At 34.7% G+C, this 57,671-nt stretch carries 52 protein-coding genes and 1 pseudogene (2 of these 53 only partly in view); 16 read left to right on the top strand and 37 right to left on the bottom strand.

Translation table 11 applies throughout. From position 1 onward, the window contains the following. From BMY56_RS07550 to BMY56_RS07480, 15 genes are all read right to left on the bottom strand, one after another. A protein-coding gene (locus BMY56_RS07550) for a sugar-transfer associated ATP-grasp domain-containing protein (protein WP_091622182.1) crosses the window boundary here: on the bottom strand, nt 1-713 show its 5' portion. 334 nt of this gene lie to the left of the window's left edge; 713 of the gene's 1,047 nt are visible here — the first part of the coding sequence; it begins with the start codon at nt 711-713; its stop codon lies beyond the left edge, outside the window. Between the two features lie 115 nt (nt 714-828). After that, nucleotides 829-1,578: a glycosyltransferase family 2 protein gene (locus BMY56_RS07545; RefSeq protein WP_091622181.1), complete on the bottom strand. Its 750-nt coding sequence runs from the start codon at nt 1,576-1,578 to the stop codon at nt 829-831. Between the two features lie 50 nt (nt 1,579-1,628). Beyond that, nucleotides 1,629-2,189 carry a WcaF family extracellular polysaccharide biosynthesis acetyltransferase gene (locus BMY56_RS07540; protein ID WP_091622178.1) on the bottom strand — a complete coding sequence of 187 codons (561 nt, stop codon included), beginning with the start codon at nt 2,187-2,189 and terminating at the stop codon, nt 1,629-1,631. Between the two features lie 60 nt (nt 2,190-2,249). Next, complete coding sequence (locus BMY56_RS07535; protein ID WP_091622175.1) at nt 2,250-3,059, bottom strand: glycosyltransferase family 2 protein; 810 nt, start codon at nt 3,057-3,059, stop codon at nt 2,250-2,252. Beyond that, nucleotides 3,052-3,612 (bottom strand): LbetaH domain-containing protein, encoded by a 561-nt coding sequence (locus BMY56_RS07530; protein WP_091622172.1) that lies wholly within the window; start codon nt 3,610-3,612, stop codon nt 3,052-3,054. The genes BMY56_RS07535 and BMY56_RS07530 overlap by 8 nt, the downstream gene beginning before the upstream one ends. Nucleotides 3,613-3,910: 298 nt before the next feature. Further along, complete coding sequence (locus BMY56_RS07525) at nt 3,911-5,089, bottom strand: glycosyltransferase (protein WP_091622169.1); 1,179 nt, start codon at nt 5,087-5,089, stop codon at nt 3,911-3,913. A 124-nt stretch (nt 5,090-5,213) separates the two neighbouring features. Then, a complete protein-coding gene (locus BMY56_RS07520; RefSeq protein WP_143057791.1) occupies nt 5,214-6,503 on the bottom strand; it encodes a phenylacetate--CoA ligase family protein in 1,290 nt (429 codons plus the stop codon). 99 nt (nt 6,504-6,602) lie between these two features. Further along, nucleotides 6,603-7,751 carry a glycosyltransferase gene (locus BMY56_RS07515; RefSeq protein WP_091622164.1) on the bottom strand — a complete coding sequence of 383 codons (1,149 nt, stop codon included), beginning with the start codon at nt 7,749-7,751 and terminating at the stop codon, nt 6,603-6,605. Beyond that, entirely contained in the window at nt 7,748-8,737 is a 990-nt protein-coding gene (locus BMY56_RS07510; protein ID WP_091622161.1) for a glycosyltransferase family 4 protein, read from the bottom strand. The genes BMY56_RS07515 and BMY56_RS07510 overlap by 4 nt, the downstream gene beginning before the upstream one ends. A gap of 1 nt (nt 8,738) precedes the next feature. Then, nucleotides 8,739-9,644, bottom strand: a complete 906-nt coding sequence (locus BMY56_RS07505; protein WP_143057790.1) for a hypothetical protein — start codon at nt 9,642-9,644, stop codon at nt 8,739-8,741. Nucleotides 9,645-10,152: 508 nt separating this feature from the next. After that, complete coding sequence (locus BMY56_RS07500; protein ID WP_091622155.1) at nt 10,153-11,388, bottom strand: oligosaccharide flippase family protein; 1,236 nt, start codon at nt 11,386-11,388, stop codon at nt 10,153-10,155. 54 nt (nt 11,389-11,442) lie between these two features. Beyond that, a complete protein-coding gene (locus tag BMY56_RS07495) occupies nt 11,443-12,366 on the bottom strand; it encodes a GDP-L-fucose synthase family protein (RefSeq protein ID WP_091622152.1) in 924 nt (307 codons plus the stop codon). Continuing rightward, nucleotides 12,359-13,477 carry a GDP-mannose 4,6-dehydratase gene (gmd, locus tag BMY56_RS07490; RefSeq protein WP_091622149.1) on the bottom strand — a complete coding sequence of 373 codons (1,119 nt, stop codon included), beginning with the start codon at nt 13,475-13,477 and terminating at the stop codon, nt 12,359-12,361. Before gmd ends, BMY56_RS07495 begins: the two co-directional genes overlap by 8 nt. A gap of 242 nt (nt 13,478-13,719) precedes the next feature. Then, nucleotides 13,720-14,976, bottom strand: coding sequence for an MraY family glycosyltransferase (locus BMY56_RS07485; protein ID WP_091622145.1), 1,257 nt, complete (start codon nt 14,974-14,976; stop codon nt 13,720-13,722). 950 nt (nt 14,977-15,926) lie between these two features. Beyond that, the gene (locus BMY56_RS07480; RefSeq protein WP_245737169.1) at nt 15,927-17,708 is read right to left on the bottom strand and encodes an alkaline phosphatase; all 1,782 of its coding nucleotides are present in this window, start codon (nt 17,706-17,708) and stop codon (nt 15,927-15,929) included. A gap of 243 nt (nt 17,709-17,951) precedes the next feature. Here BMY56_RS07480 and BMY56_RS07475 point away from each other — a divergent pair, with 243 nt between their 5' ends. The 3 genes from BMY56_RS07475 to BMY56_RS18615 all read left to right on the top strand — a co-directional run bounded on the left by BMY56_RS07475 (nt 17,952) and on the right by BMY56_RS18615 (nt 19,458). Continuing rightward, a complete protein-coding gene (locus BMY56_RS07475) occupies nt 17,952-18,161 on the top strand; it encodes a hypothetical protein (protein ID WP_218144556.1) in 210 nt (69 codons plus the stop codon). A 523-nt stretch (nt 18,162-18,684) separates the two neighbouring features. Beyond that, nucleotides 18,685-18,900: a hypothetical protein gene (locus BMY56_RS07470; protein ID WP_091622139.1), complete on the top strand. Its 216-nt coding sequence runs from the start codon at nt 18,685-18,687 to the stop codon at nt 18,898-18,900. Nucleotides 18,901-19,293: 393 nt separating this feature from the next. Next, nucleotides 19,294-19,458 carry a hypothetical protein gene (locus BMY56_RS18615; protein WP_177170937.1) on the top strand — a complete coding sequence of 55 codons (165 nt, stop codon included), beginning with the start codon at nt 19,294-19,296 and terminating at the stop codon, nt 19,456-19,458. 157 nt (nt 19,459-19,615) lie between these two features. Here the strand turns inward: BMY56_RS18615 and BMY56_RS07465 are convergent, their stop codons facing one another. Continuing rightward, complete coding sequence (locus BMY56_RS07465; RefSeq protein ID WP_091622136.1) at nt 19,616-20,968, bottom strand: MraY family glycosyltransferase; 1,353 nt, start codon at nt 20,966-20,968, stop codon at nt 19,616-19,618. Nucleotides 20,969-21,429: 461 nt separating this feature from the next. On the opposite strand from BMY56_RS07465, the gene BMY56_RS07460 reads away from it, so the two are divergent. Beyond that, nucleotides 21,430-22,794: an exonuclease domain-containing protein gene (locus BMY56_RS07460; protein WP_091622133.1), complete on the top strand. Its 1,365-nt coding sequence runs from the start codon at nt 21,430-21,432 to the stop codon at nt 22,792-22,794. 387 nt (nt 22,795-23,181) lie between these two features. Here BMY56_RS07460 and BMY56_RS07450 read toward each other — a convergent pair whose 3' ends face one another. From BMY56_RS07450 to BMY56_RS07420, 7 genes are all read right to left on the bottom strand, one after another. Beyond that, on the bottom strand, nt 23,182-24,591 hold the full coding sequence (locus BMY56_RS07450; RefSeq protein WP_091622128.1) for an MBL fold metallo-hydrolase: 1,410 nt from the start codon (nt 24,589-24,591) through the stop codon (nt 23,182-23,184). A gap of 69 nt (nt 24,592-24,660) precedes the next feature. Next, nucleotides 24,661-26,400, bottom strand: a complete 1,740-nt coding sequence (locus BMY56_RS07445) for a SulP family inorganic anion transporter (protein ID WP_091622125.1) — start codon at nt 26,398-26,400, stop codon at nt 24,661-24,663. 81 nt (nt 26,401-26,481) lie between these two features. Then, a complete protein-coding gene (locus BMY56_RS07440) occupies nt 26,482-26,724 on the bottom strand; it encodes a TfoX/Sxy family protein (protein ID WP_091622123.1) in 243 nt (80 codons plus the stop codon). Nucleotides 26,725-26,789: 65 nt separating this feature from the next. Then, on the bottom strand, nt 26,790-27,563 hold the full coding sequence (locus tag BMY56_RS07435; RefSeq protein WP_091622119.1) for an SOS response-associated peptidase: 774 nt from the start codon (nt 27,561-27,563) through the stop codon (nt 26,790-26,792). Between the two features lie 28 nt (nt 27,564-27,591). Continuing rightward, a complete protein-coding gene (locus tag BMY56_RS07430) occupies nt 27,592-28,377 on the bottom strand; it encodes an aldose 1-epimerase (RefSeq protein ID WP_091622116.1) in 786 nt (261 codons plus the stop codon). Beyond that, nucleotides 28,370-29,665: a M20/M25/M40 family metallo-hydrolase gene (locus BMY56_RS07425; protein ID WP_091622113.1), complete on the bottom strand. Its 1,296-nt coding sequence runs from the start codon at nt 29,663-29,665 to the stop codon at nt 28,370-28,372. The genes BMY56_RS07430 and BMY56_RS07425 overlap by 8 nt, the downstream gene beginning before the upstream one ends. A gap of 77 nt (nt 29,666-29,742) precedes the next feature. Next, entirely contained in the window at nt 29,743-30,984 is a 1,242-nt protein-coding gene (locus BMY56_RS07420; RefSeq protein WP_091622111.1) for an ABC transporter permease, read from the bottom strand. Between the two features lie 3 nt (nt 30,985-30,987). Between BMY56_RS07420 and BMY56_RS07415 the strand changes: the two genes are divergently transcribed. Further along, nucleotides 30,988-32,223, top strand: a complete 1,236-nt coding sequence (locus BMY56_RS07415; RefSeq protein ID WP_091623198.1) for an exo-beta-N-acetylmuramidase NamZ family protein — start codon at nt 30,988-30,990, stop codon at nt 32,221-32,223. Nucleotides 32,224-32,226: 3 nt separating this feature from the next. Here BMY56_RS07415 and BMY56_RS07410 read toward each other — a convergent pair whose 3' ends face one another. The 4 genes from BMY56_RS07410 to BMY56_RS07390 all read right to left on the bottom strand — a co-directional run bounded on the left by BMY56_RS07410 (nt 32,227) and on the right by BMY56_RS07390 (nt 35,388). Next, nucleotides 32,227-33,066: a sterol desaturase family protein gene (locus tag BMY56_RS07410; RefSeq protein ID WP_091622108.1), complete on the bottom strand. Its 840-nt coding sequence runs from the start codon at nt 33,064-33,066 to the stop codon at nt 32,227-32,229. Between the two features lie 78 nt (nt 33,067-33,144). Then, complete coding sequence (locus tag BMY56_RS07405) at nt 33,145-33,771, bottom strand: hypothetical protein (RefSeq protein ID WP_091622107.1); 627 nt, start codon at nt 33,769-33,771, stop codon at nt 33,145-33,147. A gap of 281 nt (nt 33,772-34,052) precedes the next feature. Then, nucleotides 34,053-34,778, bottom strand: a complete 726-nt coding sequence (locus BMY56_RS07395; RefSeq protein ID WP_262493779.1) for a tRNA-uridine aminocarboxypropyltransferase — start codon at nt 34,776-34,778, stop codon at nt 34,053-34,055. A gap of 118 nt (nt 34,779-34,896) precedes the next feature. Beyond that, nucleotides 34,897-35,388 carry a YkgJ family cysteine cluster protein gene (locus BMY56_RS07390; protein WP_091622102.1) on the bottom strand — a complete coding sequence of 164 codons (492 nt, stop codon included), beginning with the start codon at nt 35,386-35,388 and terminating at the stop codon, nt 34,897-34,899. 75 nt (nt 35,389-35,463) lie between these two features. Here BMY56_RS07390 and BMY56_RS07385 point away from each other — a divergent pair, with 75 nt between their 5' ends. After that, the gene (locus BMY56_RS07385) at nt 35,464-36,177 is read left to right on the top strand and encodes a class I SAM-dependent methyltransferase (protein ID WP_091622098.1); all 714 of its coding nucleotides are present in this window, start codon (nt 35,464-35,466) and stop codon (nt 36,175-36,177) included. Between the two features lie 44 nt (nt 36,178-36,221). Beyond that, nucleotides 36,222-37,133: a hypothetical protein gene (locus BMY56_RS07380; protein WP_091622095.1), complete on the top strand. Its 912-nt coding sequence runs from the start codon at nt 36,222-36,224 to the stop codon at nt 37,131-37,133. A gap of 52 nt (nt 37,134-37,185) precedes the next feature. On the opposite strand, the gene BMY56_RS07375 is transcribed toward BMY56_RS07380, so the two are convergent. Beyond that, on the bottom strand, nt 37,186-37,818 hold the full coding sequence (locus BMY56_RS07375; protein WP_091622092.1) for a 7-carboxy-7-deazaguanine synthase QueE: 633 nt from the start codon (nt 37,816-37,818) through the stop codon (nt 37,186-37,188). A gap of 172 nt (nt 37,819-37,990) precedes the next feature. On the opposite strand from BMY56_RS07375, the gene BMY56_RS07370 reads away from it, so the two are divergent. The 4 genes from BMY56_RS07370 (at nt 37,991) to BMY56_RS07355 (ending at nt 41,406) form a co-directional block, all read left to right on the top strand. After that, on the top strand, nt 37,991-39,496 hold the full coding sequence (locus BMY56_RS07370) for a helicase HerA-like domain-containing protein (RefSeq protein ID WP_091622089.1): 1,506 nt from the start codon (nt 37,991-37,993) through the stop codon (nt 39,494-39,496). Nucleotides 39,497-39,547: 51 nt separating this feature from the next. Continuing rightward, on the top strand, nt 39,548-40,054 hold the full coding sequence (locus tag BMY56_RS07365) for a hypothetical protein (RefSeq protein ID WP_245737168.1): 507 nt from the start codon (nt 39,548-39,550) through the stop codon (nt 40,052-40,054). Between the two features lie 68 nt (nt 40,055-40,122). Continuing rightward, nucleotides 40,123-40,974 carry an alpha/beta fold hydrolase gene (locus tag BMY56_RS07360; RefSeq protein ID WP_091622082.1) on the top strand — a complete coding sequence of 284 codons (852 nt, stop codon included), beginning with the start codon at nt 40,123-40,125 and terminating at the stop codon, nt 40,972-40,974. 6 nt (nt 40,975-40,980) lie between these two features. Next, complete coding sequence (locus BMY56_RS07355) at nt 40,981-41,406, top strand: VOC family protein (protein WP_091622080.1); 426 nt, start codon at nt 40,981-40,983, stop codon at nt 41,404-41,406. 115 nt (nt 41,407-41,521) lie between these two features. On the opposite strand, the gene BMY56_RS07350 is transcribed toward BMY56_RS07355, so the two are convergent. Beyond that, entirely contained in the window at nt 41,522-42,493 is a 972-nt protein-coding gene (locus tag BMY56_RS07350; protein ID WP_091622077.1) for an aldo/keto reductase, read from the bottom strand. A 99-nt stretch (nt 42,494-42,592) separates the two neighbouring features. Then, nucleotides 42,593-44,020, bottom strand: a complete 1,428-nt coding sequence (locus BMY56_RS07345) for a hypothetical protein (RefSeq protein WP_143057789.1) — start codon at nt 44,018-44,020, stop codon at nt 42,593-42,595. 185 nt (nt 44,021-44,205) lie between these two features. Here BMY56_RS07345 and BMY56_RS18835 point away from each other — a divergent pair. Further along, nucleotides 44,206-44,493, top strand: a pseudogene (locus BMY56_RS18835) (IS982 family transposase); the annotation flags it as partial. A gap of 28 nt (nt 44,494-44,521) precedes the next feature. Here BMY56_RS18835 and BMY56_RS07335 read toward each other — a convergent pair. Together BMY56_RS07335 and BMY56_RS07330 are read right to left on the bottom strand one after the other, a co-directional pair. Continuing rightward, nucleotides 44,522-46,252 (bottom strand): alpha/beta hydrolase, encoded by a 1,731-nt coding sequence (locus tag BMY56_RS07335; RefSeq protein WP_091622072.1) that lies wholly within the window; start codon nt 46,250-46,252, stop codon nt 44,522-44,524. A 104-nt stretch (nt 46,253-46,356) separates the two neighbouring features. Continuing rightward, nucleotides 46,357-47,409 (bottom strand): sensor histidine kinase, encoded by a 1,053-nt coding sequence (locus BMY56_RS07330; RefSeq protein WP_091622070.1) that lies wholly within the window; start codon nt 47,407-47,409, stop codon nt 46,357-46,359. A 222-nt stretch (nt 47,410-47,631) separates the two neighbouring features. Here BMY56_RS07330 and BMY56_RS18610 point away from each other — a divergent pair, with 222 nt between their 5' ends. Further along, nucleotides 47,632-47,778 (top strand): hypothetical protein, encoded by a 147-nt coding sequence (locus BMY56_RS18610; RefSeq protein WP_177170936.1) that lies wholly within the window; start codon nt 47,632-47,634, stop codon nt 47,776-47,778. A gap of 51 nt (nt 47,779-47,829) precedes the next feature. On the opposite strand, the gene BMY56_RS07325 is transcribed toward BMY56_RS18610, so the two are convergent. The 4 genes from BMY56_RS07325 to BMY56_RS07310 all read right to left on the bottom strand — a co-directional run bounded on the left by BMY56_RS07325 (nt 47,830) and on the right by BMY56_RS07310 (nt 52,660). Further along, nucleotides 47,830-48,714, bottom strand: coding sequence for a bifunctional 5,10-methylenetetrahydrofolate dehydrogenase/5,10-methenyltetrahydrofolate cyclohydrolase (locus BMY56_RS07325; RefSeq protein WP_091622067.1), 885 nt, complete (start codon nt 48,712-48,714; stop codon nt 47,830-47,832). Between the two features lie 33 nt (nt 48,715-48,747). After that, a complete protein-coding gene (ffh, locus tag BMY56_RS07320; RefSeq protein WP_091622064.1) occupies nt 48,748-50,085 on the bottom strand; it encodes a signal recognition particle protein in 1,338 nt (445 codons plus the stop codon). A gap of 257 nt (nt 50,086-50,342) precedes the next feature. Then, a complete protein-coding gene (locus BMY56_RS07315; protein ID WP_245737167.1) occupies nt 50,343-50,831 on the bottom strand; it encodes a hypothetical protein in 489 nt (162 codons plus the stop codon). 68 nt (nt 50,832-50,899) lie between these two features. Continuing rightward, nucleotides 50,900-52,660 carry a hypothetical protein gene (locus BMY56_RS07310; RefSeq protein ID WP_091622061.1) on the bottom strand — a complete coding sequence of 587 codons (1,761 nt, stop codon included), beginning with the start codon at nt 52,658-52,660 and terminating at the stop codon, nt 50,900-50,902. A 106-nt stretch (nt 52,661-52,766) separates the two neighbouring features. Here BMY56_RS07310 and BMY56_RS07305 point away from each other — a divergent pair, with 106 nt between their 5' ends. The 3 genes from BMY56_RS07305 to BMY56_RS07295 all read left to right on the top strand — a co-directional run bounded on the left by BMY56_RS07305 (nt 52,767) and on the right by BMY56_RS07295 (nt 56,799). Further along, nucleotides 52,767-53,279, top strand: a complete 513-nt coding sequence (locus tag BMY56_RS07305) for an RNA polymerase sigma factor (RefSeq protein WP_091622058.1) — start codon at nt 52,767-52,769, stop codon at nt 53,277-53,279. A 108-nt stretch (nt 53,280-53,387) separates the two neighbouring features. Continuing rightward, nucleotides 53,388-54,302, top strand: coding sequence for a FecR family protein (locus BMY56_RS07300; protein ID WP_091622055.1), 915 nt, complete (start codon nt 53,388-53,390; stop codon nt 54,300-54,302). Beyond that, nucleotides 54,280-56,799, top strand: a complete 2,520-nt coding sequence (locus tag BMY56_RS07295) for a TonB-dependent receptor (RefSeq protein WP_091622053.1) — start codon at nt 54,280-54,282, stop codon at nt 56,797-56,799. Before BMY56_RS07300 ends, BMY56_RS07295 begins: the two co-directional genes overlap by 23 nt. On the opposite strand, the gene BMY56_RS07290 is transcribed toward BMY56_RS07295, so the two are convergent. Continuing rightward, nucleotides 56,790-57,671, bottom strand: the 3' portion of a protein-coding gene (locus tag BMY56_RS07290; RefSeq protein ID WP_143057788.1) for a Brp/Blh family beta-carotene 15,15'-dioxygenase. It continues 36 nt past the right edge of the window; the window shows 882 of its 918 coding nt (coding positions 37-918); its start codon lies beyond the right edge, outside the window; it ends in the stop codon at nt 56,790-56,792. The two genes, BMY56_RS07295 and BMY56_RS07290, sit on opposite strands and share 10 nt — an antisense overlap.

The raw sequence follows: 57,671 nt of genomic DNA, 5'->3' as shown, positions 1-57,671 counted from the left end.
GCCGCAACAAATGACTCCCCTTTCATACCAAATCTCAAATACGCATCATTAACTTTTGGCTTTCCCAAACTATTGACCGTAGTTGTAATACGTAAGGTGGCAACTGAATCTTCAACATACTCCGAAAAAAATGGGTGCTGTTCAATAAAATATTGAAATACGCCATTACCTAAGCCCATTAACGTTGAAAGATTGATCGTTTCTTTTTCAAACACTTGAATTCCTAGACCCTGCATCGAATTATCTTGCTTAAACAATACCTTAGTATTTGAATTGAAAAGATACCTCGCTACTTTTTCTATTGGTAATATTTCACCTTCTACAGTAAGCCATTTTCCATTGATATGATACACCAAATCGGGAAAATTTTGGGTGTTAAAAAAGGTGTTCGTGAAAAATTTTAGATTACTGATTTTACCAAAATCACCTTGTATTTTAGGAATTACAATCGTGCGATAGTAGTTATCGGGTATCCAACCCTCTTTAAAATTCCTATTAAATGCTGTGTAGACTTTTAACCAAGGTGCATACTTTGAGTTTCCAAAAACATCAATGGAATAATCACGGCACATTTTAAATAACTTAGGATCTGTTCTACCTTTTGTTTGTTCAATTAACCTCAACGATTTCTTCGCCTGTGCCGCATGAATGAACTCGTAACGTTTTGCAGTTATATATACTATTCCATTTTTAAGCAAAGACGATGTATTCATTTGGTTTACTACAATATCTAATTAGTTTTCAATACTAAAAAGCATAATGGTTACATCTATACTTCCTAGTTTCACCTAATAGTTAAAACTAGGAAGTATAGATACGAAAATTGAATTAAATAAACTGTTTCAGCTTCGAGAAATTTTTTAAAAACAAGACGGCCAATGGGTTCTTTAAATCATTGGTTTTCATTGCCCTAAAATCTTCTTGACTTTTAAGAATCAAATTCGCGATACGCTTATTACTTGCGCCACCCATTCTCATTTTTGTTATTACTTGCGGTAGAAAACCAAACTTGTATTCTGACTTTCTTAATACGCGTAACATAAAATCATAATCTGCAGCTATCTTATATGATTTATCGAAATTACCACATTCGGTATACACTTCTTTCTTTAAAAAAAGTGTTGGGTGTGCTGGCATCCAACCGCGTTGTAATAATTTAAAATGAAAAACATTGCTCTCCCAATTTCTAATTACTTTGGTAGTATCTAATTTATCTACATATAATAAATTACCATATACACCGGTATAATTACCTTTTTTAAAGAGTTCAACAATATCGCTTATGATATTCGGATTGGACAAAAAATCATCTGAATGCACGAAACCGATAATATCGCCTGTTGCCATATTCAGACCTTTATTAATGGCGTCATAAATACCTTCATCTGACTCAGAAATATATTTTATCTGCGGATTCTGTAAACTCATTTCTTTTATGATATCTAACGTACCATCGGTAGAAGCGCCATCAACAAAAACATGTTCAATATTTTTATAATCTTGTTCTTTTACAGAGTTCAACGCCATAGACAAAGTTTCTTCGCTATTATACGTAGCTGTAATTATCGTTACTTTCATGTAGGTAGGTATATTATTAAAAGTAAGACGGGGGATTTACTTTTTGTTGCTCATTTACTAATATTTCTCTCTCTAATACATACGGGTGGATTTCCTTTATAGACCATATACGGTTCCAAATCTTTACTTGCAACCGACCCAACTGCTAAAACAGCATGACTTTTACAAGTAACACCTGGACATACAATAGATTTTGCACCAATCCATACACCATCTTTCAATGTCACAGGTCCTAAAATTAAATCGAATGAACGACTTTTATAATTATGACTTCCTGTTAAAATCAATGCTCCTTGAGAAATACAGACATTAGAACCTATCGTTACTTTAGCGATATTATCAATCCAAACATCTTCCCCTAACCATACATTATCTGCGATTTCTAAAAACCATGGATATTTAATAGACAAGCCAGGTTTAATAGTTGGATTTTTTCCAATTTTAGCACCGAAAAGTAATAATAAGAACCTTTTAAAAGCATAGGAATAGTGAATGGAACTTTTAAAAAACAACCGATTAGTGATGTACCAAACTGCTCGTTTAAAAAATGAACCAGGCTTATATTCATTTGCCTGATATATTGACAGATCCATAGTGGGTTTAGAATCCATGTTATTTTGATTATAATTTTAATATTAACTCATGATAGTTTTAATTCAACGTATTGAGTTCTATTCTTTAACGATTAATTCATCTATTTTAACTTGTATCATATATTCATAGGTCTTTCTTAATTTACAAAAAGTATAACCTGCTTTACCATTCAAAAACCCCCCTTTTAACACATAAAATGCAATAAAAATGAATTGTGGTCGAAAAGGTATTTTATAACTTAATCGTTTTTGAGCTTTTCTTCTTACTATAGGGTCTTTACTAAATAGGGATGAATAATTAACCGGATTTTTCATTTCCTCCAACATTTTAATTGCCTCCATTTCTGAATATCTATTATGCTTTTGAAACCACCAAGTCATGCCCTTATTAAAAGGATAATGTATTAAATGTCCTTTTAACAATGCCTCTTCCCCTGTAGTACTATATTCTTCATTAATTTCACGTTCTACCGTTACAGTACCATTTTTAAACAATCTAGGAAACCATGTAGGATAACCGCTGCTTTGTTTTATCCATTTATTTTGGAACATATCCTTTCTTCTAACGCGATACATCGTAACACCAGAATCGTTGGTGGTCTTTTCAAGAATTTCAGCTTTTAGTTCTGGGGTAACAATCTCATCGGCATCTACCATAATTATCCAATCGCAATCTTCGGGAACTGCGGCCAATGCCGCATTTCTTTGACTCGCATAATTGTCGAATTTACGTTGTAGAATGGTAGCATTAAAAGATTTTGCGATTTCTAGGGTAGCGTCGGTACTATACGAATCGAAGATAAGAATTGAATCTACGAAACTAAGTGCCTTTAAACACTTCCCTAAGATAGTCTCCTCGTTATAGGTCAAAATAACTGCACTAATCATCTTTTAAGATACGTTTTTTAATAAATTTTGCGGGATTACCCCCTACCACTGTCCATGCTTCTACATCTTTAAAAACTGAAGCTGTGGCCCCAACGACAGCACCTTCATGTATTGTTACACCCATGCCAATGAAGCAAGAAGTGCCCACCCAAGCTTTTTCTTTTATACTTATAGGAGCCGTAATAAGTTGATGAGAACGGTCCATAATATCATGGGAAGCTGAGCATAAATAGGATTTTTGAGATACAGTCGCATATGGTCCAATGATAATTTTTGCAACATTATAACAATCTACCTCGGGAGCCAAGCAACTATGCTCGTGCATTTCTAAATGCCATGGCATATAAATACGTACACTAGAATAAACAATGGCAGTTTTGTGAATTTTAGCTCCAAAAATTCGCAATAAAAACCTTTTCCAACTACTGCCAGCACTTCTTGGAAATGGGCGTGCCAATACGTTCCATGTAAGTGTCCAAATCAAGCGTGCAAGTTGATTCTTATGGCTTAGCCCATTTTGGTATTTCTGTAAACCTTTTTGATTAATTTCCATTATATTATATAAATCAAAATTGTCTTTTTAAATTTAAAAATCTTATACGCTTTTTTTACCATACTATTTAAGTCCTAAATTATGTTACAAAGCACATAAAACTACTTTCTAAGACACATTTAAATTTGAATTCAGAATCACAACCCATATATTATAATCATCACCCTAAGCTCCTATTAAAAAATAATTTTCTACAGCCAAAATTTATGAACGCCACATTATAACATTCCAAAAGCTAGAGACTATTTGGTGAAAATTTAAACAACATATAAATTCTAATAACCTTTTTACATATTCATTACTTCGTATTCAATTCAGCAAACAATATTTCCCATTGATTCAAAATCATTTCTAATTTAAAATTTTTAGATTTATCTAAAGCTTGTTCAGCCATAAGATTTCGTTTGTTTGGATTACTCATTAATTCTTTCAATTTAAGAACCGTTTCTTCTTCTGAATAAGGCATATTGGTTATAAAACCCGATGTATTATCTGTTACGATATCATACACTGCTGTATAACTTCCGTATACAACAGGCACCACCGCATAACTCATTGCTTCAATCAACACCAGACCAAATCCCTCCAAATCAGAAGTCAGGATTAGTATCGATGACTTCGCATAATGCGCCGTAGGGGCATCATTCTTAAATCCTTTAAACTGAACACCTAATATTTTTTTTCTCTTGACATATTTTTCAAGTGTTGCCCTGTCAGGCCCGTCACCTATCAATACCAATTTCCAATCTGGGTATACTTCAAATAATTTCTCCCAAGCTTCGATTATTCGATCTACTCTCTTATTCGTATGATCCATACGGCCAACATAAAGAATAACCTTTTCTTTTGACGTAGGATCGTATTGGTAATCTTCGTTGGAAATTGTGAGTGGATTACCAATCGTTAAAAGTCTCGAAGCATTTTTTATCTTACTTAGTTTTATAAATGATTCCATATAGCTCTCAGACAGTACCACATATTTAGCACTATACCTGTACACATATTTCAAATTGTATGCTGTAACATTCAGCAGAACTTCATGTGCCAATTTATAAAACATCAAAACAATACTATTATCCGTTGCTTTTATCTTATTCTCAAGATGTACCAAGCGTTTATTCTTGTCAGGAATCCCATGCAAAACAGAAATAACCTTGCATTTTGTTTTTCCTATAGCAGCATTACACATTTTGGTTACATGTAAAGGCAAACACCATTGATTTAGAACAAAATCTATATCCTCTTTAAAAATAATTTTTTTAAGATCTCTAATATTCCTTCTTGAATAAACCGGATAGGAAAGTGCAAACAACTTTATAGTCTTATCTAATGCTGTACTAAGTTCGGGAACCGTTTGCTCAAAGGAAGCAATGCTTACTGCATACCCTTTCTTTGCAAATGCATTTGCGAGAACCGTTGTCACAACTTCTGTCCCTCCATGATTTGGATATTTACCTATTAAAAATAAAATGTTCAATACTTTATTATTTATTTTAAAAAAATCTTACTAATCATAGATTTAATGTGATTATAGAATCGTTAATGTTTGAAAAAACAACATTATTTCAAATAACCCAAAAAGATTTAATTTCTTATTTTGCTTATTCAATAGCACATATAACCATAGGCACCTTACCGCTCACTTTGGTCATACTCTTTACTTGTTTTGATGAAATTTTTATTTCAGCATCTGTTTCGTTTACCATTTCATCAATCACTTTAGAAATAAGGCCATCTACTTTTTTATCTTTAAAAGGAATATAACATAACCGTACCGAATAATCCTCTTCCTGTAAAAACTGATATGCCCTTATTTTTTCTGGAAAATCATCAAATAAAGTGGTTAAATATGCTACATTTAATGGTGTCCCCGATGGCGTCTTGATTACAGCCGATTGTCTACCTTTTACATTATCCATTAAGGGTAGCGGCATACCACAGGCACATGCCCCTGATAGTAGTTGCCCATAATCCCCAATATCATACCTAATTAACGGAAAGGCATAGTTATTCAAATCGGTCAATAATATTTTTCCCGATGTATTTTGGGGCACTGGCCTATTATATTCATCCACACATTCTACATATACCATATCGTGCAATATATGCAAACCATTTTGTTGCCTACATTCTGCAGCCACATATAAAACCTCTGTACTGCCATATTGATCATAAACAGGTGCACAAAAGGCCTTTTGCATAATAGACCGTTGCTGTTTGGTCAAAGGGCCAGAGGTTACCCATACAGCCTTTGGCGCTTGAATTCTTATCTCCTGATCTAAAAGGAAAAGGGCAAAATCATAGACTACGTCTGTATACCCTTGTAGCACTAAGGGTCTGGTTTTATTTATGGCATTCACAAATTTACGCATGTGCTCCTCATCCATTTCCGTACCTGCCAAAAAAATTCGTTTGGTAGGCCACCATAAAAGTGTATTCAGGATTTTCGTGAACAGGGGCCTTGGATAGCGATAAATAAATGCCTTATTGACATAGGGCCGAATTCCCCACCATTGTAATAAACGCCACTGGGTTGGGGCCATAGGAAATCGTTTATCGTGAAAGACAGAAATAGCGGGCCCAGTACTACCAGAGGTCGACATTTTATGACAATCTTTTTTACGCACATCAGCAGCAGTAATACTCCCAAAGTTTTCGCGTAAATCTTCTCTAGTTAAAATGGGAAGTTTAGCAAAATCCTCTTCGGTTTTTAAATTTGTGGTAGTGCTTTGTAATGAGGCATATTTATCTTTATAGAAATCAGAATGCTTTAGGGCGTGAGCTACTAAGTCTTTCCGTTTTTCAAAATTGTATTTAGACAATGCCGCAGCGTCCATAGATACTAAAAGGTGCTCGTTTTCTAAGTGCTTTTGATATATTTTTCTATCCAAAAGCTTTGTTTTCAAATCGAAAACCCACTTTTTACACTGCGTCCCTACTTCTTTTAACTTACTATCTATTGAATTCTTATTGTCCTGCATCCTTTTCACCTAATCCATTCGCACAAAAGCTGGTCGACTCTTTTTTTCAACAATCCATTCATACAAAGTAAACATTTGTTCCGCTACAGCATGCATACTATACTTATCTTCAATCAATTGACGCCCGTTTTTGCCCATTTGCTCCCATTGTTCGTCTGGTAAGACTAACGCTTCTTCTAATGTGGCCTTTAAGGCATCTACCCCAACATTAACCCACCAACCACATTGGTAGGTTTCCAAATCTTCCCATGGGGTTCCCTTGGTCGTTATCACCGGCGTACCACAGGCCAGTGCTTCGGCTACGACGATACCAAAATTTTCACTATAGGTAGGCAATACAAAAAGTTGCGCATTTTGATAAGCCTCTATTTTTTCTTTACCATACATAGGTGCTTTAATGTGAATACTATTTGAGAGTCCTTTTTGGGTTATACTATTTATTAAATTTTTGATATACAAAGGGTCTCCATTTCCTATAATATCTATACTCCAATCTTTGGTGAGTTCAATTGGTAATTGGCACCATGCCTCTATTAAAAGTTCAATTCCTTTTTTAGGATGGATTCTGGATAAAAACAGGATTTTTTTAGAAGCCTTGAACTTATTAAAATCTTTTAGTTCAAAATCTTCCAAAGGTACTCCGTTGGGGATAACAGCGATAGGGTTCTTTAATCCTAAAGCACGAATACTGTCTGCCTCCATAGGGGCCGTTGCATGCAAACAAGTGGCAAGTCTTAAATCTTTGTACTGGTAGAACTTAAGTGCCAGTTGTTTTTTTGTTTTTTTTTGAAGTAGGGACCAAGGTTCCAGCATACCTCTTGGGGTAATGATATATGGCACATTTAATCTGCGTGCCGTCTTCGCCATTTGATGTACAGGCAAATCCCATATGGCTTGCCCATGAAATAGATTCGGTTGATCAATTGTCAATTCCTTTTCAAGATTTTTCAGCATTCCCAACATCTTTGACTCATAAAAAGTAAGTGCAATAGTGGGTTCTTTAAAATGTTCTAAGATTGGTTTTTGACTTCTGGCGGTGTGCAATGCAATTATTAAGCTAGTTGAAATTTCACTCAAACTACTCAAAAGATGTGTTACACTGCGTGAAGGACCCCCACCTGAGCTATCTATAGATGATATAACATGGACTATTTTCATAAATCATTGACGTTAAAAACCATTTTATAAAGGTCTTTGAAAGCCAATGTAAAATTAGCTTCTTTAAATCTTTTAATATTCTCAAAACCATTTGTGACAATATCCTGACGATACTCTAGATTATCCTTTATTTTCAGAATAGCCTTCCTAATGGCGACAACGTCATAAGGGTCAACGATACATGCTCCAGAAGCAGCCACATAAGGCATAGATGTAGTGTTTGACGTAATAACAGGAAGACCACATGATTGCGCCTCTAAAATAGGTAAACCAAAACCTTCTTTAAGAGAAGCGAAAAAAAGCACATCTGCCTTATTGTAATAGCTTTCCAATTCTTGGCGGCTAATGAAATAATAGTTCTTATATGATATGTTGTATGTCTTCAACAGGCTAGTCAATTCGTCTGATAATTTTCCTATTATACTTAATTCTACATCGGGCAAACCCTTTACAGCCTCAATTAATCGTTTACGGTTCTTTATCCTTAGAGACCCAACAGACAAAATGGTGAATTTATCTTCTTTTTTTTTATAATCAACTTTCTTGATTGGATGAAAACTATTTGGAATAATTATAATTTTAGAATGATTAAAATTAAAATACCTGCATAATTGTTCCATAGCATAGGGCGATATGACCGTAATCTTATTCGCAATTCGTAAGGGTAGCGAATACCAAACAAAGCCCATTATTTTCTTTCGAATGCCAGTTAAATCTTCATAATGATTACAATCATGAACCGTAACAATGATTTTTTTCCAAAAAAGAAATATGGCCATATAGTGAATATCTCCTGTTACATGAATATTCTTTTCTTTTATATGTAAGGCAAACCATAGCAATTTAAAAGCACTTTTAATAGTATTTAAATCACATGGTAATTCAATTCGATGTATGTTGAGTAATGAATCTAAAGGACTAAACACCCCTTCAATACTATTTCTACCATCCACTTTTTTTCTATAAAGCAATGCTATAGATTTCATATTAAATAACTTTTATTTTCTCATTTTTTACACTAACACTGATTTTATATAAAAAAAACAGAAGTAAAAAATAAAATACTCGAACTCTATTCATTAAAAAAACAGGACCTCCAAAAGCCGTTATAAAACCCAAAACCAATACTGCAAACAATAGCCCTTTCTCCTTATAAAATTTTCTTTTTAAGGAAAACCATATAGAAATATTCTTTAGTAGAATTAGAAAATATAAAACAATCGCGATTAACCCACCTTGAACAAAAAATTGAACAAATTCACTATCAAAAAAAGGCAAATTATATAATGTAAAACCTGCACCTATCAACATCGGAAAATCTTGTGGTAATACTGTACTATAAATACCTGTATCGTTGCCTAGGCGACCTGAAGTTATTTTATCTAAACTGGTTTCTCCTACAATTCCATAAAATAATTCTTGAAGATAATCTATGCCTATCCAATTATTGATAAAAATAGGAGCAATAAAAAGCACAAATATGGAACCAAAAACTAAAGCCATAATCTTCGTACCTGTTTTTGCAATAAATAAAAACAACCCTAAAGAAAGAAGAATACCAACAATAAAAAAAACTTTGGAAACTGAAGCAAATCCTCCTATCAATAATAATAATAAGAGCATACCTTCAAATAACAGATTCTTCACTCTTTTTTTTTCAAAATTATATACCCATGTCATCAAACCAAGTGAATAAGCAAACCCACTTATAAAAGTTTGATCAAAAATACCCATAAATCTACCCATAGAACTTGTACCAATTCTTAATCCCTCTTCTGGCGACCTTACAAAATAAGGTAAAAAATATTCAGCATAAGGGGTTAAAATTTCTAAGATTATTAAACATGTATTGAAAGCCAATAAAACATGAAAGAGGGTATTTAGATTTAACATCCTCTTGATTGTGAAGAAATTTTTTCTTAGCAAAAGACAATTAAAAAGGAGAAATAAAATAAGGGTCTGCAAATAATTTTCAAATGTTGCCAAAAATTCCAAATCTAAGGATACACCATTAACTAAACTGCTGAATGTGACAATCATTATTATAAAAAAAAACAGAATAATAACTGAGGTATAAGAAAACTTCCTAAAATGAAAAATATCACCTTTTAATAATAAAAAAATAAAAATGAAATAAATAACTAAATGTTCAAATCTTAGGCCAATACTATTTATCACATAGGGCAAAAAGGTTGAGAACAAAATTAAATAGTCAGTATAATTTAAGATTCTTTTAATCATATCATATTTTAGACTTTAATCCAATTTGCACTTTTAAAAATGATTTTTGCGTGATATTTTAATTTTAAATCCATTTTTATATTTTATTCATTACTTGCATATTATATAAAGAATTTCATTCCTGTTCAAAAAAATTCTAACAAACTTGAAACATATAGATTTAGTGTTTTTTTCTAAAATTATAATAAACAACTCCGAAATGAGCCATAAAGCCGATACATGTAGCTATGGCCGCACCAAGAATACCATATTTCGGTATCAAAACAATATTTAAAATTATATTAAGCACCGCCGACAATACATTTCCGTACAAAATGACTTTTGTTTTTAGTTCTGAATAGAAGTATAATTCATACAACTGTGCGAATGTTAACATAAAAAATGCCACTGCAATCCAAAATATCAAATAAAAACCTTCTTTATAACTTTCAGACAATAAAAGGTAACCTAGAAAATCTTTTAAAAAATAAACTATCAATAAAACAGGGATTGCCACAATCAAATAGTACAATCCGTAACTTTGAATGGCACTTTTTTTCTCAGCTCTTTTTATTGGGCTAAATACGGTTGGAGTCAATAACACCATAAACATGGGGCTCAACAATAAAAAGAATTTTGAACCAACACCATAGCTTGCATTATAGATACCAACCTCATCCAAGGATAAAAAATATTCAATGGCATATCTATCAAAATAATTATTAATCCAGGACCATATTGCCAAAAACATTAAAGGCGCCGCAAAACGAATATATTTTTTTAAAAAGGTTCTATAGGCTATACTAAACTTAGTCTTATATACTTTGTATTTAGAAGCAAAAAAGATTATTCCCAGGAATGCCCCAGTCAACTGCATAAGCCACAAAACCTGCACATCATCAATAAAAGTGAGGCCTAAGAAAAAAAATAGTGCAATAAAAACAAGACCACTACCAGCTTTAAGTATACTTAATCTTGAGAAGTCAATTATTTTATCTTGAATATTTAAAAAATCGGCAAGAACACTGTTTGCTATTGTAAAAGGAATAAAGCAAAGAAAAATTAAAAAAAGTAACGGATCAAAAATTCCGTAGTAAAAATAAAGAAAAGCTATAAATACTAAAAAAGCTAGAATTGATAAAACACTAATGGTGTAAAAAAAAAGTTTACTGCCAATTTTTGGAAGTAATGTCCTATTTGATGTTTTTATAAAGTGTATAAATGGAGTAATCAAAAGAGTTAAAAATAGGGTATAGGTAGCAAATTGAATATTGTACGTGCCAAAATCTGCCGGGCTAATATAAACTGCTATCAATTTACCCGTTATTAAAGCAATAACTGCATTAATAACCTGTGTAAGAATTACGTAATTACGGTTCTTATTTTTAAAAAAAGTAGTGATAGTTAATAGTAGCAAAAGTTATCGTCTTAGTATTATATGTAGTTTAAAATCTTAATTCTTTATTCTAATTTAATTTTTTCTAAACCAATCATACGTCTTTCGAATACCTTCTTCCAAAGGTATAGTAGCCTCCCAACCCAAAGATTTCAGTTGACTAACATCCATCAACTTACGCGGGGTACCATCAGGTTTATCAGCATCCCAAAGGAGTTCGCCTTCATGGCCTACAATTTTCTGTATTAGCAGGGCTAATTCTTTAATCGATAAATCTACCCCTGTACCAACATTATACAAATGCCCAGGCAATTCATTTTCTAAAGCAAAAACAACCGCTTTCGCCATATCGTCTACATGTAAAAACTCACGTAACGGAGTACCACTACCCCATAATTTTACCGGAGTATTACCATTTATTTTTGCTTCATGAAATTTACGCATCATGGCAGGCATAACATGCGAACTTTCTAAATCGAAATTATCGTTTGGGCCATATAAATTGGTCGGCATTAAGCTTACAAAGTATTTACCCTTTTGTTCACGTAAGGCTTGGCATAACTTCACCCCTGAAATTTTTGCAATGGCATAGCCTTCGTTTGTTGGCTCTAATGGCCCCGTTAATAGGTATTCTTCTTTTAACGGTTGTGGTGCCATTTTTGGGTATATACAAGAACTACCCAAAAAAATAAATTTATCGACGCCTTGCGTTACCGATTCTTGGATCAAGTTATTCTGAATACGCATATTTTCCATCAAAAAACCATATTGATCCTTTTGATTGGCCAATATACCCCCAACACGCGCCGCTGCATCTACCACTATTTCTGGTTGTTCTTTTTTAAAGAATTGGGCAACTGCTTCCTGATTTCGCAAATCGAGCTCGGTACTGGTTCGCCCTATAAGATTCGTATAGCCCAATTGCTCTAACGCGCGCCAAACGGCAGAGCCTACCATGCCACGATGCCCGGCAATATATATTTTCGATGCTTTATTCATAATAGTTCAAAGTATCAAAACCGCCATTATTTAAGTGACGGTCTTTTTCCATTAATTGTAAATCACTCTCCATCATTTCTTTGACCAATGCCGCAACATCGTACGTCGCTTTCCAGCCCAACTTGGTTTTGGCTTTTGATGGATCTCCAATTAATAATTCTACTTCAGTAGGTCTAAAATATTTCGGATCTATACTTAATACTTCTTTACCAATCTCCAATTGATATTGAGGCATGGTACACGCTTTAACAAATGCTTTTTCCTGTTCGCCTTCCCCTCTAAATTCAAGCTCCACACCAATTTCTGCAAAGGCCATACGTACAAAGTCTCGTACTTTAGTCGTCTTACCCGTTGCAATCACCCAATCTTCAGCTTCTTCTGCCTGTAGGATCATCCACATCATTTCTACATAATCTTTGGCATGGCCCCAATCGCGTTGCGCATCTAAATTTCCTAAATAAAATTTATCCTGTAACCCCAATGCAATTTTAGATACTGCTCGTGTAATCTTACGAGAGACAAAGGTTTCTCCCCTAAGAGGCGATTCATGATTAAAAAGAATACCATTACAAGCATACATACCATAAGCCTCCCTATAATTCACCGTAATCCAAAAAGCGTACATTTTTGCGACCGCATATGGGCTTCTTGGATAAAATGGCGTAGTCTCTGACTGTGGTACTTCTTGTACCTTACCATATAGTTCTGAGGTAGAAGCTTGATAGATTCTTACTTTCTTTTCTAATCCTAATAAGCGTACGGCATCTAAAATTCGCAGTGTGCCAATTCCATCTGCATTAGCAGTATATTCTGGCATTTCAAAAGACACATGTACATGACTCATAGCCGCCAAATTGTATATTTCGTCTGGCTGTATCTCTTTTATTAAACGTATCAAATTGGTACTATCGGTCATATCGCCATAATGCAATATAAAATTACGGTTCTCGATATGTGGATCTTGATATAAATGATCTATTCTATCAGTATTAAACATTGACGACCGGCGTTTTAAGCCGTGAACGGTATATCCTTTTTTTAATAAGAATTCGCTTAAGTAAGCTCCATCTTGTCCTGTAACTCCTGTAATAAAAGCTATTTTATTACTCATAGGTTTTTATTTATTTGGGTTAAATTAAAACTTTCATGTATTTGCAGTGCATAATAGGTTTCGTTATTATAAATAGGCACTATCATTTTACAGCTGTAAAAAACAACCATCTGTACTAAGCATACTATAAGCGTTAATTTCAAAAAATATAATTTTAATCATGCTACAGAGATACTATCTGCGGCATGATAAGTTATCAAAATTTTTAATTCTAAAAATACTAGGGATTATAACTATTAGCCTTACCTAGCTGTTTTACCTTCTTTCATTTTACGCTGCTTTATTTCTTCATAAAGCTTTTTTTCTTCGTCAAATGTAGCATCTGACCAGTTATCTTCTTGATCAGTATGCTCTTCATTAGATGAAACAGCCAGAATTCTTTGACCCTTTTTTTGACTCATTGAATTTTTAGTAAACCTTTGATACGAAATTATAAATGGGCTAAGGTAACACCCCACACCCAGCGCGACACAAACTACCAATTGTACATTCATATTGAAGCTTTTCAGCATAACAGCAAATACGATGACCAATATGCTAGTTAGTACAATAACAAAACTTGCCGCCCTATGTGGAAGACCTTTTGACAACCAACGGTGGTGTATATGATTACGATCGGCATCGAACGGACTTTTTCCCTGATACATACGAACCGAGAAAACCCTAAGTGTATCGAATAATGGATATGACACAATTGCCAAGGCCAAAATTGGAGCATTGTCCAATCGAAACTCGGTACCTGTAGTTAAATTGAAATTTAAAAAAACAACAACTAAATAGGCCAACAAAAAACCTGTAAACAAAGATCCCGAATCGCCCATAAATAACTTTTGCTTTTTTGAAAGGTTATGTTCTAAAAAGCCACATTGGGCACCAATAAGGGCAAAAGACACCAAACTCATGAACACGTAATTATTCAACATAAAATACACGCCAAAAAAACCGCAGACCATAACGGCAATACCACCCGCAAGACCATCTATACCATCAATTAAATTATAGGCATTTATAATCAGGACAAATACAAATAATGTGAAGATTACAGATAGTATATAAGGTAAGGTATATACCCCTAGAATACCTTCCATAGAAATGATACGAACATCTGTCGCCAATATCACCAATAAAGAGGCCACTAATTGCCCAATAAATTTTTTTCTTGGTGATATTACCAATAAATCATCTTTTAAGCCTAAGAACAGCAGCAAAATTGAAGCGCCAATAACGGTCAGCAACCTTATTAAATCTTCTCTTATAAAATCGGAGAATATGCCAAATAAAATTAACACCAATGAAAACGAAATGAATATACCTACACCGCCTAAAGTGGGTGTTTTTTGGGTATGTGAACTGCGCTCAACAGGTTCGTCCATCAAGTTTTTCTTATGTGACAAGTAAATTAACACAGGAAATAAACGTATGGAAAACACATAGGTGCCTACCACAGCAAAAATTGCTAGCAGGTACTCATTAGAAAAAATAGTGGTGAGGAAATTCATGGTGCTATAGTTAAAATCTTTTGAACTAGTCCTTAAAAAACCGCATTGCAACACCCTTAACTAAAAGGGAAAAATTACCTGTTATAGGGTTTTCTAAAATCTATGTATACACCGGGGGAAGTATGTTCTAGTAGTGATACTACTTTATAGGAAATTTAAAACTATTGTATTTTTCCTACATGGAAGCTAATCATTTTCATATTATGGGGTATTAGTGTTTTATATTCTTAATCAAAGATACTCTTAATAGAAAGGTAGAAAAATTTTACATTACCTTAAGATGTGCATTTTATCGATTTAGTGAAATTCTATTTATTATAACGTTTTTCTTAAAGTATTCTAACATTTTAACACATATTGTTCGTAAATGATAAAAATTATTGAATTATCACTAACAACAACACTTTTACTATTTATTTCTATACCATTCAAACACCCACTTAAGTCCGATTATTTAAAATCTTCGACCACACAAAGGTCATTAACACATTTTAACAACTCCTGTTTTTTTCTTACAGCACTCCACTTTTGTCAAGAACGAAAAATCTTAATCACCATATAACATAGTTCCACAACTACCTCTGTATAGCAAAAAAATTGAGTACTATTTACCGAACAACAAGCTCATTTTAAGTGGTATCGCAATATTCTACCCAAGAATTGGGTTCATAAAATTAAATCGCACCAACCCTTTACATCAATAGAAAGATACGATACTATTAATTTTGGTGATATCTATGGGGGAAAGTTAAGCCCAAGGGTTTATGGGAATTTTGTCTCAAGAAATTACCACTGTTATTTTAAATCGACCTTAAAATTCACTACCACTTCACTGTTCATTAACTTTTAAAAAATGCTTGTAAATCGTTGTAAAGGTTCACCATTTATAGTAGTCATAGAAGAAACTGACCAGGATATGGCAGAAATATAAAAAGTAAAAATGAGTTTTATTAAAGCCCCAATACTTTACTTATTTTATGAAAGACTTCATTGTTTTCATAGACGCCTTGAAATTCTTGAGACATAGGTCCGTAAGCAAAAATAGGGACCATTGTACCTGTATGATCATGCGTTGTAAAATCGGCTTCAATTTCATGTTTAGCCATAGTACCTTGAGGAATTGTTAAGCCACCAGTCTCATGGTCGGCAGTGATAATGACCAAGGTATTTTTATCGGCATCGGCAAATTTCAAGGCTTCGGTAATTGCCTTGTCAAAAGAGATACTTTCGGTAATGACACCTGTAATATCATTTGTATGGCCGTAGCTATCAATTTTTGCACCTTCGGTCATTAAGAAAAAAGGCTTCTTCTTATTCTTAAGGAATGACAATCCGTTTTTAGTGGCTAGCGCTAATTTTTCAACATAGAATTCCAAAGGTTCTTCTTTGGTCGTATTGAACCATGCTCCTACTTTTTCTTCCTTACTTATGCCAATGGTTTTTAAATCACTTTTCATATGAAACCCTGCCTCATTAATTCCATTAACTGCAGATGTCGGTTGGGATATGAATAATTTTAATTGTGAAGTATTTAAGTCAGATGCAATTTCTTCTACCATTCCACGGTCTGTTCTATGCGCAAAAAATGAGGAAGGTGTAGCTCCTGTAATTTCATCTGTAGTGATGACCCCAGTATTAAACCCTTTTTTAGTTAACATTTCTGTGATATTCGAAACCGCCTTGCCATTGGCATTCGTACCAATTGCTCTATTGTTGGTTTTTTCACCAGTAGCGATTGCACTTCCTGCTCCCGCAGAATCGGTAGTAAAATCATCGGCAGATTGGGTTTTAATAAAACCGATGCTTTTTAGTTGGGTCAAGGATAGCGCTCCATTATTCGCCAACGCGGCAGATGAAATCTGAGTAAGTCCGTTGCCATCACCGATCATTAAGATAATATTCTTAGGGTTTCGCTTTGCCTGATCCGATGCAAAAGTTGGATGATACACCTCAGAAAAAACGGTATTCTGCACTACCCTTTCTTTTAAGGAGTTGACATACAAAACACATTCGCTAGGCATATCGGTATTAATAAAGTCTACGCCCATATCGGCAAAAACTTTCCAAGCAGATTTAGAATCTGGAGTTGCCCAAAACCGGAATGGTTTATTCAACTCATGTGCTTTTGCAATTGTATGAACGACAGCGTTATAATCTGTAGCAGTTAACCTTCCTTTTCCGTTCCAATCTGAGAAATTTCTAAAACTTAGGCTAACCATAGCTATCTTAGTTAAGGTAGCAGTATCTGTAATAGGTTCTAAACTTTGATAATCAAAAGAAATAAAACCTGGATACTTTATATACTCAGCTAATTTTGGCCTGTTACCAGAAATTACAATTGCAATATCGGTATTAGCAGTAATCATGGGATACGCTTTTAAACCATCAATAATTACATCTAATGTTTTATACGCATCTGATTTAACATCTATCAATAACTGAAGTGGTTTATTTGAAAGCAATCCTAATTCTAAAACCTCTTTCAAAGGTTCTAAATACATTCGTTGTAAGGTTTTACTATCTTCTACTTCACTCAATTCATGCGCGACAAGAAGCTTACCATTCTGTAAAAAAACATCTACCTCAATAGAATGAACCTCTGCACCGATAGCTTTCCAAAAAGGAATATTCTGTTTATAATCGTTATGAGAATGTACTTTAAAGCCTTGTGCTTTAGCCGTAGACAGTACTACAATAAAAAAACAAATGGAAAAAAATATTCTCGATTTCATAAAATCAGCTTTAAAAAGGACCTATTTCGCGAACAATACATTCGATAGTATCAAACCTAATCACAAAAGTATCATCTGCAAATTTTAATTCTTAAAATGACTTTGTATTTACGTAAAGGTCAAGTAATTATTAGATTGTTTAATTCTTGGTGATATCTATCGATAACTAATAGTATTTTAAAACTCTTTTTTATTTATTTTTGATTCCGACCATTACCGACCATGACCGAAAATATAAAACAGATGTTCAGTAAAATGAACGATGAAACGCGCCAAGAAGCGCTACAATGCTTATTGGAGGAATTTGATGAGAAAAGTACCAAGCATATTCAAAAAAATTGGATAATTGGTGGTCGTATTCCGGAGGAACATCAGGAAAAGATCGTTCAAATTTTTCAAAATTTCTTAAGAATTCAGATTTATAGAATCAACGAAATAAAGGTGAATCTTTAGAACAATACCACCTACTTAATTTTTCTTCAATTTCGTTGCCCGCTTCTCTAACTCCAAAGTGAGCATACTAAAAAACCGACACATTAAGAGAAATGTACCGGTTGTTCAACTAACTCAAACTTATTTAAACTTACCGCAAAGATGGGTTCATTTATTTGATTCAAGTTTACCTAAACTTTAAGGCTACTTTAACTCAGTGTTTCTTTTAAGCTAATATTCTACATGATATAAATTTATATTGTTGGTAACAGCTATACATAAATCTATAGTTGAAAACCCTAAAGAAAGTAACACAGTTGTACGCTATGACTACCCCCTTTTAAAGTATTTTTAGCTATTCAATTGGCGTACGACATAAGTCAATATGCTTATCCGATTTCGCGAAAATGTTATCAACAATTAGCTCTAATAACTTTTTTAGTGCATTTCATCGAATAAAATGAACTTTTCATCGTTAATGGATAAAGTTTAAATATTTTCGAAATGCGTTAGTATTTCACCATAAAATTTTATTATTCTTTTCATGGCATTTAAATTATCTAGAACCTTTTTCGTCCCCCTAGCATCCATTATTTTTCTTTTAAGTTTATCTTCTTGTGGTAAGGACCATGATTTAATATCAGAGTATGTAATACGTGATGCCAACCTACAAGTTCAATTAAATACTACTCAAGACAACAACCTACAAAATGTTGCCTTAGTGAGTACTAGTACTACCAACGAAGTGAAAAAAAAGTAGGAAAGGCTGATGTTGCAGCTAATGTAACAGAAGGCTTACCTCTTTCATTCATCGACTTAACACCACAAACTAATCTTGCTAAATTAATTTTTAGCTCAGGTTTTTAAGGTGTACATTTTTCCAAAAACAAATACAATTACCAATACATTACCGGCACCGATACGGAAACCGGTTTTTCTTGGCCTCCTTAGATACTAGGGTTTTCTATCAACGATAAAGAGCCAAGTGGCACATATATCGTTAATGATGGTGGCGGACCAGCAATAGGCAATTATTTAGAAGAAATTATAGGATGGAACGGAAAGGAGACCACTACCTTATTTCAATGTGTAAATTATGACGTTCAGGTAACACAGACACCTTATCAAATAAACAATATCAAAGAAAATCCTGATGGGCTCTATATATGCCTATTGGATGAAAACTGATGCTGTTTCATTAAAAGGTAAGGATATATGGCGTGCCATTTGGAAATATAAAACTAAGAATTACACTTCTTACAAAGACGGCTTTAGAATGATTGCCTTAATGGCTACAGATATTAGAGGCACCCCTTAGATTCAAGGAGATATTGGACCAAGACAACCAGTTTGGCGTATAGAGAATTATGATATTCCATTAATAACCAACGAGTGGTTCAAAGTAGGGTATTATTTAAAATGGAGCGATAAAAATTTAAAACAACCACTTTCAAAACACCTCTTAAAGGGTCTCATTATATCTTACTAGCATCACCACTTACGGAACTCTTTTTTTTACTTGTCCAAGTTTCTATTTCTTGAACTCTTTTAGAAGTTAGATTTTTGTTCTGTGTTTCAAAAATGGATTTAACCTTATTTGATTTTTCGAGGTTGATTAACTTAATAACACTTTCTTCAACTTCATTTTCTGATGATGGAACTTTGGAATTTAAATTAGTATTCGAAAATAAATTCCGTTCTGTTTTAGGCACCTTAGCAACTATTTCTTTTTCTTCAAATTCTTCAAAAACACCTAAAAAAGGAAGAAGATATAGCAAGCTCCCAAAACAGACTGTTACAATTAAGCTTAAATTAATCTGTAAATCATTTGTAAAAAAAGTAATAACTATCAAGGTAAGATTACTCACGAAAAGTAAAAATGTAGCTTGCTTATGATTAAGACCAAGTCGCAATAATCGATGATGAATATGATTACTATCTGCAACAAAAGGACTTTTCTTTTGCATCATTCGAACAACAAAAACACGAAGTAAATCGAACAATGGATAAGATAAAATTGCTAATAGTAATATGGCGGAATTATTTGAATTATAAAACTGAACATTTTCTGGATTAATATTCAGAAACTTTATTCCCTGATAAGCCAATAAGAATCCAACAATTAAAGAACCACAGTCGCCCATAAAAATTTTACTGTCATTGGAAAAATTATACTTTAAAAAACCCAGCAATGAACCTATTAAAACCGCAGAAAGTATGGTCATCATGAAATTATTCGACATAAAAAAAGCGAATCCAAAACCAAGGCTAGCCAAAATTGAAATAGAAGCAGCCAAACCATCAATACCATCTATTAGATTAACGGAATTAATAACTAAAACAAAAACAAAAATTGTAAACAGTATCGAAACAAAGTACGGCAATTCACCTATACCCAATAAGCCATGAAAATCGGTGATTCTAACATCTTGAAGCACACATACCATAGAAACAGCAATTAATTGAATTACTAATTTCTTTTTAGGCGTCATAAGAACTAAATCATCCTTAATACCTAAAAACAATAATATGATGGTTGCCGAGAGTAAGGAAAGTAAATTACTTAAATCTGAAACTGTATTTTTTAAAAAAGGTACGAATAGCAAAAGTGTTAATGAGAACGTAATGAATAAACCCATACCACCGAGATTAGGCACTTTACTGGCGTGAACCCCTCTTTCCTCAGGTTCATCCATTAATTTTTTTGTCTTAGAAACGTAAATAATAACAGGATAAAGGTTGAACCTTGTTGCCATTAGATAAGCAAGAATTGCTGAAGTAATAGTTAAGAAAGGTAAACTATACACCATCTCTTGGATTGAATCCATTTAATATTTAATTAGCCTTTCATAAAAATCACCATTGAGATTCATATGAAAATTGGTTTATGTTGGTTCTAATTTTAAATTAATGAACTCGTAATATTTGGGACAAAAAAAGACACCTGATCTTTCCTCACGTTAAAACTAAGGCCTAAGTTTAACAATTTTGGGTTCTATCGATATGATGCAAGCAAAATCGTTGTTCGGTATAATTGCCCGTATCATTTGGCTAATCGTTGAATTACCATCTTACAAATTAGGCTATAAGGCTTTTCCAAGTATTGTACATTACATCTTACATTTAAATACAATACCAGAAAATTAACCTATAAAACCGTCTACGACTTACATTCGAAAATTTAGAAAAAACATTGAAATTTTCAATTGTCTTTAAAATACATAGTAGCTACTTCATCAAAAATTTCTTTCAAATTCGCTAACTTTACCTATCTAATTTCTTATCGTAATTGTATACCATCATAGATATAGAGACTACCGGGAACGGTATAAAGGGCAACAAAATAACCGAGATTTCCATATTTAAATATGATGGTCATGAGGTTGTGGAAGAATATACCTCATTGGTAAATCCAGAATGTGAAATATCTTCTTTCATCACAAGCCTTACGGGCATCGACAATAACATGGTGCGCAATGCACCTGTACTAGAAGACATTATACCAGAAATTGAAGCAATTACAAAGGACACGATTTTCGTGGCGCATAGTGTAAACTTCGATTATAACGTCATCAAAAACGAGTTTAAACAACTTGGTCGTGAATTTTCAAGAAAAAAACTCTGTACTGTGCGTCTTTCAAGGAAGTTACTGCCAGGTTATAATTCATACAGCTTAGGTAAATTAACTGCAGCTTTAGGTATTCCTTTAACCGATCGCCATAGAGCTAGAGGTGATGCCCATGCTACTGTATTATTGTTTCATAAACTTTTAAGGTCTGAAAATGCAGAAAGTGTTTTCAAATTATTCTTAAACTCAAAATCACAAGAAGCAACGTTACCACCTGCATTACCTAAAGAGGAGTACGATAAACTACCGACAACCCCTGGCGTGTATTATTTTAAAAATGAAAAGGGAAAGATTATTTATGTAGGAAAGGCCATTAACATTAAAAAAAGGGTTTTAGGCCATTTTTATGATAAGAAAACAAAAGAAATTACTCTTTGTTCAGAAACGGCCTCTTTAGACTTTGAAGAAACTGGAAATGAGTTAATCGCTTTATTGAAAGAATCTGCTGAGATCAAGCACCATTATCCTAAATATAATAGTGCACAAAAAAGGACTATTCAGCAATATGGTATTTTCAGCTATGAAGATCGTAACGGTATTATTCATTTAGCCTTCAATAAAATAAAAATGACACCTAATGCTCTTGCCATATGTTACAGTCCAACGGAAGCCAGGCAGTATTTAGAAGCGTTATGCAACACCTTTGAACTTTGCCCAAAATATTGTCACCTTCAAGAAAATGTCACAAGCTGCTCTCATTACAAGATTAAACAATGCATTGGCATATGCTCTGACACAGACTTAGTGAATACGTATAATGAACGGGTACAAGAGGCCTTACAAAGTTTAAAAGAGATTCAATCAGATTTAGTTATAAAAACAAAGGGCCGAAATGGCGAAGAGAATGCCTTTGTTATTATTCAAGAAAATAGTTACGCAGGTTACGGCTTCGTACCAAAAGAAACTCCCATAGAACATATAGAAGACCTAGAAAACTATATTATACCACAGAAAAATACGCTAGAAACACAAAGAATTGTTGAAAGCTATATTCGAAAAAATCCGAATGCAATTTTCTCTCTTTAGTCAGAAAACTTTGATTGAATTAGTCTTTCATTTTCTTGTACATCCTAATTACAAAAAGCAACCACAGCATAAAGACTATGGAAATGAAAATTGAATAAATTAGAACAAATTCCACTACTTTTTATATTTGAGATAGTTCATAAAACCTAGAATAGTTGGTGCCCAAAATGCAATAAAGATTGCATCCAATTTCTTTCCAGATAAGAAAAGAAATTCAGATACAATTATTATAGAAATAACGCCCAAGAGCATTATAACATTCATTAGGCCAATACGCTCAATAAAATTTTTAAACATCGCCACAATTTAAATCCTAATTAAAGGAATTAATACTATTTATACTAGGACATTTTATTATTTGAAAACAAAAAATCCTACCTCTCCATTTTATAATGTTGTTGGACAAACATAATCTGTTGTACGAACACCTTCTTGTTTAAGCGCACCAAAACCACCTTTTACATCTATTAAATTATGAATACCACGACTTTTTAAAATGGATGATGCAATAACTGATCTATAACCACCTGCGCAATGCACTAAAAAATCTTCCTTCTCAGGGTATTCTGCTAAATGTTTATTCAGTTCACTTAAAGGTGTGCTTTCAGCATCTAAAACATGTTCACTCTTGAACTCACCTTTCTTACGTACGTCAAAAACCTTAATAGCATTACCGTCTATCATCTTCTTAGCCTCTTCAGCACTTATAGAAGTGATTTCATCGATTTCTTTACCTGCTGCTTTCCAAGCTTCGATACCACCTTTTAAATATCCTATAGATGCATCGAACCCTACCCTAGACAATCTAGTTACGGCCTCTTCTTCCATACCCTCTGGTATCACCAACAATAATGGTTGCTTGGTATCAGCAATTAACGCACCTACCCACGGTGCGAAATCCCCATTTAAACCAATAAAAATTGATCTTGGAATATGGCCTTTTACAAATTCATCTTGATGTCTAACATCCAATACCAAGGCTTCCGATTCATTCGCTATTAATTCGAATTCTTCAGGTGAAAGACCTTTGGTACCACGGTCTAAAACCATTTCAATATCCTCGTAGCCTTCCTTATTCATCTTTACATTTAATGGAAAATACTTTGGCGGAGGCAATAAACCGTCTGTAACTTCTTTTACAAACTCTTCTTTGGTCATATCTGCCCTTAAAGCATAGTTCATCTTCTTTTGATTACCCAATGTATCGACCGTTTCTTTCATCATATTTTTACCACAAGCAGAACCTGCACCGTGCGCTGGGTATACAATGACATCATCTGATAAAGGCATAATTTTAGTACGCAAGCTATCGAATAAGGTGCCGGCCAATTGTTCTTGTGTCATGTCGGCAGCTTTTTGTGCTAAATCGGGTCTACCTACATCACCTAAAAACAGGGTGTCGCCAGAAAATATCGCATGGTCTTTTCCTTTTTCATCCTTTAATAAATATGTGGTACTTTCCATAGTATGACCCGGAGTATGTAATACCTTAAAAGTAACCTTACCTAATTTAAACTCTTGACCATCTTTTGCGATAATAGCATCAAAAGAAGGGTTTGCGGTTGGTCCAAAAATTATTGGAGCCCCAGTTTCTTTTGAAAGAGTAACATGACCACTTACAAAGTCGGCATGAAAATGAGTTTCGAAAATATACTTAATTTTTGCCTTGTCGTTCTTAGCTCTTTTCAAATAAGGAGTAACCTCACGTAAGGGATCTATAATAGCTACTTCCCCATCGCTCTCAATATAATAAGCTCCCTGAGCCAAACACCCTGTATATATTTGTTCTATATTCATAATTCACTAATATTTATCAATATACCACTTGATTCTCAACCTTCAAAACACGAGGTGTAATCAATTTGATTATAATTTTGTTTTTGCCATTTTACTGTTTTCATAGGCCACTTTGGCCGCTAACAGTGAAATTTCATTCGGATTATCAAAAAAATCTACCGCCTCTTTCGTTTTTACGAATAAAAACTCTCGTTGTAATTCTTTAATAATTCCAGTATTAAATATAATATCTCGGGTTGGCCCTATTGCACCCGCAATATAAAATTGAATACCTCTTTCACGAATATCATGAATGAGCTTGGTTAACATATCTGCTGCCGTAGCATCTATATAATTTATAGATTCTGCATTAAGAATAATTCCTTTTAAATTAGGGCCTTTTGCTTTCATATGCTTTAAAAGCTCCTTCTTAAAATATCCTGAATTACCGAAATATAATTGTGAATCGAAACGTACTATCAATAAATCATTTCTAACGACAACCTCATCTGCAAATCGGATCACATTCTTGTAATAGTCGGAATTTCCAATATTACCTATCTCAACAAAATGTGGTTTAGATGTTCTATATACCATGAGTAATAATGAACATAAAACCCCTATTAAAATACCTTGAGTAATTCCCATAAACAGGGTTACAAAAAATGTAATCATCAACACAAAAAATTCATCTTTTCTATTATTCCACAGGTGTTTGCAATACTTTATATCGACCAGATTTACTACCGAAACCATAATGATACTAGCCAAAATAGCATTTGGTAAATATTGAAACAAGGGCGTCAAAAACAGTAATGTAAGTACGACCAATAAAACACTGAACATACCAGATAAATTAGTTTTTGTACCAGCATCATAACTAATAGCCGACCTTGAAAAACTAGCAGTAACCGGATACCCTTGAAATAAAGAACCGACAATATTAGAGGTACCCAAGGCTATTAATTCTTGATTGGCCTGTATCGTTTCTTCACCACTTTTATCTTCCAAGGCTTTACCAATTGATATCGCTTCTAGATATCCCACAAGAGCTAGGGCAACTGCAATAGGCCATAATTGCCTTATGTCCTCTAAATTCAACGTAGGTATTACAATCGAAGGAAATCCTTTTGGGACATTACCTACCAACTTAATTCCAAACGTTTCCATCTGAAAAACATACACTGCCAGTATGCCCAAGACTACTATTATTAAAATACCCGGAATATTTTTATTCCATTTTTTAAGACCTATCAATAGTCCAATACCGACGATACCCAGACCAAAATCGAACAAATTTATTTCACTTAACTTATAAAAAATATTAAGTACTGTCTCGTAGATTTTATTGCTATTTTCTACTGAAATACCAAGAAGGTGTTTTAACTGACTTAGAATAATAATGATTGCTGCGGCAGAAGTAAACCCACTAATTACGGGTTTGGACAAGAAATTAACCAAAAAACCCATACGAAGAATACCCAACAATAATTGTATAGCACCCACCATAAGGGCTAATACAACCACCATTTTTATATAATTCTCTACTCCTGTAATTGCCAAAGTACCTAAACCTACTGCGACCAATAATGAGTCCATGGCAACTGGGCCCACTGCTATATTTCGTGAAGTACCTAAAAATGCATATGTAAGTACAGGAAACAATGCTGCATATAATCCGTGAACAGGAGGAAGCCCTGCAATCATGGCATACGCCATACCTTGTGGAACCAAAACAATACCTACAGTTAAGCCTGCCAGTAAATCTTTAATAAAATAGGCTTTTTTATAGGTAGATACCCAATCCAAAAATGGCAACAAATTCCTCACATGGTAAATTTAATCATTTCAAGGAGCATTCGAAGATGTATTTACGACCATTACTTTACGGGTTCAAAAGTCTATTAAATTCTAAAAATTTTCTACCCAAAAATCTAATTCATCTTCGCTATCAAAACCATCTGCGCCTATAAATAAGAATCCGCGCATGGGTTTACCAAAGAAATCCATTGGTTCACTACCAGGTCGTTTCAATAATTCTTTATAATTTAATTTTTCAACTCGCACCATTACCTTATGCTCTTCACTTTTTTTATCGGAAAGAATTCCTAAACACATTTTACCATTTACCATAAAGTTGAGGCCGCCCATCATCTTTTTCCTTTACCTTTTTAATCGTTGTCGAACGCGGTCGGGTAAAAACTCTCTGTACCCAATGATTACAAATTTAATTCTTCGGCTTCCAATTCTTTGTATACGACTTCATCTGAAACCGATACTACGTTACCGATGTAATTTTTACCCCGTAGTTTACCTACGGTGTACGCATTCAAAACTACATCGGTATCGTCACTCAACAATTCCTTTATTTTATTTTCAAAATCCCTTGATGATGTAAGCCATTGCTCTTCCATAGCATCAGAAAGCATTAATGGCATTCGGGGTTCATTCAACTTTGGATTGTTGTGAATTTTAGACATCATTGTATTCCCTTTTGTGGTAACGATGGAAAAAGATGTAATAGTACCCCCATCATCGGGATTGATCCATTCAGACCAGAGAGCGGCAAGTGCTAATGGTTCCTTATTTTTTCGTTGGATAAAAAACGGATATACTTGATTTTTATAATGGTGATGTTCATAAAATCCGTCAACATAAAGAATACATCTTTTCTCAGTTGCAGCGTCTTTAAATGCTGGTTTTTCAAAAATGGTTTCTACCCTGGCATTTAAAGTATTGTTCCAAATTTTCTTTTGCTGTTCAACGCTTTTAACCCAATGTGGTATGAGGCCCCAAGTGGCCACAATTGGATAAAATGGGTCTTCATTGGTATAAATCAATACCTCAGGATGCGAAAATCCAGAGGCATGGTGTAGCGGTAAATCAGTAAGGGGAACTAATTTTTCAAGAATCTCTTCAATCGCCTTTAAATCTTGATTTCTTTTCGCTCGCTTTAATTGTGCCTCTAAACTGGCTTTTATATCGTAACACATTTTTCAGGCATTTTAGATAAGCTAAGAACTACATTGGTTTCAACCCTACTTTAAATTTGCTCGGTTTATTGGTTAAGTGCATAAAACCGTCAGCTAAATTTTTCTGTTTTACTGCATAAGGATAGAAAGTTATAGGCTCTATACAAACCATATTTGGCACTTCGGTCCAAAGCATAAAATGTTTAAAACCTTCCGTTGAAATTTGTAATTTTTTCTCATCACTTAAGCTAATAACATTCGTGTTAGGCACTTGCAATGCCCTACTGCCTACTGCCATCACCTCATCAATTGAAATTTCTTTATCGCCGACTGAAATTATCGGGTTTTTAGAATGAAGCATAAATGCAGGATGATATCCCAGCATAAACGGCATACCTTCGTCACCAGAAATGGTAAAGGTTATTACCAACTCCTTATCCTTTAGCTCGAATGTCTTATTAAATTCAAAATCATATGGCCAGCTAAGCTTTTCAGCTGTTGATTTTGCAGGATATTTAGAATTCAAAATCTCTGTATTTGCGCTGTATTTTTTAGCAAAAACAGCTTCACTTGCGGTACTTTCAGTAACCGTATATTTCATTTCTCGAAGCAAACCATGTTGGTCTTGGGTAGCATCGCCTTTTGGTGTACTAACCTTAAACCCAGCTTCGTTTGTTGGGCCAATGATTGGAAACATTTCGGTATCGACACTTCGCCAACCAGGATTCCCTTTTTGGTGCATAAATTCATGACCAGAAACGGTATAACCTATAAGTTCTCCGTCTTCAATGGTTACTATTTGATTTCCGACCTTAAGGGTTGTTATATTACTCATTTATCAATCTGTAAATTAATAGTGCCGTTCTTTTGGTAAGTGCTTCAATGGTATTCAAATTAACCGTTTCTTCAGGTGTATGGGCCGCATTCCCCATAGTACCTAAACCATCTAAACAATCTACATATTCTGCAACGAAAGAGGTGTCGGCCGCACCTCGCTTACCGGGATCATATGCAATAACTTCACCTTGGTTTAGATCAAGACTTACGGTATTTAATTTAGCCAATAGTTCTTCATTTCCTTTTGTAGGCTGCATGGCAGGGTAACTATCTTCAAAAGTTACCGTAGCAGTGGTATGCGGTAAATTATTCGAAACCACTTCTCTCATTTTATCACGTGCACGTTCTTTTTGTTCTTCGGATATAAAACGGAGTCCGCCACGAACCTCGGCTTTTTGGGCAACCACATTTGTTTTACCAAAAACAGTGCCTTTACTTGTCATTTCATCAAACTCCACAAAAGTACCACCGAGCAAAGTACCCGGATTAAAGGTCAATAAATCTTCACCTCTAACATCGGTATAAAATCCGTTTAAAATCCGTGACATTTCAAATATGGCCCCTGCACCGGTATTTTCGCTAAATATACCTGAGGAGTGTGCTCTTTTGCCTTCCACTACCACTTTCCAATCAGATGAACCTCTACGCGCCACAGTAGCATAATTGAAGCCGGTTGAAGTTTCAAAACCTAAAGCTATATCGCTTCTTTTGGCCGCGGCAATTAAATCTTTTCTACTTTCTTCTAAAGGGTTACCCGTACTTTCTTCATCACCGGTAAAAGCAACAATAATTTGGGCATCTTTTAAAAGTCCGTTTTCTTTCAAGGCCTTCAAAGCATAAAGTACGATTACGTCACCACCTTTCATATCATTGCCCCCAGGTGCATGTGCTATAGAATCATTGACCATTTCGAAAGTCTGGAACGGACTATCCTCTTCAAAAACCGTATCTAAATGACCGATGAGCAATAATTTCTTGCCTTTAGAACCTTTAATTTCAGCAAATAAATGTCCGGCCCTATTCATTTCTTCCGGCATCGGTATCCACGTACTTTCGAATCCTATTTCTTCAAAAGCGGTTGCAAATTCTTTACCTACTTTTTCTATTCCTTTTAGGTTTAAGGTACCGCTGTTGATATTTACGACTTTTTCTAAAAAGGAAATTGCTTCGGCACTATTCTGCTCAATATTTTTAACAATTTTTTTTTCGTTTTTAGTAAGTTTCTGGGCATTTGCAATGACCATGAACAACAGAAAAATTTGGGTAAGTACTAATTTTTGACGCATCTAATGTGTTTTACCTCAAATTTACCAAAAAGGGGGTTAATGAAAGATTAAAAATAGATTTAGCTATTAAAAAGACACTATTCGAATCGAATCGCTTTCACCGGAGTTATTCTTGTAATGATATATGATGGAATCAACAGCATTAATAGGCATAGCAATAAAACCCCAATATTTAAAAGAAGAATCGTCCACAAATCTATACTTACAGGAATATATTCGATGTAATATTCCTTTGGGTTTGGAAACTTGAAGATTTTAAATTTTTCCTGTACAAAAATGAACCCGAGTCCAATGAGGTTACCCCAGAAAAGACCTACTCCAATAAGATATGCGGCATTATATAAAAATACCTTACGAATACTCCAATTTGGCATACCTAAGGCTTTTAAAATGCCAATCATAGGGGTGCGTTCTAAAATTAAAACGAGCAAAGCCGTAATCATATTAATACCACCAACGATAATCATAATTCCAATAATCAAAGCAATATTAAAATCGAAAAGCCCTATCCATTCAAAAATTTTATAATACTTATCCTTAATTGATTTGGTATCTAAGCTAGCTACCGTTTCTCCATAAATTTCATTGCTCTTTTCATCAATATCATCAAAACTGTTCAAGAAAATTTCAAAATTACCAACCTCGGTATCTTTCCATTTGTTCATACGTTGTATGTGCCGTATGTCAATAAAAATATAGAGTCCGTCAATTTCTTCGAAACCGCTATCATAAATTCCGGTAATTGTAAATTTTCTTTGGTTGGGAATTTTATCGGCTGCATCATCCCTCAAAAAAAAGGTGAAGAAAGAATCGCCTACTTTAAGGTTCAACCGGTTTGCCATTATCTTCGATATCAACACATCAGAATTCAATTCCCCATTATAATCAGGCAAAACCCCATCAATCAAAAATTCTTTAAATGGCGCCCAATTATAGTCTGTGCCAACACCTTTGGCGATAATGCCCTCAAAAGTTTCTTCTGTTCTAATGATACCCGCCTTGGTTGCTACGGCCTGTATATGAACAACACCATCAACACTTTTGAATTCAGGATAAAAATCCTGTTCGGTACTAACTGGCACGACAGAGACTTCCGAATTATTATTATCGTAATTGTAGATTTGAACATGACCGTTAAAGGCGGTGATTTTTTCTCGAATCTTCTCCTTTAACCCAAGTCCTGTAGCAATGGCAATTAACATCATGATTACACCAATAGCAATTGCGGCAATTGCTATTTTTATTATTGGTGCGGATATACTAATTTTATGCTCCTTACCCTTTATAAGCCGTTTGGCGATAAAATATTCTAGATTCAAATGATGTTATTTTTATCCAATTTCAAAAGTACAGTTTTATTATGGTTTTTGGTATTGGCCACCTGCGGAAACCAAACTGAAAAGATAGCCTCTACAACACCGCCACCTTCTGAACCACAAATTGAGAAAGCAACAAAAGAAATAATTGTTGCTGCCAATAGAACCAATGCCTACCTACCTTTATTAAAAGGGAAGAAAATAGGGATTGTAGCTAATCAAACCAGCGTTATATTTAATAATGAAGGCCATACACACTTAGTCGATTCGTTGCTTTCTTTAAATGTGAACATCAAGAAAGTCTTTGCTCCTGAGCATGGTTTTAGAGGTCAGGCCGATGCCGGTGAACATGTAAAAAACAGTACTGATACTAAAACAGGACTACCCCTTATTTCTTTATATGGTAAGAACAGAAAACCTAGTCAAGAGCAATTGGAAGATTTGGATGTAGTGCTTTTTGACATACAAGATGTTGGTGTTCGCTTCTACACCTTTATAGCGACCATGCAATTGGTAATGGAAGCATGCGCTGAAAAAGGAATTGCTGTGATGGTTTTAGACCGGCCCAACCCCAACGGGCATTATGTTGACGGACCAACGATGGAAGCTGCACATACTTCGTTTTTAGGAATGACCAAAATTCCTTTAGTTTATGGTATGACGATTGGTGAGTATGCTACCATGATCAATGAAGAAGGATGGCTAGAAAATAGTACAAAAGTAGATTTAACAGTTATACCTTTAGAAAACTGGACCCATACTAGTTTTTATAGTTTGCCCATACGGCCTTCACCGAATTTACCAAATGACATCTCTATAACACTTTATCCTAGCCTTGGTCTTTTTGAAGGTACAAATGTGAATGCTGGTCGCGGAACAGAGTTTCAGTTTCAACGCTACGGAGCTTCTTTTTTAGACAGCATGGCCTATAATTTCACCTATACGCCTGAGCCGAATTTTGGTTCTAAACACCCAAAGGAAGAAGGTAAATTATGTTACGGAAAAGATTTAGGTAAAACACAACGAATGAATGAGGTAACGATGGATTATATTATTGATGCCTATACCCATACCACAGACAAAAGTAAATTCTTTCTCACGAGTGGTTTTACGAAACACGCTGGTACCGAGAAGTTGCAAAAACAAATTGAAGCAGGTAATTCAGATGCTGAAATCAAAGCATCATGGCAGCCAGACTTAGACAGATTTAAAAAAATTAGAGCGAAATATCTGCTTTATTAGAAATTAATCTTCGGTAATATCAGTTGTAGGTTTACGATAGCCCGCAAACGGATACTTCAGCAATGAACTAATTTTTCCATTTGCAACCTCGTCTGGGAAGGTATCAACACCATAGATGATTTTATCTCTATCTAAATGCATGAAGGTTCCAAACAAACGGTCCCACCACGAGAAAATATTACCGTAATTACTGTCTGTATAGGGCAATACATAATGGTGATGTACTTTATGCATATCTGGTGAAATCAACACATAGCTCAATGCTTTATCTACCCCTTTTGGTAGCTTGATATTCGCATGATTAAATTGGGAAAGCACTACAGACAGGCTTTGATATAACATAATGATGCCGATAGGAGCACCAACAATAAATACCCCAAGCAATGTAAAAACATAACGAATGACACTCTCTAACGGATGATGTCGATTCGCTGTGGTCGTATCGACATTATGGTCGGTATGATGCACCAAATGTACCATCCACAACGGTTTTACTTTGTGTTCTACTAAATGTGCCGTGTAAGCGCCAATTAAGTCTAATAGGGCGACACCTAAAAAAACATAAGCCCATAAGGGCATTGTTGGCAACCAATTTATGATACCAAAATCATTGATAACTGCCCAATCAGATGTTTTTAAGAGCAAAAATGCCAATGGAAAATTAATAACGATAGTAGTCAATGTAAAAAAGAAATTAGGCAAGGAATGCTTCCATTTGTCATAGCCCCCATTAAACAACGGTACAATACCTTCTAATATCCAAAAGAACGTTATTCCGCCTACCAATATTAAAGAACGATGTACAGCTGGTATGGTTTCGAAATAAGATATGATTTGTTCCATGTAGTAAAAATAATGGTTATCGATTTAAGTTTGAAATGGACGAAGGGTTTTTATTAGAGGTGTTGTTGGCAACAGTTTTTAATATCGGTCTACAAAATCATTTACAAAACAGAGTAAAGAAAATGCCTTAAGGCTATTCTCTTTGGTTCCAAAACTAGTATTGTAACCGTGAATTACTCCATGCCTATTTAAGTCACTTTCATAATCACCTGATTCTTCTGGATAAAATGAATCTATAGCACTTTTCTGATTTATAGAATTAAGTAGCAACAAGAAAAAACTCCCATATTCGGAAGTTGCTAGATATTTCTTTAATTCTTGTTTTCTATTCCCACCTTTGAACAAATAACCACCACACATGCCATCTGCCTGGGATAAGAATAGAATTGTTGAGGCATAGTACTTCTTTTCATTATGGCAATCAATAGCTTCTTTTATAATATCCAATCTCGCATTATGCTTTAACTTAAAACTACTTATTCTTTGTTTAATAGCTTTTTGGTAATAATCAATAAAGAAATTGTTTAAAAACTCCACATCACCCTCCATTGCCTTTTCCATCAAACTAGTGCTATATCCTAAAGAGATGTGAGCATCTACATACCAACCAAAATCAGCTAGTTTCTTGAATCCTACTTCCGAAACCGCACCAAACCTCAAAATACCTTCTGACATTTTTTTAAGTAATGCTTCGTCTATCTTCACATGCTTAACCTTTTCAAAATTGTTGCTAACAAATGAATAACATCATTAATGATATCTTGTTTATGTATCCAAGTTAATAATCTTAAAATTAGCAAGAATTAAACAAAACTACTTGATTAACTTTTTCATCTCCTCAACTATAGTATAAGCCGCAAGGCAAATGGCTACATTTTTTAGTATGAGATCACCTATTTGTTGAAACTTCTTTCGGGCTATATACGTGGTGTTACAACCAGTTTTCATAATACTTGATTTATTCGGTATTGATTCAGTAATTCCATCTATTCTAGTTCAAAAACAATATTTCTTTCCGTATTATTCCTATACATCTTCTTGGGAAGAATCTCTCTGTTCGCAGTTGAACAATAGTTTTTACTATTTGGGTTTAGAATATATTCGAGTTGATGCTCGATCATTTTTTCAAAAGGAGAAAGAAAGTCCTTCGTCTCGCATTCTTCTACCCCACCTTTCTTAAGTAAATTTAAGACCGTATAGACTGACTCAATAGTACTGAGACAAAGAGATTCTGGCTGCTGCTTGATCATAAATTTTGATTCTATACTATTATCAAAGCTCACTCTTTTTAATTTTTGCAAGTTCTTACTTAGTTTAAGCATTTTACGGGCACAAGGCCATGTACCATCGAGAAGGAAGATATGAGGAGTTTTACCCATAAAAGAATTCATTTCCGAGTCTTTTCTTTTGGATAGGTTAAAATTATCTTTTCCCGGGTAAAGTAAGAAAGAACAACTTTTCTCATTGGTCAATATTTCATTTACACGATCATTATTGCTGAAATCGACACCAACTATAATTTCTGAATTTTCAAGTTGAAGATTAGTCATATACCCTGTTCCGTTCTTTTCCTTTTTGTACTCTTTCGGGTGCATAAGAATAATAAAACGAGTTTTAGTCTTGAAAGCACTAAGGTGTTTACAAATACATGTGCTTAAAGGCCTCATGCATTTGTAACATCTGATTCTTGGATTTTTTATTTCGACTTGCAATGTGTATTTCCTTTCATTTTTCTAATTACTTACAACATTTAAATAGCGTCATTGATGATATCATCTTTATACATCCAAATCTTTACTCTTTTAATTCAATCTTACACCCATCAACAAGTTACTTCATCAACTTTTTCATCTCCTCTACTATAGTATAAGCCGCAGGACATATCTCAACATTTTTCAAGGTAAGATTACTTATTTGCTGAAATTTTTTCCGGTCGGTATGCGGAAATTCTCGACAAGCCTTAGGGCGAACATCATAAATAGAGCAGTAATTATCGGCACCTAAAAACGTGCAAGGTACTTGTTGCAGTACAAAATCATTTTCTTCATCAATCCGTAAATACGTATCAATAAACTTTTGAGGCTTCATTCGAAACGACTTGGAGATTCGCTCAACATCGGCATTTGTAAAAAGAGGCCCCGTGGTTTTACAGCAATTGGCACAGGTAAGACAGTCCGTTCGTTTAAATTCTGCCTCATGCAACTCTTGCATTATATAATCTAAGTTCTTTGGAGTTTTCTTTTTCAGTTTTGCGAAGAACTTCTTGTTTTCGCTATGTTTTTCCTTAGCTTTCTTGGGTAATTGACGCAAAACCTCATCCATAATCTAAATTTATGACCCAAAACTAGGAAAGTAGTTCCAAAAAGAAAGATTTTTGCATATAGAAATAATACGAATTTGAAAGAAGATATATTAGGAACCGCACTTTTAGACTATCAGCAAGGTAATTACAGTGAAGATATCATTACCTATTCTTCATTAGATGAGGAAGACCAAATACCCCTACCCTATATGTTCAGGTCGTTCAAAGACATGCCCAAATTGGAACAAAAAGCTTTAAAAATTTGCCAAGGAGAAATCTTAGATGTTGGTTGTGGTGCGGGTAGCCATAGTCTGTATTTGCAAAATAAAGGTCTTTCGGTCACCAGTTTAGACTCTTCACCAGGCGCAATAGAAGTAAGTAAACAAAGAGGTCTTAAAAACACTATCAATGAGAATTTTTTAAACTTTGAAGGAAAAACATTCGATACTATCTTAATTTTAATGAACGGGGTTGGCTTAGCCGGCACACTACATTGCTTAGAAAAATTCTTCGAAAAATTGAAATCATTACTTAAAACGGATGGGCAAATTCTCTTAGACTCTAGCGATATTATTTATATGTTCGAAAATGATGAAGATGGTGGCTATTGGATTCCTGAAGATGTAAACTATTATGGTGAGGTGAGTTTCAGCATGGAGTACAAAAATAAAAAAAGCGAAACATTCCCTTGGCTATATGTAGATTACAACACATTACAGCGAGCGGCAAATTATAGTAATTTAACCTGCGAACTTGTAATGGAAGGCGAACATTACGACTATTTAGCAAGATTGACCCACGCTAAATAATAGCTGATCTATTTTTTCGTTATCCTATCAGACAAACCAAGAATATGAATATATTAAAAAGCTTATTACTCATAGTGCTAATTGTTTGCTTCGTTTCCTGTTCGAAAAGTTCATCTGATTCTGAAGAGGATACTACAATTTCAGAAATCGACAAAAAAGCGAACTTATTGGCTACAGGAGATTCTGCGAACGATATTCTATCGAACGAAAATTTTGATAAAATAGTAATCGAGATTGCCTATGTAACCGGGTTCAAACCCACAGAGTCAGCAATGACCCAATTTATGGATTATCTTAAAGAACATACTTTTAAGACAGATATAAAACTTGTATACAAAGAACTTTCTAGCCCTGTTGAAGATGAACTTACCCTTCAAGAAATTGCAGATTTAGAAACCAAAAACAGAACTGCCTATAACTCTGGCAGCACGTTAGCTATCTATATTTATTTTGCAGACGCCCCTGCAGAAGGCGACGACCTAGAAGGTGGTCTAGTAACATTAGGGGCCGTTTATCGTAATACATCTATGATTATTCATGAAGTTACCGTAAAGCAGTTAGCAGCTAGAAGCAATTCAATTAGTGTTGCAGATGTAGAAACGACTACGTTGAACCATGAGTTCGGCCACCTTTTTGGCTTGGTAGATTTAGGTACTGATATGGTAAACGACCATGAATCTCAATCTGAAGATAGTGATGGAGCATTAGTTGGGGACAATCATTGCAATCAAATCGGATGCCTTATGCGTGCAGAATTACTATTTGGCGGTTCATCGGGAAAATCTATTCGAGCAAATTCAATTGCACAATATGAAGCTGGCATGAAAGCAGGTTGTGCCCTATCTGGAAATAGTGTTTTGAAACTTTTACAACATACGACTGCAAAATCAAATGCTGCCGTAGTAAGTCTTGACCCAGAATGTATTTTAGATATTCGGGCCAATGGCGGTCGTTAATAACGAATTCATGTAAATCAAAAAAACCATGCAATTGCATGGTTTTTTTGATTTAAGGGATATTTAAATACTTATGGGTTTGTAATGATACTTTCCATTTCGGATTTTTCATCACGTAATCTACAATCATAGGAACAACCTTATCTCGTACACTCCATTCTGGCTGTAAATATAATATGCAGTTAGTGTTTGTTTTTGCAGCTTGTTCTTCTGCAAAAATTAAATCATGTTTATTGAACACAATCACTTTCAGCTCATGAGCTTCATCGTAAATTCGGCCTTCAGGTAATTTATTTTTCTTAGGAGAAAGACAGATCCAATCCCATTCTCCCGTTAAGGCATAAGCCCCCGAAGTTTCAATATGTGTTTTTAATCCCTTTTCTTTTAATGCACTCGTTAATGGGTTCATATTCCACATTAATGGCTCACCACCAGTTACTACGATAGTATCTGAATATTTAGCCGCATTGGCAACAATATTCTCAATATCGGTAGGTGGGTGCGTTTCAGCATTCCAACTCTCCTTTACATCGCACCAATGACAACCTACATCACAGCCGCCAACTCTAATAAAGTAAGCTGCAGTTCCCTTATGAAAACCCTCGCCCTGTATGGTGTAGAATTCTTCCATTAAGGGTAAAAACACTCCTTGATTCACTTTCTCAAGTACCTCCACATTTTTCATCTGGCAAAGATACGTTTTACTTCCTAATTTTCTTGGTGTGTAGACCTCAGAATGAACACGGCATAACCTATTCTTCATTGCTCTTCAACTGTTGAAAACTAACTAGTATTTAAGGCCGTCCTTGACTTTTCGTTTGTTTAAAAATCCCCTATTTTTATGCAAAATTTATAAAATGGCCGGTACCGAAGATTTTTTTAAGCATATTGAAGAGGGATATGCTACGAAAGGTGATTATATAATTATGGGTGCAGCCATGCTAAATGGCGAAGCTGTAAAAGATGCTTTAGTAAAAATTCCATTAAAAACGCTGAACCGGCATGGTCTAATTGCTGGGGCTACAGGTACGGGTAAAACCAAAACATTACAGGTTTTGGCCGAAAATTTATCACAAAAAGGAATCCCTGTACTTTTAATGGATTTGAAAGGAGATTTAAGTGGATTAGCACAACCGAGTGCGGGCCATGCTAAAATAGACGAGCGTCATGCAAAAATCGGCATCCCTTTTGAAGCAAGCAGTTTCCCTGTTGAAATACTTTCTTTATCAGAACAGGATGGTGTTAAACTTAGAGCCACAGTCTCTGAGTTCGGACCAATTCTTTTATCCCGTATCCTAGACCTATCAGAAACTCAAGAAGGTATTGTTGCCGTAGTTTTCAAATACTGCGATGACCAAAAAATGCCCTTATTAGATTTAAAGGATTTTAAAAAAGTTCTACAATACGCTACAGGTGCTGGTAAAGCAGAATTTACCAAAGAGTACGGTAGAATATCTACCAGTTCAACAGGCACCATACTAAGAAAAATCATAGAACTTGAACAGCAAGGTGCCGAATTGTTCTTCGGGGAAAAATCTTTTGATGTCAACGACCTAACTCGAATTGACGAAAAAGGAAGGGGTTATATCAATATCTTAAGGTTGACCGACTTACAAGATAGACCTAAATTGTTTTCCACTTTCATGCTTAGTTTATTGGCTGAGATTTATGCCACTTTCCCAGAGCAAGGTGATAGCGACCAACCAGAATTGATATTATTTATTGATGAAGCGCATCTTATTTTCAAGGAAGCTTCGAATGCATTGTTAGACCAAATTGAAAGTATTGTTAAATTGATACGGTCAAAGGGTATCGGTCTTTATTTCGTGACTCAGAACCCAACAGACGTACCCAACGATGTATTGGCCCAATTAGGTTTGAAGGTGCAGCATGCATTAAGAGCATTTACCGCTAGGGACCGAAAGGCAATAAAATTAACGGCAGAAAACTACCCAGAATCTGAATATTACGATACTAAAGAAGTACTGACCTCTTTAGGTATTGGCGAAGCCTTAATTTCGGCATTGGATGAAAAAGGTAGACCTACACCACTTGCAGCTACTTTATTAAGAGCTCCTATGAGCCGAATGGATGTTTTAACAGATAAAGAATTAGCAGAAGTTATCGATAAGTCTTCTTTGGTTAAGAAGTACAATGAAATTATAGATAGAGAAAGTGCATATGAAATTCTTAATGAAAAAATAGAGGATGCAGAGAAGCTAGCGGAAAAAGAAAAAAACGAACCAGCCGCCAGAAGAACGTCAAGCAGAGCAAGTACAAGACAAAACCCAATAATTAAAGTTTTAACAAGTGCTACATTTATAAGAGGTGTACTTGGTGTATTAAAAAAAGTGATGAGATAGATTATGAAGTTTAGCTATATATTTTTATTGATGTTGAGCTGTTGCATACTTATGAATTGCGCAGGAGAACAAAAAAATGATTTTCAAATTTCTGGAGATCGAGTTGGTAAATTAACCAAACAAAGCTTGGCTAGGGATATTGACCTGATTTTTGAAAAAGACTCTGTGGTACAAGATACCGTGAAATTGAATTTTGGCAGTGGTGCTAGTAAAATAAAAATATACGAAAGAGGTGGGCAATTATTACTTACCCTTACACCAAATAGAGATAGTATTGCAACCATACAGAATATTCAAATTAATGACAGCCGATTTGTTACTGAAAAAGGAATCTCTAAAGAGAGTACCTTTAAAGAAATAAAAGACAAGTACCCCATTAAAAAAATCATAACCTCTTTGAATAATGTGGTGGTCTTACTGAAGGATAGTGACCTGTATTTTACAATAGACAAAAAAGAACTTCCAGAAAGTCTACGTTATAACGCGAACAGCAAAATTGAAGAGGTACAAATACCAGATAAGGCAAAGGTGAAATATATGATGATCGGTTGGGATTGATTTTTGGTTTTTACATCATATCATCCAAAAAAAACTAGTTTTACATTCATATTATAAAAGTTAAAATAGTGCCAGTTTTACTTCAAAAAATCATACCAAAACTTTACGGTTTATATTTCACTATTTTTGTTTGGTTTCTACCAAACAAAATAGCTCGCCAAGCATTCGAAGTATTTTGTACCGTTCGAAAAGGAAAAGTTTTACCCAACCAAAAAAAGTATTTAGACGATGCTAAATTTGAAGTCATTAACGTGGCGGGGCATTCAATTCAGCTATACAACTGGCCAGGAAATAAAGAAACCGTACTTCTCGTGCATGGTTGGGAAAGCAATACTTGGCGATGGCATAAGCTAATTGAAAAATTGCAAAGAGCTAATTATAACATTATAGCTTTTGACGCTCCTGCTCATGGATACTCAACAGGGAAATTTCTATATGTTCCTTTATATGCAGAAGCTTTGCAAGCAATCATACTAAAATACCAGCCTAAAGCAGTCATTGGCCATTCAGTTGGAGGCATGACCGTTCTATATAACGAGTATAAAAACCCGAATGCATCCATAGAAAAAATTGTAACGGTTGGCTCGCCATCAGAATATTATGAAATTTTCACTCATTACCAAAATCTTTTAGGTTTCAGCAATAAGGTAATGACAGGACTTGAAGAATACTTTTATGCTAAATTTGGATTTACCCCAAAAGAATTTTCGAGTTCAAAATTTGTTTTGACCAATTCTAAAAAAGGTTTGCTTTTTCATGACAGACTAGACAAGATAACTCCTTATCATGCTTCTGTAGACGTTCATAAACATTGGAAAGGAAGTGAATTGGTAAGTACCGAGGGTTTTGGGCATTCTATGCACCAAAATGAAGTAAATGATAAAATAATTGCTTTCTTAGATGAGCAATACTATAAATAAGTAACTATGCAAAACATAACTCCATTTCACATTGCCATACCGGTTCATAATTTGGCAGAATGCAGAACATTTTATCGTGAGATTCTAAACTGCGAAGAAGGTCGTAGTAGCGACCATTGGGTCGATTTTAATCTCTTCGGGCATCAATTGGTAATTCATTACAAACCTAAGTCAGAATCAGAAACCATACACCATAACCCTGTTGATGGGCATGATGTTCCTGTACCTCATTACGGCGTGGTATTACCTTGGGATACATTTCAAAGCTTTTCTGAAGAGCTAAAATCGAAAAATGTAAAGTTCGTTATTGAACCGTATGTACGTTTTAAAGGAAAGGTAGGCGAACAAGCTACTATGTTCTTCTATGACCCTGCCGGCAATGCTTTAGAATTCAAAGCATTTAAAGATATGGGTCAATTATTTGCTAAATAATATAAGCACGTTTCTATTGCTTTTTATATCGTTTACGACACTTTATAACCAAAAACCATCAACCCTACTAAAGGGTTTATGGTTTTTAAATTAAGTAAATATTTATTTAAAGAAATTATTGAGACCATGAGGTAGGTACTCTATCCCATCTGTGCTTTTTTAATTCTTCATATAATTCAGCAGACAAACCATTTCCATCACTTGTTGCAGTATTCGCCAATACATTACGTTGCTTTCGCATACCAGGTATTGTCGTGCTGACATTATCGTTCATTAAGATAAAACGAAGTGCCATCTCAGCCATGGTCATCCCTTGTGGTATTAAAGGGCGTAGTGCATCTGCATGTTCTACAGAAGAAATTAAGTTTTCTGGCACAAAATAAGTGCCACGCCAATCACCTTCAGGAAAGGTAGTCTCCTTGGTCATTGTCCCCGTCAATGTACCTTCATCAAAAGGCACGCGTGCTATAGTAGCAATATCAAGCTCTTTGCATAAAGGAAAAAGCGTATCAACAGGTGCTTGGTCAAATATGTTATAAATTACCTGAACCGCATCTAAGAGTCCGGTTTTTAATGCTTTAATTCCATTTTCTGGCTCCCAGCGGTTCATACTAATACCCATTGCGACAATCTTACCAGATGTCTTTAAATCTTCAATAGCGCGTTGCCACTCTTCTCTATCGCTCCAAACATCATCCCATGTGTGAAATTGCATAAGATCTATCTGTTCCAACCCTAAATTCTTCAAGGTTTTATGGGTATAATCCATAATATGCGCGGTCGGATAAGAATCTTCAAAAGCATATTCAGGTTTCGCTGGCCACTGAAAATTCTTAGGCGGTATTTTACTAGCGGTATAGATTTTTTTTGAAGGATGTCTTTTCACCAACTCACCTAATAATTCTTCACTATGGCCTTCGCCGTAACCCCAAGCGGTATCAAAAAAGTTAACCCCGTTTTCAACGGCCAAATCCAATGATTTTGCTGATTGTTCATCATCACTGGCCGTCCAACCAGCCATGCCCCACATACCATATCCTACTTCACTTACTTGCCAATCGGTTCGCCCGAATCTTCTATATTTCATAATTTTCGTTTATAGCTTGAAAAGTTACTTCATAGAGATTTTAAAACAAAAAAAAAGCCAAGCAAATGCATGGCTTTTTTTAAACTACAATGCTGTAATTTATTGTCCTCTATATAATTTAAAGGTTTCCGTCTCACCGGAATCGAAAGTTACCTTTAAAAAATATAAATCAGATTTAGTCTTAAATGAGCTCATATCAATGGTTATATTCGAAGACCCTTGAATACTTGAACTAGGCAAATCTGACCCTATTCCATTTACATCTAAAACCGTAGCTTTTGATATAGATCGCTTTTCAGTGCCTAAATCCAATTGAACTGTATTAATAAATGGATTAGGAGATAGAATCATGGTACTTTTTGAAGCAATAGCGGATGGTTCGTCACCAATTCCCTTATTACCGTTATTTTCTTGTACTTCTCGGTTTACCTTACCGTTCCAACCCATATCATCAAACATGGCCAATACAATAGGCCCTGGGTTTTCAAAAGCAACTCCCCTAGAAAGAAAAGGCACCATGAGCCCATTGTTAGAGCCTACGTAGGTGAAAAAATCTAAATGCGAATAACTTGATCCAGGCAACCAAACATCAGTTAACCCAGCAATAGGACCAGTAATTTCAGAATCAACAATGGTGAAAATCTCTGCTCCTTTTCCGCTAGTTGCTTTCTTGGTATTTGGGCCTTTAGAAGTAAGCGGACCAGAAAGCAATAAACTTCCCAATTCTGCTGAATTATTACCATATCTATTTTCCTTTAAAATAGATTTACCATCTGCAGAGTAAGCAAGCCTATCATATATTGCAGGTATGGGTGATCCAAAACCGTAACTACCTAAACCTGAAGCATTATCTACGAACATAGAACCAAAAAATCCAAGTCCATGGCCAAGTTCATGTAAAACTACACTTCTGAAATCATAATCCCCATCAGGAGTATTACCGTCAGTTCCAAAATACCAATTAGGAAAAACTGTGCTGAAACGTGCAATAATATCATATGCCTCAGGACTTAAATCCTGTCCAGTAAGTTTATCCGCCAATGCATTCCCATACCAAGTATCCGTTTCTAACCCTTCTATGTTGTTATAAATAAAAGTTGGCCCAGCAGACCCAAGAACACCAGAATCCAAGGGTTGAAAGGCTGCCGCAACAAAGATTGGAACATCTGAGGATACCGTCGAAGCCCAAATATCTATTGCCGATTGAAAAGAAGTTGCCGCTACAATAAAATCTTCCATTGAGAAACTAGGGTCAAAATTATAATAATCTACAAAAATTTGAGCCCCAGTTGGCCCCTTTTTACTTTTGATCGTAATTTTATCTTTTGATTTGGCAGTTAATACAGATTCAGATGAACCCATACTGTGATGCAAGCTAGCTTCTTGATCGTTGGCATGTATCGTACATGCAATTTCGCCTTTGTCATTTAGTTTTAATTCACTAACCGGAGCAGACACAGTTTGACTTACTTGTGCATAACTAAATGACCCAATAGCCATTAAGCATAAAAAAATTAAATTTTTCATTTGTGGAGTAGTTTTTATATTCATATAGTTAAAATTTTAACTTAAAATACAGATTTTTTTAATTAAAATCTATTTTGTTTAATAGTTTTTAATTTAAATCGATAGTCTACTATTGATTTGAAAAAACAAAACATAATTAATTAGTTTACTTTTATTAACCCGTTGTGCATTTTGATTTGGAACACCAACTGAACCTGTTCGAGACCAGAAGTATCAAACTCGATACACTGATGCATAGCAACCAAAAGAACTACAGGGAACAGCCCTATATCTAACGAAAGTCAAGAAAAAGAATAGAAACGCTGTTCTCATAATTCTGCGACCAGTTCATGATAAGAAGAAACTATGCCAAGTCCTTCGAAGGCTTCAAAACAAGGATACTATCGAAAATATCGGCTCTGACGATTGTTCAGTTCATCAACAAGGTCGTATTCAACCGAAATGTTAATAACATTAAAATAAGCATTGTTTAAAATGCACAACGGGTTTTTATTAATTAGTTTATTGATACCTCCAACTAGTTAAATCAGCTCCTTCCGGGGCACTTGATGCGATACGTTCCATAATTTTAGGCACGTACATACTGTTATAACGCAAACGGGTTATCGCATTTGGTTGCTCTGGATCACCGTTCCAACAATGTTCTGCTCGGTCACCATACAATACCTCGCCTTCATAATAGGGATCAGTAGTACTTTCTAAAAAATCTTCCATTAAATAAACCGCGTTGTTCAAATAATAATTATCCATGTCACCACAGTAAATATGAATTTTACCTTTTAGATTGTCACCCAGCTTATCCCAATCGCGTTCTAAAATATATCGTAAATCAAAATTCTCTTTCCAATACTCAGCAACCTTATGGTTTATCTTTCCTGTCTTTTTATCCCATATTCTTACCGGATAGCCATCATCACCTTGTGGCGAATAGGTTGCTTCCCAAATATCCCATTGTTGGCCCGATCTCGACTTATCTCCTAAAACCAATTCTAAATGGTTACCCTGCCTTAATGTAGATTGTATTTGACCTAAGTAATTACGATGCGAAGGCACCTCTAGTTTCTTATGGGCGCTTGGGTAATAATAGGCATTTTCATCGTCATAAATGTTCGTTAAGGTATACGCCCTAAAATCGATAGGATCAGGACAAGCGGCAAAACAACCGTTGTACTCTTCTGGATAGTTGACCTGTACCGCTAAGGCTTCCCAACCACCCGTAGAACCTCCGTACAAAAATCGTGACCAACCTTCACCTATTCCCCTGAACTGTTTTTCTATTTCGGGAATCAACTCATAAGTAATCGCATCGCCATAAGGACCTTGACTTGCTGAATTTACAGCATAAGAATCGTCATAATATGGTGTTGGATGTTGAATTTCAATTATAATAAAACGAGGAAAATCTGGCTCATTCCACCGTTTATAAAAATCATAAGCTTCCTGTTGCTCAATAACATTGTACCCTTCTAAATTAAACCGTTCTGAATATTCAGGTTTCATTTTAGGATCTGGAGGAGTTGTTCTGAATCCGCCAAAATCAGAAGGAAAATGACCATGAAATACCATTAGCGGGTATTTAGCTTCTGGATGTTCTTCAAATCCTTTTGGAAGTAAAACATGGGCTCCTAAATACGTATCTCGCCCCCAAAATTCGGATAGTTTTTCTGACTTTACTTTAACATGTTTTATCCACTTCGTATCCTCTGGTTCTTCTATTGGAGGTATTACTTGGTCAAGCTCAACGGATACATTTTCAAAACCATTGCTAGCAACCCTAATTTTAAAAGGTTTACTATATAAATTACCAGGTGAACGTTGCCACTGCTGACCTTCACCATTATCCATTGGCAATTTTACTGTTTGCCCTGTAGCCAAATCGAAAGTTTCATACACATTCAAAAGGGCTTGCACATTATATTCGCCTGGTGGAATTTCTTTTAAACTCGAATAAGGGTATCCAAATACTGAAGCATCAAATGTAATTGGAGTATTAGGCGCCCAATCATTAACATTAACCCCAAAAATAATTTGAGTATTTAAACCATCGTTAATTTGAAATCGAGGTTCATCACTATCATCTGTAGATAACATTAATAACAATCTACCATCTAATAGTGTATCGCTTAAACTTTCATCGAATATGACATTTATATCATGAACCGGTTTAACAACTTTTTCACAACTAACTAAAAGAGCAAACAGAAATACGATAGCAAATATTTGTTTTTTCATGGTGGATGTTGATTATACCATTAAAGATAATTAATGAAAACACTACAGCGAAGATTGAATTGAAAAATAATTTTTTAGCAATACTTATATATAAATAAAATTTATCATGCAGGAAACACAACACTAAAGGTAGCTCCTTTGTTAGGTTCACTTTCTACAGATATTGAACCACCTAAACTATGAATTTGGTTATGAATTAAATACAAACCAATCCCTTTCCCTTCTTGTGTATCATTGAAACGTTGATTTAATCCGAAAATCTTGTCACCATCCTTTTCCATATTAAAGCCTTGCCCATAATCCTTAAATAGTAAGACCTTCTTGCCATCTTGAATTTCAGTTCTTATTACCATTTTAGGATGACTACCCGGTATTGTATATTTAATAGAATTCGTCATCAAGTTCAAGAAAATACTTTCCATGTAAGCATTATCAAAATAAACACTCTCACAATTTGAAAAGTCGGAATCGATTTGACATTGAGAGCCTTTTATGATAGCACTTAACGTACTTCTAGTTTTCGCTAAAGTGTTATCAAAAAACACCTCCGTAAGACTATGTAACCCTTTACTTGCATTTTCAATTAAATTCAAATAACTTTCTAACGACTCCTTTACACCTTTTGCGGAAACTTCCATATAGCGTAAAATTTGCATTGTATCTTCATCCTTAATCACCGAATAATCAAGAACATCAAAAAGAGAGATTAAATTATTAATTGGTGCTCTTAAATCATGAGAAGTCGTGTAGTTTAATCGAATAAGGTCTTCATTAACACTTTTTAATTTAGTGAATTCAAGTATTCGTTCATTCTTAAGATTCATTTCATCTGTAATATCTCTAGCAATGGCATAAACCAATTTTTCTGAATCAACAGGAACAGCACTCCATGACAACCACACGATTTCACCAAGCTTGCTAACATACCTATTTTGAAAATTTATGAGTTTTTTATTTTTATGAATCCCCTCTCTAATTTCTTGTGTTGAATTTTTGTCGTGTTCAAAAACAAAATCATTTATTTTTTTAGACATTAATTCCTCTCTTGAGAACCCCAATAATTTCATAAATGCCGGATTTACTTCTACGAAATAACCATCATAATTCGCAATACAAAGCATGTCAACTGAAGAATCAAAAAAGTGGTTTAATTTCATATATAGTAGAGCTACAGAAACACATTAGCTTTTAAAATTATAAATAAATCTATTGCTCGAATAAACTTAGGCAATATTCTATTAGGACAATAATAACATCAAGGAATTTAATGGTAAAACCTTTTATAGTGGTTAATTATTAAGCGATTTCAAATAACAATCTTATCGAAAAAACGTTTTACCATAACACCATATATGGTCTTCACATAAACAATAACTGTTATGAAAAAATTAATATTTACTTTTTTGATCGGTATTTCGCTTGCCATAATGGCTAGTTGTGAGTATGATGATAGCAACGATATCGATATTTTAACTCCTAATGATAGCACGGAAACAGGTTTTACGATGAAAAAATTACCACAATAAAAAACCTTCAACTAATTAAAGATGAAGGTTAGGTATCTATTTCAACAGAAATTAGTTTCTACTTCTATGTCTTTCACGTGCCAGTAATGTATTTTTCAACAACATCGCTATAGTCATAGGACCAACCCCACCAGGAACGGGAGTAATAAAAGATGCTTTTTTACTTACGTTCTCAAAATCAACATCTCCCGTAATATAATATCCTTTTTCTTTGGTATCATCTGGTACTCTAGTAATACCTACATCAATTACAACTGCATCATCCTTAACCATTTCTGCTTTAAGGAAATTAGGCACCCCTAATGCAGAAATTACTATATCTGCCTGTGAAATAATCTGAGTAATGTTCTTTGTTTCGCTATGGGTTAGTGTAACCGTAGAGTTCCCCGGCCATCCTTTTCTACCCATTAAAATACTCATTGGCCTACCTACAATATGACTACGACCAATAACGACTGTATGTTTTCCTTTGGTATCAACCTTATAACGCTCTAACAACTCAAGAATACCAAAAGGAGTTGCTGGTATAAACGTACTCATATCTAAAGCCATTTTACCAAAATTAGTAGGGTGAAAACCATCAACATCCTTATCTGGATCTACAGCCATAATTACCTTTTGGGTATCTATCTGCTCTGGAAGAGGTAATTGAACAATAAAGCCATCAATATTATCATCTTGATTCAGCTCCTTTATTTTTCTCAATAATTCTTGTTCAGAAGTTGTACTGGGCATTTGCACTAGGGTAGACTCAAATCCTACACGCTCGCAAGAACGCACTTTACTGCCTACATAAGTTAAACTAGCACCATCATTTCCTACAATTATAGCAGCTAAATGTGGTACCTTTTCTCCTCTTTCCCTCATCTTGGCAACCTCAGCCTTGATTTCTTCTTTTATCTGATTGGATACTTTTTTACCATCCAATAATTCCATATCCGTCTCTTTTAAGTTAGTGTTGCTCGTTTACTATTTCATTCCTTTCATGGCGCCCATCATCTGCATCATCTTCTTACCACCACCACCTTGCATCATTTTCATCATTTTGCTCATTTGGTCGAACTGCTTCAATAATTGGTTTATTTCTTGCACTTCTCTACCAGCACCCTTGGCAATTCTCTTTTTTCTACTTGCATCTAATTTTGAAGGCGTTGAACGCTCTTCAGGAGTCATAGAATAGATGATTGCCTCAATATGCTTAAAGGCATCGTCATCAATATCTAGGCCTTTAAGAGCTTTACCTGCGCCAGGTATCATCCCCATAAGGTCTTTCATATTACCCATTTTCTTAATTTGTTGAATTTGGCTTAAGAAATCATCGAATCCGAATTTATTTTTTGCAATTTTCTTCTGAATCTTTCTAGCCTCTTCTTCGTCAAACTGCTCTTGAGCTCTTTCTACAAGCGAAATAACATCACCCATACCCAAAATACGGTCTGCCATACGTGATGGATAGAAGACATCAATCGCCTCCATCTTTTCACCCGTACCGATAAATTTAATTGGTTTATCTACAACCGATTTAATAGATATAGCGGCACCACCACGGGTATCACCATCTAACTTGGTTAAAATAACACCATCAAAATTCAAGATATCATTAAAAGCTTTAGCCGTATTTACAGCATCTTGCCCTGTCATTGAATCGACAACAAATAAAGTTTCTTGAGGTTGTATCCCTTTATGGATGTCAGATATCTCTGCCATCATTTTCTCATCAACTGCCAAACGACCAGCGGTATCAATAATAACAACATTGTAACCTTCTGCTTTTGCTTTTGCAATACCAGCTTGTGCAATTGCAACAGGGTCATTATTTTCTCGATCAGAATAAACTGGCACGCCAATTTGATCACCGACTACATGCAACTGATCTATCGCCGCCGGACGATATACATCACAAGCGACCAATAATGGTTTTTTAGATTTTTTTGTTTTTAGAAAATTCGCAAGCTTCCCTGAAAAGGTAGTTTTACCAGATCCTTGTAAACCTGTCATTAAAATAACCGATGGATTACCTGATAGATTAATACCTTCAGATTCGCCACCCATTAATTGGGTAAGTTCATCCTTCACGATCTTAACCATTAACTGACCTGGCTGTAACGTCGTTAATACGTTTTGCCCCAATGCCTTTTCTTTTACCCTATTGGTAAATTCTTTGGCTATTTTAAAGTTAACATCCGCATCTAATAAGGCTCGGCGTACTTCTTTGGTAGTCTCCGCAACATTAATTTCTGTAATCTGACCATGACCTTTTAGTACATGTAGAGCTTTATCTAGCTTATCGCTTAAATTATCGAACATTCTTTTCTTTTTTAAGGGGGTACAAATTTAATAATATCAATGCTAATTCCGTAGCAAGAACCCCAAAATATACAAAACAAAAGAGCACCCATTAAAAAATGGATGCTCTAAAGTTACTTGTGGGGCAAAAAAGGAATTACATTTTCATAAACTCCTAGGTTAAAACTTCCATCAATACCGCCAACGAGGCCCAACTCTTTACTGTTGACGGTATATTTCTGGATGTTTTAATTTTTTATTCGTATAACCATTATAAATTATTGTTTTTCAAAAACAAGAACATCAATACTACCATCTCCTCCACTTATATGTTTTAATTCTATTCTAGTTTCAGTATAAGAAACTATCTCCCAATCTTCCGATAGTTCCTCAAAATTTGAAGTTGAAGAAAAGAAGATATTAAAATCAACATCGTCATTTGAATCGGCATCAAGAGAACTATCATCATTGTAATTACTATTTGAATCTGAGGTAATGGACCAGCTTCCCGTTATTAATAGGTCTTCCTTGGCAACATTCAAAATACCATCTATATCAAAGGTGAACGAATAACCTAAAAAATTACTGGTTTGATCAACACCGTCTTCCTCAAATCGTGCTACCACCCAGGACCCAGAAGTAGCAGTAGCGTTAATTTCGGTCAAGTCCATTACACTATTTTCAACATTGTCATCTGAAGAATCACAAGAAAAAAACATAAATGTCATTAATAGTAATAGGATAGACTTTATGTGTTCTAGTTTCATAGTTTTCATTTAAGGTTAATATTTAAAATAAAAGCCTTCTGAAAAGATTTTCAGAAGACCTTGGGTTCTTACTTTTCTAATACCAATGTGGTTATGGTTCCATCACCGCTAATGTCTTTAAGTTCTAATCTACCATCAACTACGGATACAAAATCCCAATCATCCGTTAGCTCATTGAAAGGGCTATTTTCACCAAAGTTTAAATATACTTTAAGCTTCTCATCACTATTTCTAAGTACCCTCCATAATCCGGCTCCAAAAGCTTCGCCACCTTCCATAATGGAAATTTGATGTTCAGCCATAAATTCTAAACTGTATCCGCCAAACAAACTGGTCATATCGACATCACCTTCTACATAGGTAGCTACTAACCATTCACCACCCATCACAAAATTTCTTATTTCCGCAACATCTCCATCGGTAGAATTGTTGTCACATACACGTTGTAGGTTCAATTCGTATCCAATTTCGTCTGCTTCAAATCTTAATCTATCATTGAACATTTCACGAATTGGCCATTCAAAACTTACCCCAGATTCATCTGGCATTTCAATAGCCATAACCAATTCTTGCCCTGTATTCAATTTAATTTCCCATGTTCCTTCGGAAGTATTGACACCATTACTTAAGGTTAACATGCCTTCAGCCATAAATTGAAATTCATAACCTAAAACCCTATCAAAATCCTCATTTTGTAATTCTATACCTTTAATAATCCAAGCACACTCTTTAAGTATCTCCCTTAAACTATCTGCGTTGGTATTTGGCAAGTCTTCCAGACAAAATTGTTTCATAACAATTCGGTTACTATCATCGCTGTACAGTTTAATTTTATCATCACCTAAATCATACACGTTCCATTCTAGGTTAAAATCGGTAGTCACATCAAATTCCATAGTTAGTTTCGCACCGTCATCACCTACGGTTGAGCTCCAAGTTCCTTCAAAAGTTGTAGCTCCTGAAAAACCGGTTACTACGGTACCATCTTCTTTAAAGTTTAAAATGTAGTTTTCATATTGTGGGGTCTGATCAACAGCATTTCTTTTTATTTCTGTAACGAACCAAACACATTCCACCAATTCATTTTTAAATTCATCTTCATTGAAATCATCATCATTATAATCATCGTCGTCGTCTTCATCACACATATCTTTTGCATTCTCGATTGCTGTCGCCAATTCTTCATTGCTTTCTACCGTAAGAATAGTTTCATCATATAATTTTAGGGAGATAGGAAAATCAAAACTGATTAAATTATCATCGCCCAAATCTTTAAAGAACAATCGTAAATCGCGATCACTTTCTACAACAACAGAGCTTGTTTGCTCTAAATTCACATTAAAAGTGAACAGGGTTATTGGGTAGACAAAATCAATACACTCTATATCGTCATCATCGCCACCTTCTTTACATTCAGCTGCCAATTCTCGCAAATCTTCCAATCCATTTATAGTAATTTCAGAGAAATCGCCTGCTGTAACTGTGATAGGAAATATAATATCCAATAAATTTTCATCATCCTCCACACTATCGAATATCTCTTCAATTTGGTCAAGATCATCCTCCGATTCAATAGTAAGCACCATTCCGTTAACCTCAACGGTATATGGAAAGTTTATTTCAAAGCAACTTGTACCATCTACTATATTATCACATGAACCATCGTTAGAGCTTGTTCGTTGAATTAAATCTGCCGTAGAAGAATTTGCAGTTATTGCCGTAGGTTCCTCCCCCGTATTTATTTCCTCAAACTCATCTTGACAAGCGGTAAAACTTAGTGCAATTGTTAGTAGGCTAACGTACATTGCGTAATTAAAAATCTTTTTCATAATGACTTGGTATTGTATGTTATTATGCTTCTAAAACAACCGACTTTAAAAATACCCTACCTTCATTTTTATTTTTTTTAAAATATCTTTGATAAAAAGCAATCCATTGAAAGCAGAAGAACATTTAAACGTATGTGAAGAACAGGTTTACAAAAGGGTTTTTAATGAAACGTCTAAAACCATCTTCAATTACATTTATTACAAATTCGGTAACGAAGAAAAAGCCAATGATGCTGTACAGGAAGCTTTTGTAAAGCTTTGGGAGAATTGTTCAAAGGTTGTTCCAGAAAAAGCAAAATCTTATTTATATACTGTTGCCAATAATTTATACTTGAATGTTATAAAGGCGGAAAAAGTACGCTTAAAATATGCCGACAGCACTTTAAAAACCACAAACGAGACCCCAGAGTTTATCATGGAGGAAAACCAATTCAAAGAAAAATTGGACTATGCCTTGAATAGTCTACCGGAAAACCAACGCACTACTTTTTTACTGAATAGGATTGATGGAAAAAAATATGCCGAAATAGCAGAAATGGAAAGCGTAAGTGTAAAAGCAATTGAAAAAAGAATGCATTTGGCACTCAAAAGCCTAAGGGAACAAATTGATGGAATATGAAGGTTAATTACTTCGACTATGCTCGGCAGATCGGTTAATGAAAAAAATAAAACAATGAAAGTAGGGTTTTTATAGCCTTAGTTGTTAATACTATATAAAGCTAAAAACATGCAGAACAATTACTTAGCAAAATGGCTTAATGATGAATTGACCGATGCCGAATTGGCGGAATTCAAAAAATCTGAAGCCTATGAGACATATCAGAAAATTAAGGAGTCGGCCTCACAGCTCGAGTCTCCAGAATTTGATGTGGATAAAGCATGGGAATCTATCGAGCAATATAAAACTAAAGAAGAAACCAAAGTATTTATATTATCACCATTTAAAAAGTTTCTACGAGTAGCTGCGGTCATTGCAGTATTACTAGCAGGATCATTCTTTTATTTAAACACATTGAATGAATCGTTTACTACGGATTATGCCGAGAATAAATCCATCACCTTACCAGATGCCTCGGAAGTAATTTTGAATGCCGAATCTGAATTAGCTTTTAGTGAGAAAAAATGGGATAAAAATAGAAACGTTAACCTAAAGGGCGAAGCGTATTTTAAAGTAGCTAAAGGAAAGAAATTTACCGTAAAAACTACACAAGGGTTGGTTACGGTATTAGGAACCCAATTTAATGTAGAAACACGTAAAAACTATTTTGAAGTCACTTGTTTTGAAGGTTTAGTAAGCGTAACCATCAACGGTAAAGAAACTAAATTACCTGCCGGAAATTCGATATTGACTATTGACGGTAATACCACTATGATGAAAGCTACGGTTAACGGCGTGCCTTCGTGGTTGTCTAAAGAGAGTTCTTTTAAAAGTATTCCACTACATTATGTAATGGACGAACTAGAGCGCCAATATAATATTGAAGTTGTTACAGAGGGCATTGATACCGCGCAACTTTTTACAGGGACTTTCAGTAACGACAATTTAGAACTTGCTCTTAAAAGCATAAGCGTTCCTTTACAAATTAAGTTTAACTTAGATGGGGACAAAGTGCTATTCTATGCCGAAAAAGCACCTAAATAATCTTATTATCATGCTATTTTTGCTGAGTTTCAGCATGAATGGTTACGCCCAAAACGTAACTGATAAAAGTGTACCATTACGCGATTTTCTTTCTGAACTAGAAACCTCGTTTAATGTAAAATTCTCTTATGCAGATAGCGATATAAACACTATCAACATTGTAAAACCCGATTCAAAATCCCTTGATATAATTCTCAACGAAATAAGAGAAGTTACAGGAATAACCATCAACAAGCTAAATGACCGTTACTATACCTTAACCAAAACGGCAACCATTTCTATTTGTGGCTTTGTTTTAGACAACTTTGAAGAGAACACCATACCAGGTGCAACTGTTGAAATTTACCAATCTAATTTAACGGGAATTACCGATGCCACTGGGGCATTTAGATTCGATAACGTCCTTGAGAATTCTTTGGTTTACATAAAGCACCTTGGTTACAAACCTGTTTTTATTGAAGCAAAAGAATTCGTCAACACTAGGGAGTGTAAAACCATTGCCATGGCGCTAAGCTATCAAGAATTGGACGAAGTTATAGTTACACAGTTTTTAACTACAGGACTAAATAAACTGAGCGATGCGAGTATTGAGTTGAATCCTGCAAAATTTGGCATTCTTCCAGGTGTTAGCGAACCTGATATTCTTCAGACCATTCAAGCTTTACCCGGCATTAAAAGCGTTGATGAAACCGTTTCAGATATTAACATCAGAGGGGGCACTAATGACCAAAATCTGATTCTTTGGGATGGTATAAAAATGTACCAAACTGGGCATTTTTTCGGATTGATATCCGCATTCAATCCGTATGTGACCCAAAAAGTATCAATCATCAAAAACGGAACATCTGCCATGTTCGGTGGTGGTGTTAGTGGTACTTTACATATGCACACCATAGATGAATTGCCTATAACCTATACAGGTGGTGCAGGAGTCAATCTAATTTCTGGTGATATTTTTGGCGAAATTCCTATCACCGAAAATTTAGCAGTACAAGTTTCTGCCCGAAGGTCATATACCGATTTTCTAAATACCCCAACATACACCACATTCTCAGAAAAAGCATTTCAAGATTCTGAGGTAGATAACGAAGGTGAATTTTATTTCTATGATTTCACTGCCAAACTCATTTATGAGGTAAACCCTTACCAACAGGTACGTGTTAGCATGATAAACATGAGCAATAATTTAAATTACATTGAAACTACAAACGACAGCATTGCCCCAAATAGAAGCAATCTCAACCAAGATAATTTCTCTATTGGCAGTCAATTGCAAAGCGAATGGACAGATGAGTTAACCTCGCAATTGAGTTTCTATTACACACAATACAATTTGGATGCCTTATCCATTTCTAATAACGACTTACAGCAATTAAAACAAAATAATCTGGTAAAGGAATCGAACGTAAAACTATCTACTAATTACATGTTAAAGGAGCGTATAAATTGGATGAACGGCTATGAGTTTACCGAAACAGGAATTGAAAATACCACGAACGTTAATCAGCCACCCTTTGCAAGCAATATAAAAGGCGTAATTCGCCAACATGCATTGTTTTCAGAATTGAAATACAGTTCTGAAAATGAGAAACTAATTGGTATCATTGGCGGCAGGTTAAATTATTTCGAAAATTTAAACACTTTTAAAGAATACGTTTTTGAACCACGAATAAATGTCACTTATGAACTTTTACCCAACATTAAAACCGAAGTATTAGGTGAATTTAAAAGTCAGGTCACCAATCAAATTATAGATTTGGAACAAAACTTTTTGGGCATTGAAAAAAGACGTTGGATCCTTTCTGACGGTGATGCCTTGCCCATCACCAAAAGCAAACAAGGTTCTATTGGGTTTAATTATGATACTGATAAACTATATGTTGGTATTGACGGATTTTATAAAGAGGTAAACGGTATTAACGTGTATACCCAAGGCTTTCAAAATCAGAATCAATTTGAAGGGGAGATAGGTTCCTATGCCATTAAAGGAGCTGAGTTTTTAATTAACACGAAAAACAATGACTACAGTGCATGGCTTAGTTACACCTTCAATAAAAATGATTATACCTTTGATGCACTGATACCAGCGACTTTCCCAAATAATCTAGATGTAAGACATTCGGTAACCCTGGCCGCGAATTACATAATCGGCAATCTAAAATTAGGAGCAGGTCTCAATTATAAATCTGGGAAACCTTATACGCAACCTGATGTAAATGAACCTATAGATAACACCGTATTCCCAAATGAGATAAATTACCAAAACCCAAATAGTAGTCGATTACCAGAATACATTAGGGTAGATGCCTCAGCAATTTACACAATGAAGTTAGGCAGAAGTGCAAAAGGAACGATAGGTGCTTCTATTCTAAATATTACAAATAGAAAGAATATGTTAAATACGTTTTATAGACTACAAGAGGATAATTCCATCGAATCTATCGAACGTGTTTCGCTGAGGATGACACCAAATGCCAGTTTTAGGATTCAGTTTTGATTTTGATTCAACCTTTTAATAACCAACACATGAGGAAAGGTTATCGCTGCCAAAAATGAGAAAAAGAAAGCCAAAGACTTTTCTAAATTATCCCTAAATAAAAATAGCAAGAAAAGTAATCCAGCAACAGAAATCAACCAATATGGGAATGACGTTACTACAAATGACCTGAATGACCTTTTATTAATCTGACCATGCAAGAAGAATATCTGGTCATATAGGGAAGGAATGGAATGCCATAATATAAAATATATAGCAAATCCCCATAACAAAGACGCTGTTTTAAACACCACGAAAAAGATTCCTAAAAAAAACAGCTCTTTTATCGGGTTGATTTTCAATTCATTCTTCAATACCAATATGAGACTAAAAGCTACCGAAATTACTCCACTTAAGAGTAAGCCAACCTTAAAGACAGAAATAGGAATAGAGTAACCTATTATGTTTTTAATAATTTCGGATGTTGCTAAATTATTTGAATTAAAAAGGAGAAAAAGAATAAAAGTACCATATGCAAAATAAAGCACATTAGTTTTAAAGGAAGCTGAAATAGTCTTAGAAATAAAATGTTGTTCTCCAAAATGATAACCACTGAATAGCACAAACACAACCAATGCTAAGCTTGGTACTAAGTAAAATATCAATACACTACCAAACACAAAAAGGACATAGTATAACAGAATCTTCATGTAATTTCTAGTCGACTTCTTTTTGATTTCAGTCCTTTGAAGAAGGGTAAGGTCATTTGCACCATGTAAAATTCCAAAGGAAAGAATAAATACATAGGCCATAACATGTTCTATCACGTCTTCAAAAATAACTGCTAACCATAGCGAAAAAAAAGTCCCTACAATTATTATACTTTCTAAGTT

It is taken from the genome of Maribacter orientalis (genome assembly GCF_900109345.1).
Taxonomy (GTDB): domain Bacteria; phylum Bacteroidota; class Bacteroidia; order Flavobacteriales; family Flavobacteriaceae; genus Maribacter; species Maribacter orientalis.
Note: the sequence above shows the minus strand (reverse complement) of the source record. Positions and strands in the feature narration are given on the sequence as shown.

Excerpts from the sequence above, each read along its gene's own strand:
- BMY56_RS07425 (WP_091622113.1), bottom strand. The coding sequence starts at position 29,665 with ATGCGTCAAAAATTAGTACTTACCCAAATTTTTCTGTTGTTCATGGTC.
- BMY56_RS07335 (WP_091622072.1), bottom strand. The coding sequence starts at position 46,252 with ATGAAAAAACAAATATTTGCTATCGTATTTCTGTTTGCTCTTTTAGTT.
- ffh (WP_091622064.1), bottom strand. The coding sequence starts at position 50,085 with ATGTTCGATAATTTAAGCGATAAGCTAGATAAAGCTCTACATGTACTA.
- BMY56_RS07345 (WP_143057789.1), bottom strand. The coding sequence starts at position 44,020 with ATGAAAAATTTAATTTTTTTATGCTTAATGGCTATTGGGTCATTTAGT.
- BMY56_RS07435 (WP_091622119.1), bottom strand. The coding sequence starts at position 27,563 with ATGTGTTACGATATAAAAGCCAGTTTAGAGGCACAATTAAAGCGAGCG.
- BMY56_RS07430 (WP_091622116.1), bottom strand. The coding sequence starts at position 28,377 with ATGAGTAATATAACAACCCTTAAGGTCGGAAATCAAATAGTAACCATT.
- BMY56_RS07415 (WP_091623198.1), top strand. The coding sequence starts at position 30,988 with ATGTTATTTTTATCCAATTTCAAAAGTACAGTTTTATTATGGTTTTTG.
- BMY56_RS07365 (WP_245737168.1), top strand. The coding sequence starts at position 39,548 with ATGAATTGCGCAGGAGAACAAAAAAATGATTTTCAAATTTCTGGAGAT.
- gmd (WP_091622149.1), bottom strand. The coding sequence starts at position 13,477 with ATGAGTAATAAAATAGCTTTTATTACAGGAGTTACAGGACAAGATGGA.
- BMY56_RS07540 (WP_091622178.1), bottom strand. The coding sequence starts at position 2,189 with ATGGATTCTAAACCCACTATGGATCTGTCAATATATCAGGCAAATGAA.
- BMY56_RS07295 (WP_091622053.1), top strand. The coding sequence starts at position 54,280 with ATGCCGAAAAAGCACCTAAATAATCTTATTATCATGCTATTTTTGCTG.
- BMY56_RS07475 (WP_218144556.1), top strand. The coding sequence starts at position 17,952 with ATGTTCAGTAAAATGAACGATGAAACGCGCCAAGAAGCGCTACAATGC.
- BMY56_RS07410 (WP_091622108.1), bottom strand. The coding sequence starts at position 33,066 with ATGGAACAAATCATATCTTATTTCGAAACCATACCAGCTGTACATCGT.
- BMY56_RS07515 (WP_091622164.1), bottom strand. The coding sequence starts at position 7,751 with ATGAAAATAGTCCATGTTATATCATCTATAGATAGCTCAGGTGGGGGT.
- BMY56_RS07450 (WP_091622128.1), bottom strand. The coding sequence starts at position 24,591 with ATGAATATAGAACAAATATATACAGGGTGTTTGGCTCAGGGAGCTTAT.
- BMY56_RS07350 (WP_091622077.1), bottom strand. The coding sequence starts at position 42,493 with ATGAAATATAGAAGATTCGGGCGAACCGATTGGCAAGTAAGTGAAGTA.
- BMY56_RS07505 (WP_143057790.1), bottom strand. The coding sequence starts at position 9,644 with ATGTTAAATCTAAATACCCTCTTTCATGTTTTATTGGCTTTCAATACA.
- BMY56_RS07355 (WP_091622080.1), top strand. The coding sequence starts at position 40,981 with ATGCAAAACATAACTCCATTTCACATTGCCATACCGGTTCATAATTTG.
- BMY56_RS18610 (WP_177170936.1), top strand. The coding sequence starts at position 47,632 with ATGAAAAAATTAATATTTACTTTTTTGATCGGTATTTCGCTTGCCATA.
- BMY56_RS07480 (WP_245737169.1), bottom strand. The coding sequence starts at position 17,708 with ATGAAATCGAGAATATTTTTTTCCATTTGTTTTTTTATTGTAGTACTG.
- BMY56_RS07535 (WP_091622175.1), bottom strand. The coding sequence starts at position 3,059 with ATGATTAGTGCAGTTATTTTGACCTATAACGAGGAGACTATCTTAGGG.
- BMY56_RS07495 (WP_091622152.1), bottom strand. The coding sequence starts at position 12,366 with ATGAATAAAGCATCGAAAATATATATTGCCGGGCATCGTGGCATGGTA.
- BMY56_RS07375 (WP_091622092.1), bottom strand. The coding sequence starts at position 37,818 with ATGAAAAATGTGGAGGTACTTGAGAAAGTGAATCAAGGAGTGTTTTTA.
- BMY56_RS07370 (WP_091622089.1), top strand. The coding sequence starts at position 37,991 with ATGGCCGGTACCGAAGATTTTTTTAAGCATATTGAAGAGGGATATGCT.
- BMY56_RS07300 (WP_091622055.1), top strand. The coding sequence starts at position 53,388 with ATGCAGAACAATTACTTAGCAAAATGGCTTAATGATGAATTGACCGAT.
- BMY56_RS07530 (WP_091622172.1), bottom strand. The coding sequence starts at position 3,612 with ATGGAAATTAATCAAAAAGGTTTACAGAAATACCAAAATGGGCTAAGC.
- BMY56_RS07315 (WP_245737167.1), bottom strand. The coding sequence starts at position 50,831 with ATGAAACTAGAACACATAAAGTCTATCCTATTACTATTAATGACATTT.
- BMY56_RS07380 (WP_091622095.1), top strand. The coding sequence starts at position 36,222 with ATGAATATATTAAAAAGCTTATTACTCATAGTGCTAATTGTTTGCTTC.
- BMY56_RS07465 (WP_091622136.1), bottom strand. The coding sequence starts at position 20,968 with ATGGATTCAATCCAAGAGATGGTGTATAGTTTACCTTTCTTAACTATT.
- BMY56_RS07545 (WP_091622181.1), bottom strand. The coding sequence starts at position 1,578 with ATGAAAGTAACGATAATTACAGCTACGTATAATAGCGAAGAAACTTTG.
- BMY56_RS07390 (WP_091622102.1), bottom strand. The coding sequence starts at position 35,388 with ATGGATGAGGTTTTGCGTCAATTACCCAAGAAAGCTAAGGAAAAACAT.
- BMY56_RS07510 (WP_091622161.1), bottom strand. The coding sequence starts at position 8,737 with ATGAAATCTATAGCATTGCTTTATAGAAAAAAAGTGGATGGTAGAAAT.
- BMY56_RS07440 (WP_091622123.1), bottom strand. The coding sequence starts at position 26,724 with ATGATGGGCGGCCTCAACTTTATGGTAAATGGTAAAATGTGTTTAGGA.
- BMY56_RS07485 (WP_091622145.1), bottom strand. The coding sequence starts at position 14,976 with ATGAATTTCCTCACCACTATTTTTTCTAATGAGTACCTGCTAGCAATT.
- BMY56_RS07325 (WP_091622067.1), bottom strand. The coding sequence starts at position 48,714 with ATGGAATTATTGGATGGTAAAAAAGTATCCAATCAGATAAAAGAAGAA.
- BMY56_RS18615 (WP_177170937.1), top strand. The coding sequence starts at position 19,294 with ATGGGCTCTATATATGCCTATTGGATGAAAACTGATGCTGTTTCATTA.
- BMY56_RS07330 (WP_091622070.1), bottom strand. The coding sequence starts at position 47,409 with ATGAAATTAAACCACTTTTTTGATTCTTCAGTTGACATGCTTTGTATT.
- BMY56_RS07310 (WP_091622061.1), bottom strand. The coding sequence starts at position 52,660 with ATGAAAAAGATTTTTAATTACGCAATGTACGTTAGCCTACTAACAATT.
- BMY56_RS07470 (WP_091622139.1), top strand. The coding sequence starts at position 18,685 with ATGGCATTTAAATTATCTAGAACCTTTTTCGTCCCCCTAGCATCCATT.